Consider the following 57,671-nt stretch of genomic DNA (forward strand, 5'->3'; position numbering starts at 1 on the left):
CATCCAGAACGCCAATACGGGTTTCAATTGTCTGAAAACCCTTTCCAGACAAATATCCTCCCTTTTCCTGAGCTAAACCTATGCCATTGTCCTGGTATACAATATGCAATATAGTTGGATGAAAAGTAAAGTTGATATTTATGGATGTTGCATTGGCATGTTTAATTGTATTATTGATGAGTTCCATGATAACCCTGTATAAATGCAGGGCTATGGGTCTGGGTATTTCCGGGTATTCATCATTAGTGATAAGTATTTCGATTTTCAGATCCCCGGCTTTGTTGATCATATTTTGCACAGATTCAAGTGTTTTGATCAAGCCAAATGACTCCAGTTGAGGAGGCATTAGTTGATGTGAAATATTACGTACACTGGATATGGCATTTTCTGATAATGAAATCAGATTTTCAACTGATGCGGAATGATCAGCAACGGGGTTTGGCGCTGTTTTTAATTTTTGGTCAAGCAGGGCCAGGTTCATTTTAATGATTGAAATTGTTGCGCCAATTTCATCGTGGATGTCAGCGGCAATTCTCTTTCTTTCATCTTCCTGAGTAATTAAAATGGTTTTTAATAATTCTTCCTGTTGCGCAGATTTCAATATTATTTTCTCAAACTCCTTCTGGATAATATTTTTTTTGTATTGGAGATATAAAAGGATTACACCCACTGCAATAACAAATATTACAATGGAAAATGGGATGAGTAGTTCTGTTATAGATATTTCCTGCGTCTTTTCCATAGGCCAATGATAAAAAAGGTGTTCATTACAATCGAATAAAATGAATGAAATACCCAAGTGTATGAGCTGGCGGAAACACTTAATCTGTTCATAATATAATTCCCAAAATAAAATAAAAGTAAATCGGCTGTATAATATAAAAATATGCCCGAATTAATCCATGTTAGTCCGGTTATCTCCTGAGCGGAAAGCGAATCTTTTTTCTGATTTAGGAAAACTAGAAAAGTAAAAATGGATAATATAATCAGCAAGACAGATTCTATTGACAATGCGTAGGAGTTAAATGTGCTTACTTTCTGAATAAAAATTGAATTAATAATAGAATAAAGTACAAATACAATTGTAATGGTTGTTATTATTCTTGTATTAATCAGGTTTTTAAGAATCGTGGCATAAAAAAGGGATAGAAGAATAAAACCACCAGGCACATAAAAATGTAATAACGGCATGTTATTACGGTGCAGTAGCCAGAATATCAATGCCGTTATTTGAATGAGTGCAGAAAAAAGCAGGAATAAGGAAAAAATCCTCGTGCATTTATCTTTTGATCGGATGCTGATAAGTGCAATAACTGCCGCAACCAATACTGGCAGGTCACTTACTATCAAGATTATTTTTGTCCAGTGAATCACTAATTATTTGATTTAGATTAGTTGCCACAGGTGTTTGGGCAAGGTGTATTCAGATCAGCAACAAAGATATCATCATCCGTTGCTTTTGCTCCAAGGGTATTTTTTTTGCCTTTGCCAGAAATGATTTGTCCATTTTTGTTAAAAAACATTCCATCGCCTGCGTAATTGTTTGCTAAATCTACGTTTTCAACTGGCTGGATAAAGCATTTCATTTGATTGGATGTAGCATCATATCCTAAATTTACGCGAATGTATTGTTGCGATGTTACAGACTGCCAGGGTTTATTTATTCCCATCGCTAGTAATACATCCTGTGTTTTTACTGTGAAAAATCTAATGGGTAAACTATCCTTCGGTAATATTTTCTTCCAGGCCTGGTGATAATCCTCTTTCCATTTGTCGGCCATTGCTACAGTAACAAAACTGATTCTGTCTATTGAATCCGGTTTTGAAACAGTTGCTGTAGCCGTAGTGGTATCATCGGTCTTCGCTGAATTAGATTGGCATGATATGATCACGCAAAAGATAAACCCGCAAAAAAATAATGTAAATTCTTTTTTCATAAAATATAATTTAAGTGTGATTGAATGAATTACAATGATATATATGAATTCAATAGGTTTTAATTATCCATTCCAGGATATGCCAAAAACAGGTAAATCTATGGGGGATTTAATCAAAAACAGGTAAAAATACCTGTTTTGAAAATCCCACTTAAACCAGTATAGTTTCATTTTTTTTTGGGAGCACTTTTGTTTTGTCAAAGCTTTTACTAGTGGAGCAATACCACGATAAAAAAGGACTGATCTCGTTCAGTCAATTAAACGGGAAACATTTCTCTTTGGGACAACAAGTACCCATGTAAAATTATTAAACTACACTGCAATGACTAAAAATATTGGTAATAAGCCCCAGATTGCGCTTAACCTGAAACCAGGAAAGAAAAAGTTAATTGAACTTCAACGTAAGTTTCTTTCAGAGAAAAACAGTTCGCCTGTTAATAGTACTTATATTTTAAAACATAAAAAGCCTGGTGATACAACTAAACCTATTCCTCTTTATGTAAGCCTGGTTAATTCGGGAAACCTGCAGGGCGGGTACGACCAGCTCTTTGTGGATTTTGTGCCAATTCCGGCTAATGCATGGAGCTACAACGCAAAAGATAAAATGTTGATCTGGAACGATCAGAGGGGAGGTGGGCAATTGTTTTTTACGCATGCAGGATATGGAGGTGGGTATGGTATGATTAACCCGGGGTTATTTGGAATTGCTGTTTCTGCTTCAGCAACTGCAAATTTTTCCTGTGCTGTGGCAGAAAATACCGGTACTACTTGCATTGTAGATAATGAGCAGGTTACAGGCTTTAACTGGGATATTAGCTCCCAGCCCTGGACTTCAGCAAACTGGGAACAAAACAGGTTATTACTCAGCTATTCCTATACACCCGGAACACCATGGCAACCAGGAACTGTGTCATTTAGTTTTACTGATAACCAAACATCAGGGCAAAACATACCATGGACCCCGGAAAGTAATTTTGAGGCAAACCTGAATCTCGGGCAGTTAAAAAATGGGCAATTCGGGTGGGTGCTAGATTTTAAATCTTCCATTAATCCACCCACTGATAATGGGGCATCTAACCCTGACACTGTATATCCATGTTGGTTACAGGCTAATGAAGATATGGCTGCACAGGTGATTAACGGAGTGATGGCTATTGATAACCTTGATCCATTAAAGGGAATGCTGATTGGATTGCAGGGAGCACAATCGAATCCGGGCTTAATGGGTTATTATCAAATTGAAAATGCAGCAGCCCCGTTTGGAATTTTTCTTGGACGATTAATTGTTGACGGAAATATTGTGAATAAATCTTTTATTGAGGGGAATACATTACACTGGTCAAACCTCAATCAAGATCTCCAAAAGCAACTTGGATTACCTGTGGAAGGATCAATGACATTTTCGGTTGACGGATCAACAGTTGTCAATAATTCTGATAACAAATATCAGGTAAAAAGATTGTCTTCTGAAGCATGTCAATCGGCCCTTCAGCAAACAAGTACTCATCCTCAAATCGGGTTAAAATTAAATGAACTTCAAAGTGCGATAGCTGGTCAATCCCTCAATATTCAGGGTTTGTTGATCATGAGCCCGTATAATCAGGAGAATGGACAATGGGTTGATGAAGTGCAACAGAATGTTACCAGCGATTTACAGGCTATCATGAACTCGTATGTCCCTTCTGATATCTGGAACCTGTTATTTCCGGGAACAAGCCAGCCCACGCTTTCGGGAGAATTACAAACTGTTGCCAACTCTCCGGTTCAAGGAGTGCCGGATCCTTCAGAATGGTACAAAAGTTTAGGTACAGCCGTAATGACTTCAGGGATGGCATCAGGTACAGATCCCAATTGTAAGAATATGAATGGACCAAGAGCAAATCAATGGCTAAAAACTCAGGTTGCCAGTTCTCCGGTTTACCATGCACATACCCAGTTGCTTTTTGCTTACGAATGGGAGCAGAAATTTTCAACAATAACGCAATATCTGGCAGATCAGCAACAAAATACTTCAGGCGCGGCGTATCAGGCTAATATTAATACAATAGTAGCGGCTCAGCTTAGTGATCTTCAAAATGATGTACAGCCAGATCCAACTGATCCGGATATGGTAACAAAACTTGAAGCAATTGTAACGGATCTGAAAAATTATACCAATCAAAACAATTTATACTGGGCACTTTGTTATTATCTGTATAATACATCAGGTAACATACTCGCCAATATTGCTATTCAAATGAGCATGTCTACCGGGTCGGATGATCCCACCGCTTTGTCGAGGATGTTCCAACAGAATATTTCAGTTTTAACCGCTCTTGATCCTACAGGATATTTCAGTAAGAAGTATCTCGAAACGATTAATGTATTTATGGCAACGAATATTCTGCCAATTATGTTTGGATTTCATGGTGATTCTATGGATCCGGATATGATTCAGATTTATCTGCAAAAATTCGTTGATAACAACATTAATTCTGAAGATCAGACAATTAAAGCAGCGGCACAGCAGATACAAGCCATACTTCAGGAAAAAGATGCGGATAAACTATTTGAAGGAATTACTCAAATACTGGTTTCAACATCCAGTGCAATTGATGATGCACTTTCATTTCCAATAGTGGCGCAAAATTTCCTGAATGCTTTTAAACTGGCCTATCCAAAATTATCGGGTGTTGCTGGGGTGTTGTGTCCGTTGGTTATAGGAGGAATTACAGCACTGAATTGTATGATGTTAATCAAAGGATTTACCGGATGGAAAAATCTGAACGATGAAGAAAAAGCTGAACTAATTACTGATGCTTCTCAGTTAGGACTTCAGTTAATAGCCGCTGTGCTGAAAAGAGGGGTTAAAATTTATTCACTTTTTGATCCGGAAGCAGGCTTAACGGCATGGCAAAGATTTGCGGGAGTGAGTGAAATTATGCTGAAGGGTGATTCTGAATTAACAGAAGGGTTGGCAAGAATTTCAAATGCTACAGCTCGTTGGATTGGAGATGCAAAAATGACTACGGTAACAATTTTTGAAGGCAGTGAATTTGAATCTGTAATGCTTGTTGAAGCAGCGGAAGTGGATGCTGGGGACGTTTCTATGCTAGTAAAAGTATTTGGGAAAAATATGGATGAATTTATTGGTACGCGAATTACTCCATTATTTATTCTTGGTGCAATCGGGTTTAGTATCTATTCTATTGTTGAGGGAGAGAGCACACTTGAGGAAGTGTCGGATATCATAAATATAGTGGGAGGTAGTCTGATGTTGGTGTCTATCGGGTTTACACTGGCTGGATTTACCACACTGGCTACCGTGGCGGGAGGCTTTGCAATTGTTGCAGCACTTGCTGGCATCGGTATCATGATTTATGAACTATTTCAGACACCTCCCGACCCCGTTCAGGAATTCGTGGATCAATATGTTAAACCGGCAGGGTTTTATGTTTCTTCCGCCGACAGTAGCATTGATTATGTAACTGCATATCCCGATCCTAATCAGGGGAATTTGATGATGCTCGGATTTTCTTTGGGAACAAATGGTCAGGTTTTGAGTGTTGACGTCAGCGGAAATATTTCAATTGCAGCCAGTAACGCAGGTGCGCCTGCTACTACATGGCAGGTACTTACTGACGGACTTGGTATTAGTAAAATCTTTACGGTAATTCAGCCGGATAGTACACAACCACCAGTAGTAGCTTACCTCTCTCTTATGAATGATGATAGTATCAGTTTTCAGCAAGGGGCAACCGCACAGGCAAATCCGGCTATCAAAACACAGCGATGGTTAAGCATTCCACAAAATAATGCAACCCTTGCTAATGGAACCGCGTATCTGTCTTCTTTGGATCTGATACTGCAACCTGTTATACCTGATGCATCGGGAAATTATGAGCCTGGTAATGCAACCGGATATATGGTACAGCAATCAACAGGTGTTGTATATACTGAAACAGGAACCGGTACCAGCTTTACTTTAAAGATGTCAGGAATTGCTCCCAATTATATAACAATGAAAGATGTCAAATTTATCGAAGGTACAACCCCGGATAGTTCGGAAGTGTACGGCCCTGCTTTTGGTACTCCGTTTGTCAGCACACCATGTTCTTTTACTATATCGCCAGCAGTACCTTCTTTTCTGATATTTAATACTGATTCAGGAACTATACAACCGAATGGTCAACAAATACCTTCAACACCATCTTCAACATCTGAAACACTTTCCATTACTAATGCTCTTGGAACCGAGCAGGTGAAGTTTTCTATTGATGTTTCTGCTGCTTAAATCCAAAAGGACAGGTGACAATTAGTGTCACCTGTCCTTAATTGTAAAAAAAATCAATTTTCAAATCATTACAACGGTTAATTATGACTAACCAACAACTTGCCCAGCAATTTGCTGAGGATTTTATCAATGCGCAATCAGATACCGTCGCACAACTTAATAGCGAACTTGGAAGTACACCAGAGGGGTTATTAGATCAATTAATAGATGCTATACCATATTACCAGGATCCTGCTTTTATGAACCTTCATAGGGGAGGGCTTATCAATATGCTGGAAACCTATCTTCCGAATAATGCTATAGAACCACAAGGAAACGACAGTGGATGGGATTATAATACAAGTTATAGTTACTGGGGCTCTTATTCCGGATACCAAAATGCCTTCTATACAAATATTACAGCAAATCCGGCGGCGAATGCAATCGTGACTGAGCTCAATAGTTATGAGCCTTCATTCTGGACAGAAAAATACATGAGTAAATTTGCTGTTATAGTATTAACGGATGCCGTGCGTCAAAAAAATGCAGCCGGAGTTAATACCGGTAGCCTGGCCACGGATCTGGAAAGCTATAATCAATCGCTTAACCTCCAACTGGCTCAGACATATCTTGCTATTTTTAAAAATGTTTATCAGCCAACCCAGCTTGCCATTCAGAATATAACATCCTCCGGTAATACCGATGTTGTTTGTAACTTAATTGTTAGTACCCTGAATCCAAACAGTAGTTTGGTAACCGATTTGAATATTGCGCTAGCAAATCCTGATTCTGCAGTAGCTTCTACCTGGTTTATTTACAATTTATGTATTATCCTGAAAATACTGCAGTGCAGTGATATCCCAACTGTTCTTGCCAATAGTGGCTTGACTTTACCTTCAGAATTTAATAATTCAGGGTGGTGGACCGGTCAGTATACCTCATGGTTTGTTGGGCTTAGCGGGTCTGATGTAATGAATGATGCAGGAAATATGATTACGGCGTCGTTGCCGGAACAGTCTGTAACAATTTTTGCCGGTACTGGTGGACAGCCCCAAACCAGTTATCCAAATGTGTCAAACGGGTATTCTCAGAGTTTATGTAACTGGGGGCCATTAAATTACTATAATCCCCCTCCATCAAGTTGTTTTGGGGAAGGTACAATGGTACTAATGTCTGATAACTCAACAAGGCCAATTGAATTAATTGAAAAGGGAGATATTGTTCATACGCAGTTAGGGCCACGAAAAGTTGTATTAGTGGAAACCCCAAAAAGAATGGGAAGAAAACTGATTAAGATTGACCAATTGAATATGTCTTTTACAATTGCGCATCCGTTGATTTCAGCAGAGAAAAAAACAGGTAAATACCTCGCAGTTGATCCATGGGGATTAATCGACGGGATTCCAACAAGTACATTAGATGGGGTAGTTACGCTAGGTTCAGGAAGCAGGCTGCAAGCTTTAAAGGATTCGGCAGAAGCTTCATATTCAGTTCAGGAAATACAGGAAATTTCAAGCGAGAGAGAAGGTGAACTGGTGTATGACCTTATACTCGAAAACTGGGAAACTGATATGCCTTGCTATTATGTAGGAGGCCCGGAATATTTTATAGCAACTGAAGCGGAAACAGTTCACCCATTACAGGAACCACTGGTAAGCACTGCAATCATTGCTAGCCTAAACAAAGTAAGAGATGTTAGCAGGAATAAAATTAAAAATCCCGAAGCATCCTTGCACCATTTAATATACAATCTCGATTTGGAAGAGTTGAAGAAAAGTGCATTCGATAAACTAAGTCAAGATGTTTCCGGTGAAGAAATGTCGTTCCCTTCGATACCGAAACCAGATTTTTATTATTATGAAGGTAAGTGGGATGTACATGCTTCGTTATTAGAATACCATCTTGTTAGGTATTATGGAAGATGGCTGCGATCTGAAATTTACAATGGATGGAGAAATAACCTGTCAACAGGGGATAAAGGAAATTTAATCATAGACCTGAATGATCTTGAGTTAATTGATGCTCCATTGGTAGCAAACAGGTTGTTTGAACTGAAATTTAGTTTACGGGATCAGGATAGAAAGATAACGCATGTAATAAACCACTCCGAAGCACTGGCTGGTAACCCTTTTTGGCGAGTGCATTTTGACAAGTCGCTGGTTATTGGAGAATCGGAGATGAGGTTCCAGAAAGGGTTTTTATCCGGGGATATCTATTGTGATGAAACTTTAGCCGGTTCATTTAACATAGCCATTACCCCAGGTATGCAAAGTGTTCAAGGTTCAGATCTTTTTATCTATAATTCAGATAATAAGATAATTGGAAGAGTAAATCTCGCGCTCCGAATTTTATCACAAACAGCATTGCTTGATGAATCAACACAACATGAGTTGTGGACAGGACAAAAAATGTGGAATTATTCTCTGATATTAGGAAATTTACTAGGCGATAAATTAGTTGATTTAATTAAGGAAAGAAATAAAATTGCAGGGTAGTAAACACAGGTTCACTTAGCATATAAAATTCTTTTATACATTAAAATCGGGGGATAAAAAAAGAGGTTACTATGATTAGTGGCCTCTTTTGCGTGATCCCGCTGAGACTCGAACCCAGGACTCTCCCGATAAAATCGGGATGCTCTACCTTCTTATGAGCTTTTCAATGAATATCCTTGATTTTTGTTTTTTAATGTAGGTCTCTCTTGCCTTAGCTTCTTGTAAAGAATCAAATGTTTCAACATAAACAATTAGCCAAGGGCGCCCTTTGGCAGTAAAGGTTGATTTGCCAGCATTGTGTTCGCTCAGCCTTCTATTCAAATCTGTACATGCACCAATATAATATTTGTTTAGTTTGTTTGAGTAAAGGATGTAAGTGTATGGCATAAAAAAAAGGTTACCGATTAAAGTAACCTTTCTTCTTGTGATCCCGCTGGGACTCGAACCCAGGACTCTCCCGATAAAATCGGGATGCTCTACAATCAACTGAGCAAATCAATTGAAAGTAGAAGGCATAAAAAAAAGGTTACCGATTAAAGTAACCTTTCTTCTTGTGATCCCGCTGGGACTCGAACCCAGGACCCATACATTAAAAGTGTATTGCTCTACCAACTGAGCTACGGAATCAATATTTTTAAAACTCTACTCAGAACCCAAGACCCTCCCGATAAAATCGGGATGCTCTACCAACTGAGCTACGGAATCGCCCTTTTAATCAACGATTTATATTACTATATATCGTTTTGGGAGTGCAAAAATAGGTGAAATAAAAAAACAGCCAAATTTTTATTAGTCTTTTTTATACGATTTACTCACATTCAATTCATTAGAAGTAATTTGATCCGTTATTTTTGTTGTATAAAGTAGCAATTATGTCAATATTCCTCAACAAAGTAGTAGTAATTACCGGTGGCTCTGATGGTATTGGTAAGGCATTAGTAGAAGCTTTCCTCGAATTAGGCGCAAAAGTGGCCACTTGTGGGAGGAATTATGATAAACTTTATCAATTGCAGTCACAACATACCAATAAGCCATTGCTTATACATACAGCCGATGTGAGCAAGGAACTGGATTGTAAACAATTTATTGAGCAGGTAATCAAATCCTTTGGCACAATAGATATATTGATCAATAATGCCGGAGTGTCTATGCGGGCACTTGTTACTGAAGCAGAACTCGATACAATTCGTAAGGTGATGGACATTAATTTCTGGGGAACGGTTTGTACCACCAAATTTGCCTTGCCTTATATTATTGTAAATAAAGGAACTGTTGTAGGAGTATCCTCTATTGCAGGATATCGTGGATTACCCGGAAGAAGCGGTTATTCAGCTTCTAAGTTCGCAGTACATGGTTGGCTGGAAGCATTAAGAACAGAATTATTAGACTCTGGCGTAAATGTTATGTGGGTTTGCCCGGGTTTTACCAGTTCAAATATTCGGAATGCGGCATTGAATAAATCAGGAGAATCGCAGGGTGAATCACCTATGGACGAAGAAAAAATGATGAGCGCCGATGAATGTGCCACTCATATTATCAAAGCAATAGAAAAAAGAAAACGCACCATTGTTTTAACATTTACCGGAAAAGAAACTGTTTTCCTAAACAGGTTTTTCCCATCTCTAGCCGATAAGCTGGTTCGTAAGTTTTTCTTTAAAAACGGTGAGTTGGTGAAATAACATAAGCTTCCTTGCGTTATTTAGGCGGCATGCCCATTGTTACCTTAACTACTGATATCGGACAGCGCGATTTTCTTGTTGGCGCTATAAAAGGACAGTTCCTGCAACTGGATCCTACAGTAAATTTGTGCGATATTACCCATTACCTGCCCCAAACCAATTATCCCCAGGCATCTTATATCTGTACCAATGCCTTTAAACATTATCCTGCAGGCACATTTCATGTAATCATTGCCAATCTCTTCGATACACCATTGAAATACCTGCTAATGGCAAAATATCGCCAACAGTATATCATTTGTGCTGATAATGGCTTATTGACTATGATAACTGGCGAAAAACCTGCTGAAATGGTATCAGTTTCTTTAGGTAACGCTCATAACTTATTGCAAATCACATCTGCAGTTGCGGTGGCCGTTAATACAGTTTCCAAAACCGGTCAATTATCCAGTGCAGGACAGCCAATTTCAACTATTGATGAAAAATATCCGCTTAGACCAACACTTGGTCCTGATTGGATTGAAGGTCAGATACTGTTTATTGACCAGTTTGAAAATGTGGTAATCAATATAACTGAGGCTGAATTTAATGAACAACGTAAGGGAAGGGGCTTCAAAATAGTGTTTAAGCGTAATGAAGTAATAGAAACTATAAGTGCCAACTATGCTTCCGTTCCGGAAACCGAAAAGCTGGCCTGGTTCAATTCTGCAGGCTATTTGGAGATAGCCCTTAGAAACGGCAATATGGCCGGACTATTTGGCCTCCAGGGCTTTAATGAGCAACTCCAAAAAGCCCCAACAGTAGATACCAGTTGGTTTTACCAGACCGTAAGGGTGTTTTTTGAGGGATAAGGGAGTAGCTATTAGGTATTAGGAGTTAGGTGTCAGGCTTTAGGTTAGGAATTTCTTACTCACTATTCACTCTCATCATTCACCATTCACAATTGACAATTCACCATTCACCATTCACATTTTTCAGTATTTTCGCATCCGCAACGGCGAAGGCCGTCATTCATTTAATCATCAATATATTTTATGGCATACGACTTAATAGTAATTGGCAGTGGTCCCGGAGGTTATCCGGCTGCTATTCGTGCTTCACAGCTTGGATTTAAAGTAGCAATCATTGAAAAAGAAAGCCTGGGTGGTGTTTGTCTGAACTGGGGTTGTATTCCCACAAAGGCATTACTGAAAAGTGCGCAGGTATATGAATACGTAAAACATAGTGCCAAATACGGTATCAACGCAACCGGTACACACGATTTTGGCGGCGTAATTAAGTTCAGTCGCGGTGCTGCTGAGAAAATGAACAAAGGTGTTCAGTTTCTCATGAAAAAGAATAAGATTGATGTGATCATGGGGTATGGTAAAGTGCAGTCAAAAGGTAAGGTAGAAGTTACCGCTGCCGATGGAAGCAAACAAGTAATCGAAGCCAAATATATTGTTATCGCTACTGGTGGCCGTAGCCGCGAATTACCTAACCTGAAACAGGATGGTAAAAAAGTAATCGGTTACCGCGAAGCAATGGTATTACCTGAGCAACCAAAAAGCATGATCATCGTGGGAAGTGGTGCAATTGGTGTTGAGTTTGCTTATGTATACAACAGCATGGGTACTAAAGTAACCATCGTAGAATTTATGCCGCGCATCGTTCCGGTTGAAGATGAAGATATTTCAAAAGAACTGGAGAAAAATTATAAAAAACAAGGCATTGAAATTATGACCAATGCTTCTGTTGAATCACTGGATACCAGCGGAACAGGTGTAAAAGCACAGGTTAAAAAACAAGACGGATCAATCGTTACACTGGAAGCTGAAGTAGTATTAAGTGCAGTAGGTGTAGTAGCGAATATTGAAAATATTGGTCTTGAAGAAAATGGTATTAAAACCGAAAAAGGTAAGATCGTGGTAGATAAATTCCAGCAGACATCTGTTCCTGGTATTTATGCAATTGGTGACTGCTCGCCTGGTCAGGCATTAGCACACGTTGCATCTAAAGAAGGTATCAATGCTGCTGAACACATGGCTTATCTCGAAAAGAAACACCACCACCTTCCTGAAGCAATTGACTACAACAATATTCCTGGTTGTACTTATTGCACGCCTGAAATTTCAAGTGTAGGTTATACAGAGAAAGCTGCTAAAGAAGCTGGTTACGAAATTAAAGTAGGTAAACTGCCATTTGTAGCAAGCGGTAAAGCTACTGCAGTAGGTGCTACCGAAGGTTTCGTAAAAGTAATCTACGATGCTAAGTATGGTGAGTTCTTAGGCTGTCACATGATCGGTTACAACGTAACAGAAATGATTGCCGAGGCTGTAGTAGCCCGTAAACTGGAAACAACCGCTCATGAAATCCTTAATGCAGTACACCCTCACCCAACTATGAGTGAAGCACTGAAAGAAGCAACTGCTGCTGCTTATGGAGAAGCGATAGATATTTAATGGCTGATGTCGGATGGCTGATGTCGGATTTGATTTCAGATGTCAGATCTCAGATTTTTTTAGGATATTTTTTAGGGCGTTCTGGCTTTTGCCGGGACGCTTTTTTTTGCTAATGGCTAATAGCCAATTGCCATTAGCAAAAAATTGCCTGGTGCTCTGGCTTTCTTTATGCGGGTTGACTGATTTTGTGCACTCATTTCTATTCGCTGGGCAAGCAGTAAAATAAATCGTTATCCGTCATCATAAAGTTAAACAAGCGGGTGTAAAATCATAAAAAAATCGGAACTTACCGTTCCGTCAGTATTAGAAGAGCTGACTCACCTATAATAAAATTTAAACCATGGCCATCATTAAACTGCATGTAAACGGCAAAGAAAAAGAAGTGGATGTAGATCCGGCTACACCTGTTTTATGGGTATTGCGTGATCACCTTGATCTTACCGGAACTAAATACGGATGTGGTATTGCTTCCTGCGGTGCCTGCACAATTCATCTGGATGGGATGCCTGTCAGATCCTGCCAATTGCCGGTAGTGGCAGTAGGGGCCAAAAAAATTACCACTATTGAAGGTCTCTCAGATAATAATACACACCCTGTTCAGGCCGCATGGATTGAGGAACAGGTGCCTCAATGTGGTTATTGTCAGTCGGGCCAAATCATGGCAGCCGTTGCCTTATTGAAAAACAAAGTATCGCCTACAGATACAGATATTGATGCTGCGATGCAGGGCCATATTTGCAGATGCGGTACTTATCCACGTATAAGAGAAGCAATCAAAAAAGCATCCAAAAAGATGTCTGCCAAAGGTTAGCATCAATCATTTTTAACCACAACAATGATCCATTATGGAACCAAAAGATATATCAAGAAGAAAATTCATCAGGGCTGCCGGATTATCTGCCACAGCACTAACCTTGGGTTTCTACTTTTCAGGTGAATCAAAAGCATCTACCATTATTAAAGGAGAAGATGCGGAAAACTATGGGGTTTCCCTCAATTCTTGGATACACATTGATACCAATGGTAAAGTAACCATTGTATGTCATCGCGCTGAAATGGGACAGGGGGCTTATCAGGCCATACCGCAAATGATTGCAGAAGAATTGGAGGTAAATCTTGATGAAGTCAATATCATTTTCGGTAAAGGTGATACTGTTAAGTATGGTAGTCAGGTTACAGGAGGCAGCTCAACAGTTCGGGGTACTTATAAAAATCTGTTGAAGTTAAGTGCAACTGCGCGCGAAATGCTGGTAGCAGCCGCTGCTGCGAAATGGAGTGTGCCCGTTGCTGAATGTTTTGCAGAAGCCGGACATGTGATACATCGTGTGTCTGGGAAGAAAATGCATTATGGGGAATTAGTGGCAGATGCTTCAAAGTTGCAAACACCTAAAGATGTACAACTTAAAAAAGTAGCCGATTATAAGCTCATAAGAAAGCCACTTCCTAGACAGGATACTCCATTAAAAACGAATGGTACAGCAATTTTTGGGATTGATAAAAAGTTACCCGGAATGCTTTACGCTGTCGTGGAACGCAACCCTCGATTAAGAGGTAAGGTGAAATCATACGATGATAGTGCTGCGCTTAAAGTGCCCGGGGTAAAAAAAGTGTTTAAAGTTACCATGAAAGTCTTTGATACGGATCGCGAAGGGGTAGCAGTAGTTGCTGAATCAACCTGGGCGGCCATGCAAGGAAGAAAAGCTTTGAAAGTGGTTTGGGATGATGCTGGTTTTGAATATGTGAATACAGAAGAACTATATAAAAAAATGAAGGCTGACCTGCAGTCTAAAGAGGGATTGTCTGCTAAAAAACAAGGTGATCCTGATGCAGTATTGGCGCAGCAGAAAAATAAACTGGATGTTGTTTATGAAACACCTTATCAGGCACACGCCTGTATGGAACCATTGAATTGTGTGGCACATTATAAAGGAGATGCTGTTGAAATATGGGGGCCAATACAGGCGCCTGATTGGGTGCAAGGAGATATCAGTCAGAAAATGGGCCTCAAAAAAGAAAATGTACAGGTTAATATGACATTTCTTGGAGGTGGTTTCGGTCGAAAAGCTTTCCTGGATTATACGCACGAAGCCTGTTTGATCTCAAAAGAAACAGGTGCTCCGGTACAGGTTATCTGGACACGTGAAGATGATATGACGCAAGGCCCTTTCCGACCGGGAATAAGCTACAGAGCTGAAGGAGCGGTGAACAACGGCGAAATCAGTGCGGTTAAATTCAGGATGTGCGGACAAAATATCGGACATTGGATGGGTAGTAAGAAAGATGTTCCCAATGATAGTGTATTGGAAGGCTTCCAGCCGCATTATCTGGATAATATTAAAAACATTAGTTTCTCTGATATTCCTTTTGAAACGCCTGTTCCTATCATGTGGTGGCGTTCTGTATATGCATCTACTAATGGGTTCGCTTATGAAAGCTTTATGGATGAACTCGCAATTGCAGCAGGCAAAGATCCATTGGCTTTTAGAAAACAATACCTGCAAAACGAGCGTTGTCAGAAACTATTAGAAAAGGTAGAACAGGTTTCCGGATGGAAATCCCGAAAGCCCAAACAAGGATATGGCGTTGCAATTACGGAGTGTTTCAATAGCAGCGTAGCACAGGTAGTTAAAGTATCAAAAGATGCTTCTGGCAAAATCAAGATCGATAAAGTGTGGGCTGTAATTGATTGCGGCTGGTATGTAAATTCCGATACGGTACGAGCACAGGTTGAAGGATCAATAGTTATGGCATTAGGTGCTGCAACAAATCATGAAATCCATTTCAAAGACGGATTGACCGTTGAGAATAATTTTACTACTTACCGAATGCCCAGAATAAATGAAATTCCACCGATAGAAGTATTTATTATGGACAATAATGAAGACGCCGGAGGTGTGGGAGAACCAGGTTTACCGCCATTTACACCAGCACTAACCAATGCTATTTTTGATTTAACAGGTAAGCGAATCAGGAAATTGCCATTTAATCTGGCTAAGATTTAATTTGTTTGAAATAATTTTTATATGGTAAAAAAAATATTGACACTATCTATAATCGTATCAATAGTTATAATATCGAGTAGCTTTATTCAAAGTGACGTACAAAAAAGTATTACACGGGGTAAAGAAGTCTATGAACTTTATTGTCAGAATTGCCATCAATCCGATGGCATGGGAATGGCGGAAATCAATCCGCCATTGGTTAAGGCAGATTATATGAAAAAACCTGCCAAAGATCTGATTAATGTTATCCTTAAAGGATCAATGGCCAGTTTAACCGTAAATGGGAAAAAATACCTGGGATCTATGCCTGCACAGGAATACCTGAATGATGAACAAATTGCTGATGTCCTCAATTTTATCAAAAACAATTGGGGGAATAAAATTCCAGGACTTGTTACACCAGCGATGGTAAAAGCACAACGCAAATAAAACAGTAGCTTCTCTTATTTAGTATCATGCATGAAATTCTGGCCATTATAAATGCGTATCACCAGGCTATGTCAGCGGGAAAAAAATCAGCGCTGGCAACGGTGGTGCATGTAGAAGGGTCATCCTATAGAAGACCAGGTGCAAGAATGCTGATTACCGAAGATGGACAACTTACCGGATCTATCAGTGGGGGATGTCTGGAAGGAGATGCATTCAGAAAAGCACTTCATGTGATCCTTTCTGAAAAAGCCATGCTGGTTACCTATGATACTGCTGATGAAGATGATGCTAAATTCGGAATAGGACTGGGTTGTCAGGGCGTGATTCAGGTATTGATTGAACCATTGCAGGGTGAGAGAGGACAGGAGATTATTGCATTACTCGAAAAAGCAACAGGCGTTCGCCAGAAAAGTGTACTGTTTACTTTGTTCTCCATAAAAGATAAAAGATCGCCACAGTATGGCTCCTGTTTTTGGATGGGGGAAGATGATCAACAGTCAGGGCAACTACCTTTCCGAGATATAGACTTGTTTATACAAGAAGGCATTCAGGCCATGGGAAAAGGTAAATCTGTATTCTTTTCCCATCAATATAAAGATCAGGAATTGGTCATTTTTGCAGAATTGGTTCAACCTTCTGTTTCATTGGTTATAGTTGGCGCGGGTAATGATGTAATTCCATTGGCAAATATGGCATCCATATTAGGTTGGCAGTCTGTCATTATCGATGGCAGACCCATGTATGCTACCAAAGAAAGATTTCCTATGCCTTCCTGCCAGGTGTTTCATGCAAAAGCTAATCAATTACTGGAGCATGTAACCATAGATCATAGAACGATGTTTGTATTGATGTCGCACAACTATAATTATGATCTGGTTATCTTAAAAGAACTGTTGACAAAAGAAGTTACCTATATAGGTGTTTTAGGGCCACATAAAAAAATGCAAATGATGATGGATGAATTGAAGGAGGGAGGAGTTGTATTGTCAGAGAAACAGCAAGCTGCTATTCACGGGCCTGTTGGATTAAATATTGGCGCTGAAACGGCGGAAGAGATTGCGGTGTCTATCATCGCTGAAATACAGGCTGTATTAACTTCCTCCAATGCACTTCCCCTGAGAGAGAAAAAAGATGCTATACATCAGCGGGATGATTTAGCTATTCAATCTGTTATTTCATCTTCATCTGTTTGATTCATTCATGAAAAACAAGGAAACTGCTGTATTGATTTTAGCTGCCGGAGCATCAAAAAGACTCGGCAAACCCAAGCAGCAGCTTGTATTTAAGGAACAGACGCTGCTCAACAGAATTATTGAAACAGCTAAAGAACTTGCTTCGGGTCCTGTTTTGGTTGTACTGGCTGATCATGTTGAAAGGTTGGAGCAAGAGGGGATTATATCTCTTTCTAATTCAAAATGGGAAGAGGGTATGGCAAGCTCCATTCATTGTGGAATAGACAGGCTGGTCAGCGATTATCCAACAGTAGATAAATTGATCATAACAGTATGTGATCAGCCCTTTATTACTGCTGAATTATTCAGGGAAATGATTGACTTACAAATGCGAACCAATCAACCAATGATAGCCTGTAAATATGCTGATACTATTGGCACGCCTGTATTATTTCATCAATCAGTCTTCGGTGAATTAATGGCTTTAAGCGGTGATAAAGGGGCAAGACAATTACTAAAGAAAGATGCGCAACGGGTTGGATTGGTTAACTTTCCACTTGGAAGTATCGATATCGATACAGCAGAAGATTATGAAGGGTTGATTAAATTGTAAAAACATGATTGTAGATACGCATCATAGGGTTCATAATTATTTAAGGATTTCGCTGACGGATAATTGTAATCTTCGTTGCTTTTATTGTATGCCGGAGGATGAATATGACTTTGCGTCTGCACAACAACTGATGCAGGTAGATGAAATCGAGGCCCTGGCAAAAATGTTTGTTAGCCAGGGGGTCAATAAAATCAGACTTACCGGTGGTGAGCCATTGGTTAGGAAAGATGCAAAGGAAATCATCAGAAGACTTGCAGCATTACCTGTAACCTTAACCATTACCACCAATGGAACCCGCCTGCATGATTTTGTGGATGTGTTAAAGGAAGCTGATGTGAAGTCTGTCAATATCAGTTTGGATACTTTACAGTCAGATAAATTTCAATTGCTGACAAAGCGTGATCAGTTTGAAATAGTTCAAAAAAATATTGAACTGATGATCGTAAATGGCTTTCATACGAAAGTGAATATGGTTGTGATGCGTGGTATCAATGATTCGGAAATCAATGATTTTATTACCTGGACAAAAGACCATCCTATTCATGTGCGATTTATTGAGTTCATGCCCTTCAGCGGCAACAGGTGGAACAGCGATAAGGTTTTTACCATGGATGAAATGTTAGGTGTAATCGGTGAAAAATTTGATTTTATACCGCTGCAGTCCGATAAACATGATACCGCGAAAAAATTTATGGTGCCTGGGCACCAGGGTACATTTGCCGTAATCAGTACCATGAGTGCGCATTTCTGTGGCGATTGCAATCGTATCAGGCTAACAGCCGATGGGAAAATTAAAAATTGCCTGTTCTCAAAAGATGAATTAGACTTATTGACGCCATTAAGAAACGGCGATGCTGTATTGCCATTGATTCATCAATCCATTGCGGCAAAAGCGGCAAAACTAGGGGGACAGTTTACAGAAGATTATGCAAAGCTGGAAGCCGATAGTATTAAAAACAGAAGTATGATCACCATTGGTGGTTAATCAACCGATTGATAAATATTTCGAGAGACTATGATCAGTGTATCAGAAGCCAGAACAATCATTCAACAAAATATTCCGTCAGTTTCAACTGTAGAGATGAAGCTGCAGGATACTGTTGGGCTGAGGTTATCAGCCGATATTATTGCTCCGGTAGACATACCTGCTTATCCTCAGTCATCTATGGATGGTTATGCATTTGCTTATGATAGTTGGAAAGATAATTTTCTACTGGAAGTAAAAGGAGAGATGGCTGCGGGAAATCAAACAGTCTTCACGGTGGAGCCGGCAAATGCGGTACGTATTTTTACCGGAGCTGCGGTACCCAATGGGGCTGATACCGTGGTGATGCAGGAAAAAGTACATATTACCAATGGCAGGTTAACAATATTGGACGATCAGTTATTGCGCGGTAATAATGTTCGTTTGCAGGGATCAGAAGTAAAGGCAGGAGAACTGGCATTGGCTGCGGGTACAATATTAAGCCCTGCTGCCCTTGGTTTTCTTGCTGGTATGGGTATTACGCAAGTACCCGTTCCCTGTCGGCCAAAAGTTACCATTATCATTACCGGAAATGAATTGCAAATGCCCGGAGAGAAACTTGAATATGGGCAGGTGTATGATGCAAACTCTTATACACTAACAGCTGTATTGCAACAAGCTTTGATAACTGATATACAAATACGCAAAGCACCAGATGTTTTAGAATTGCTTACCCGACAATTGCAGGAAGCTATTCAGGAAAGTGATATTGTACTATTGACAGGTGGAGTTAGTGTGGGTGATTATGATTTTGTACTGGAAGCAGCACAGCGATGCGATATTACCAAACAGTTTCATAAACTAAAACAAAAACCAGGAAAACCACTTTTTTTTGGAACGAAAGCACAAAAATTGGTGTTTGGATTGCCGGGAAACCCGTCTTCAGTACTTACCTGTTTTTATATGTATGTATTACCAGTTATCTCCTCCATGATTACTGGCAAAACTGCGCTGCCGGTGCAAAAGGTACCATTAGCCGGGTCATTCAAAAAAAATACCGGACTTACACATTTTCTGAAAGGCTATTATGATGGAGAAGAAGTTTCACAGCTTGGAGCACAGGAATCATATCGGATGAGATCTTTTGCAACAGCAAATTGTTTGATTGAAATACCGGAGGATATAACAGTTTGTGAGGAAGGTGCATTAGTAACTATTCATCTCTTACCTGTATAATCGTCAGCATGGATAGCGTATTCTTATTTTATATTTTATTACTGGTAATTGCATTTCTCTATGCCTCGGTAGGGCATGGAGGTGCGAGTGGGTATTTAGCACTGATGGCTATATTCAGTGTAGCTCCGGAAGTAATGAAACCAACAGCTCTATTACTTAATCTCTTTGTTTCACTTACCGCATTTCTTCAGTTTTACCGGGGTAAGCATTTTGTGTGGAAAGTGTTTCTCCCATTGGCTTTGGCATCAGTGCCAATGGCATTTGTGGGAGGGTTGATCACCATTGATTCATTCATTTATAAAAAGATACTTGGGGTACTGCTGGTTTTTTCTGTTATACGCATGTTGATGCCTGTAAAAAAAGCAGAACAGGAATTAAAGCAGGCTAATTTTACTGGAGCTTTATTAATGGGTGGCACCATTGGTTTACTATCGGGTATGATAGGAATTGGTGGCGGAATTATTTTATCACCACTGTTGATTTTGTTTCATTGGACGGATCAAAAGCAAACTGCTGCCATTAGTGCACTCTTTATTTTTGTGAATTCTGTATCGGGATTATTGGGACAGTTAACAAAAGGGATTGCGTTTAGTTCAGATATGTATGCATATGTAGGTATTGCATTTGCAGGAGGAGTTGTAGGGGCTTATTTTGGTGCTATGAAATTTAAACAAACCGTGATGAAAAAGATATTGGCCGTTGTGTTAGTGGTAGCCGCGTATAAATTATTGTTTACAGGAGCCTGAATTATACAGGAATATTTATTTGATTAAGCAGATGATATGAAAACAGAGATCCTTTTATTTGGACAACTTGTTGAGCTGATTGGTACGGCACGAATCAGTATGGAAGGTTTTGTGGATTCAGCATCTTTAATAGCCGCCCTGAAAGAAAAATACCCTGTGCTGAATGGAGCGAAATTTGTGGTGGCCATTAATCAGGAGATAATAAAAGAAAACAGTGTATTAAAGGAAAACAGCATTGTTGCATTATTGCCACCATTCTCAGGAGGATAATATGAATAAAACATTTCCATATGAACGTTACCAGCGTCAAATGATGCTACCGGGGTTTGGGATTGCTGCCCAACAGCAATTATCTGAAGCCCGGGTGCTGGTAATTGGGGCTGGTGGACTTGGCTGTCCGGCACTACAATATTTAACTGGAGCGGGCGTAGGTGTTATTGGTATTGCAGATGGTGATACTGTGTCGTTGAGTAATTTGCATCGACAGATTTTATTTCAAACCAATGATATAGGTAAAAACAAAGCAGAAACGGCAGCCTTTTATTTGCGTGCATTAAATCCCGAAATAGATATACAGGTTTTTCCGAAAATATTGACAAGTTCAAATCTTTTGGAAGTGCTGGCCGACTTTGATATTGTACTGGATGGCTCAGACAATTTTGCTACCAGGTATATGATCAATGACGCCTGTGTGCTGATGAATAAAGTGCTTGTGTATGGAGCTGTTTCGAGGTTTGAAGGGCAGGTGGCAGTATTTAATTATATGCTTGAAAATGGGGAAAGATCTTCAAATTACAGAGACCTGTTTCCCCAACCACCGCAAGAAACTGAAGTATTAAATTGTGCAGATGCGGGGGTGGTAGGAGTATTGCCCGGTATTATCGGTTCCATGCAGGCTAATGAAGTCATTAAGCTGGTAACCGGACTGGGAACACCATTGGTGAATCAATTGCTTACTTTTAATGCGATGAATAATCAGTTTTACACGGTTAACATTCTCCCTGTTAAGCATACGCGTGAGCTTATTCCTAAAGATACTGCTGCATTCGAACAAACTGATTATAACTGGCTCTGTAATACTTTGCCTGTGACAAACGAAATAGATGCGACTACTTTTGAAGATTGGCTTGGTTTGGATGATATGGCCATAGTGGATGTAAGAGAATTGCACGAATTACCCGCAGTAAATGAATTTGAACACTACAGAATACCACTTACAAAACTATTGACAGACTATCAGGTGCTTACCCAACAGAAGATTGTTGTATTTTGTCAGTCAGGTAAAAGGAGCCGGCAGGCAGTAAGTCAATTAGCGCAGGTACTGGATAAGTCAAAAACTATAGTAAGTTTACGGGGAGGTATTCTTGCCTGGAAACAGTTTCGCGAATGGAAGTAGTATGAGTATGAAAGAGACAAAAATTAAAAATATTTTCCTGCAGGGTGCTATTCCTGCTGCATTTATTGCAGACAGTATTCAAAAGCACAGTTCGAAGACAAGTATCGGCGGACATAGCATTTTTCTTGGTCAGGTTAGGGCTGATGAAATAAATGGGAAACTGGTTGCAGCGATAGAATATACCAGCTATGAGGAAATGGCTTTGCAGAAAATGCATGAAATCCGTGAATCAGTATTTGAGAAATATCCACTTACGTGTATGCATGTTTACCATAGTTTAGGCAGGGTTGCTGTTGGGGAAATATGTTTGTTTGTATTTACTTCATCTGCTCATCGAAAGCCTGCAATAGAAGCTTGTAATGAATTGGTGGAAAGGATAAAGGCGGAATTGCCGGTATGGGGTGCCGAGATATTTACAGACGAAACACATCAGTGGAAAGTGAATCAATAATTATGGTAGATATAACATCGAAATCGAATACACTCAGACAAGCCATTGCATCAGCTACGATTACTGTTTCAAAACAGGAGACGATTGATGCCATCAGGAATAAACAGGTTCCTAAAGGTGATGTATTTGAATTTTCCAGAGCTGCCGGATTATTGGCCATCAAGAAAACGAGTGATGTGATTCCTGATTGCCATCCTTTGCCCATAGAATTTGCTGCCATCAGACATGATATAATTGGGTTGACTATTCAGGTAACGGTGGAAGTGCATACCATCTATAAAACCGGTGTAGAAGTGGAAGCCATGCATGGAGCTGCTGTTACGGCTCTTACTATGTATGATATGCTCAAGCCTCTGGATAAAGGTGTTGAAATTACCAATATCAGATTGGTGGAGAAAAAAGGAGGTAAGTCTGATCGTTTACCAGTTGAGGCAGGATCAGTTACTTGTGCAGTGGTGGTTTGTTCCGATGCTGTATCGGCAGGCAAAGCGGAAGATCAATCAGGTAAGTCAATTGTTCAAAGGATGGAACAATTGGGTTTACAGGTAAAAGCATATACTGTATTACCGGATAATGTGCAACAAATACAGGACCTGTTGCATACTCATGTACAGGATGATATACAACTTGTTTTGTTTACGGGAGGTACAGGACTTTCTCCAAGAGATGTTACACCTGATGCTATTGAACCTTTATTAGACAGGCAGGTTCCCGGTATTATGGAAGCAGCCAGGAATTATGGACAACAAAGAACTCCCTATGCTATGTTGTCGAGAGGAGTAGCGGGTTATGTTAAAAACACGCTGGTAATTACGCTTCCTGGTTCTGTAAAAGGGGTGAAGGAAACAATGAATGCTATTTTCCCGCAGGTATTGCATTTGTTTTCAGTTGCAAAAGGCGAGCGCCATAGCTAGGGTAGCCAATTAGTAAACATTTTTGTGAAACAGTTGTTTGGAAAGGGGATTGACCGATTTTAAGGTATTAGACTTTTCTTTTTCTATGAATATGCTTAGTTTACACAAGCGTTAAATCCTTCACTTTTATGCCAAAATATACTTTAACAGTAAACAACAAACAAGTATCTGTTGAAGCAGATGCTGATACCCCATTATTATGGGTATTAAGAGATCATTTGAATTTAGTAGGTACCAAATATGGTTGTGGTGTTGCGCAATGTGGTGCATGTACCGTACATCTAAATGGTAGTCCGGCACGTTCCTGTCAGTTACCAATAGCAGCCATAGGTACTGGTAAAGTAATAACCATTGAAGGATTGAGTGAAAAAGGAGATCATCCGGTGCAGCAGGCCTGGGTAGAAATGGATGTTGCACAATGTGGTTATTGTCAGTCGGGGCAGATCATGGCGGCTGTGGCATTGCTGAAGAAAAATCCTAATCCAAGCGACGAAGAAATTGATTCAACCATCACCAATATTTGCCGTTGCGGTACCAATGTTCGCATACGTAAAGCCATTCACCTGGCTGCATCAAAAGGAGGTAAGTTATGAGTATACCATCAGTTAGCAGAAGAAATTTCCTAAGGGTAAGCATGATCGCTGGTGGCGGTATGCTGGTAGGGTTCTCATCTTTGGGCCGCAATCAGGAAGAACAATTGGATGATACCGCATTTACGCCAAATGCTTTTATTAAAATCACACCTGACGGTAAAATAACCCTGCTTGCACCCAATCCTGAAATTGGGCAGGGTGTAAAAACTTCATTGGTGATGCTGATTGCAGAAGAGATGAATGTTGACTGGCAAAAAGTGGAAGTAGAAATTGCACCATTGGATGCGAAATACGGTAGTCAGACCACAGGTGGAAGTGGAGCTATCCGTAGCCGTTATGCACCCCTCAGAAAAGCAGGTGCTACAGCACGTGTTTTATTAATAGCAGCAGCGGCAGATACATGGGGTGTTGCAGCAGCAGATTGTTATGCTGAAGGAGGTTTTGTGGTGAATAAAACTTCCGGAAAAAAACTTTCTTATGGTGAGTTAGCCAGTAAGGCAGCATCTATGCCCATACCGACGAATATTCCTTTGAAAGAGGCAAAAGATTTTACACTCATCGGTACCAGGGTAAAAGATGTAGATGCAAAAGCCATCGTAACAGGGAAACCTTTGTTTGGCATAGATACAAGAAGAGAGGGGATGTTATTCGCGGTAGTTGCCCGACCACCTGCACATGGGAAAAAACTACAGTCTTTCGATGATAGTGCAGCATTGAAAGTTAATGGAGTAAAGAAGGTAGTGCAGGTTAAAAATAGTGTGGCGGTATTAGCCTCATCAACCTGGGCTGCGATAAAAGGTAGAAATGCATTAAAGATCAATTGGGAAGATGCCGCAAAGTTGGAAAGTACGACTGATCATGATAAAAGTTTCAGGGAATTATTAAACAAACCTGCGGCAACGCCAAACCGCAATGATGGTGATGTAGATACTGCCATGTCTGCTGCAACAAAACAGTTAGATGTGTATTATGAAGTACCGGTATTATCCCATGCCCAAATGGAGCCTTTGAATTTTTATGCAGATGTGAGAGACGGGAAGGCTGAACTATATGGACCTACACAGGTTCCACAAAACCTGGTTTCATCAGTTGCGAGGGAGTTGAATATTCCCGTTGCAAATATTACCCTTGGATTACCAAGGCAGGGCGGGGGCTTTGGAAGAAAACTCAGACCCGATAATGGAATCGAGGCGGCACTCATTTCTCAGGCTGCACAGTGTCCGGTACAGGTTCAGTGGACCCGTGAAGATGATATGCAAAATGATTTTTATCGCGCCAGTGGAATGTTTCGTTTTAAAGCAGCCATCAAAGACGGAAACCTCGAAGCATGGCAACAGTCTTTTGCCTGTTTGAGCAATGGTAGAAGTCCGGATACTTACCCCGCTGGAGCTTTAAAAAATCTTCGCATTGAAAGTCATAGTTTGCCAACCAATATTCCTACAGGTCCATGGAGGGCACCAACACATAATGTGCAGGCATTTGCCAACGAGAGTTTTATGGATGAGGTGGCTACGGAATTGAAAAAAGATCCGGTGGCGTTCAGACTTGAGCTATTCAGGAAGGCGAAAGAGCAACCCATAGGCAGACTCGCATATGATCCGGATAAATTTATCAGTGTTGTGGAGTTGGTAGCGAAAATGAGTAATTGGGGTAAAACACCTGCCAATACGTATCGTGGGTTTTCTACCTGGTTTTCTTTTAATAGTTATGTAGCTCAGGTAGTTGAAATAAAAATGGATAAGGGCAAGCCGAGAGTCACCAAAGTGTATTGTGCGGTGAATTGTGGTAAAGTAGTTAACCTGAGTGGTGCAGAAAATCAGGTACAGGGTGCAGTGGTTGATGGACTTGGTCATGCCATGTACACAAAACTCACTTTCCAGCAAGGCGCAGCTATGCAGACCAATTTTGGACCTTATAATTTTGTCAGGATGAAGAATACACCTTTGGATGTTGTGGTAGGATTTGTGCCATCAGAAGAGGATCCAACAGGTTTGGGAGAGCCGGGTTTACCACCAATTGCCCCGGCACTGGCTAATGCCTTGTTTGCTGCTACGGGAAAACGTTTCAGAAAAATGCCGTTTGCGGATGAGATAACATTCGCATAAGATTGAAGTTTAATAAAAAAGGTTAGTGCAGCTTAGATGAACCAATGCTGTTCTAACCTTTTTTATTAAACTTCAGAGAACTGTTAATCAGCCCAAAATTTTTTGGTGGCTTTCGATCCTATGGTTTTGAATAAATGTTGTAATTGATCGCCCAGAGCTTCATTATTTTTTTTATAGCATAACTGTAAAAAGAAAAGATTGTTACTATTGGTAAATGTTTTGCCATTCGGAAAAGTTTGTTTGTTTTCCACTTTATTACCTGCTGTTCGTAATAATACGTTGATGTCTTTGGCGATTTCAACAACATCTTCCAGATATACTCCCTGCTCTTCAATAATACTGTCTCTTTTTACAATAATGCTTAGTTTGTTCATAGAGTCTAAGCGAAAAGGTTGTACAATAGTAAATTTTCTGTCTGCTGGATAATTATCAGGGTCTTTCTCCTGGTAGGTAATTTCTTGTTGCAGGTACTGATTCAATGTCGTAACAAGCTGTTGTTTTTTATAGTGGTATTCCTGTAACCATTTTATATGATCCCGTATTCTTTCAGTCAGGTTCCTGATCTTCATGATTTGACCGCTATAAATTGTAAGGGAGTTGTCCTGTGAAGCAGGAGCATAGGTCATTCCCGGAATCAGGTATTCGCCAAGAATACTATTGCTATCTCCCTTCATCTTAAAAGTTATGGTTTGTTTTTGATAATTGTCATATACAGAGTCGATTTCCAAAAAAGGGATGTGAAATTGTACCTGCCAGCTTATTTTGTCAACAGGCTTATTATAATTATAAGGTTTATGGGGTGTACGTCTGTATACAATTTCCATTTTGTGCCAGTCGAGTGTTAAAGATTGTCTCATGCTATCTTCATACACTCCAGGGGAGTAAACATGGAATATAGATTGCCGTAATAAACCTGATAAGCTGCTTATTAAATTACTCTCATCTTCTAAATCTGAAATAGGGGATTGTGCTGTACTGAGTTTTGTAAAGCATAGAAGTGATAGTATAATGAGTTTCAGTAATCTACGCTGCATATACAATAGTTGAAATGTTGGGATGAAAGCATTTCACTAAGCTAGGTTATCGTAAAAACTGTAACAATACCATAAAACTGGTATTGCAGCGCATTTGCCATCAGCGATTTTACTTCTTCTGTTCTGTTTATTTCGCTCCAAATACCTTTTTCAAAATATCGCTGGTTCTGGCCAGTGGATTTTTGCGGATTTCTTTTTCTTCCAATGCAACCTGGTAAAAAATACCACTCATGGCCCTTTCAGTAACATAGGCGGCTAAATCCGGATTCAGTTTTTGACGAACCAAAGGAAGTTTATTATAACTATTTACCAAACTGGCCCAATGTTTTGTGGCATCTACTTTAACCAACGAGGATTCAATAACCGGGCGAAAAGCTGCTGTTAATGGATTGGTCGTTTTTGACTTTAGGTAGGCAGTAGCTGAAGTATCTGAACCTTTAAGAATACCAAGGGCATCCTGAAAGCTCATTTGTTTAATCGCATCTGTAAATATCGGCGCGGCACTTTTACAAGCATCTTCTGCTGCGCGGTTCATACTTAAAATAGCCTCGTCAACCTGCTTTCCTAATCCAACACTACGCAAGGTCTTTTCAACTTTCTGTGCTTCTGGTGGGAGCAGGATTTTAAGGGCAGCATTGGCAAAAAAGCCATCTGTTTGCGCCAAAAGATTAGAACCTTTTACGGTACCCTGTACCAATGCTTCTTTCAAACCAGCAGCAATATCATCATTGCTTAAACCGGTTTGGTTGCCGGTTACTGCATTTTTAGCTTTGTTTAATAATCCACCCAAACCCTGGGCTTCTGTGTTTATCGAAAAAAGACTGCTTATCATCAATAGGGTAATGATCCTTTTCATACTACTTTTTTTATACTTGTTCAAAAATGATACCAAAACTTTGGTAAAAGTAAATACTTGTGGGAGGTTAAGATGTGAAGAATAACCTATAAAATTTTATAACCGATGGTTAAAATGGACGGGCGGTTCATAAGATTCGACCGAAGCGCTTATCTTGGTTGCATAATTTGTAACACATGAAGCAATTATTTACCCTGGTTTTTCTTTCTTTTCTATTGATTACAGCGATTAATGGTCAGTCGCAGACTACTACCATTATCCTCATGCGACATGCAGAAAAAGATACTTCTGTTCAGGGTTCAACCCAAATGCAGGCCGACCCTAATCTGAGTGAAGCAGGTTTGGCTAGAGCTGCCCGAATTCCGGAAGTATTAAAAGCATATAAACCTGATGCGGTATATTCTACCAATTTTATACGTACAAAATCTACGGTAACACCGCTGGCTAAAAAAGCTGGTAAAGAAATACAGGTGTACGACCATCGAAACCTGAAAGGATTTGCAGAGGAACTCCTGAAAATGGATGGTCAAACGGTCGTAGTAGCGGGGCATTCAAATTCAACCCCAACACTGGTTAATTTATTGCTGAAAGAGAATAAATATCCTAATCTGGACGAATCAGTATATGATACCTATTGGATCGTTACAGTTACCAACGGAAAAGCGGAAGCCAGGCAAATGAAGTATTAAGCCCCTTCTTTCCCTTATAAATACTAACTTTGCGGCCTTAAACTGAAAAGTCCGCGAGTCCGGAAGTCCGGAAGTCCGGGTAAACGATAAAAGTTTTCCGTTCTTCCGGACTTTCCAACTTTCGGTCTTTCGGACTAATCATTATGAAGTACGAGAAAGAGATTAACCGGCGCAAAACATTTGCCATTATTTCCCACCCGGATGCGGGTAAAACTACCTTAACAGAAAAACTGCTGTTATTCGGTGGTGCCATTCAAACTGCCGGTGCTGTAAAAAGCAATAAAATCAAGAAGCATGCTACTTCCGATTTTATGGAAATTGAAAGACAAAGAGGTATCTCGGTTGCTACCTCAGTAATGTCTTTTGAATACAGCAATACCCTGATTAACCTGTTGGATACGCCTGGTCACAAAGACTTTGCAGAAGATACTTATCGTACACTTACGGCTGTTGACAGCGTAATATTGGTTGTTGATAGTGTGAATGGGGTAGAAGACCAAACCCGAAGACTGATGGAAGTGTGTCGCATGCGTGATACACCGGTTATTGTATTCATTAACAAGATGGACCGTGACGGTAAGGGGCGATTCGATCTTTTGGAAGAAATTGAGAAAGAATTGCATATTTCTCTTCATCCAATGACCTGGCCAATCAATAGTGGTAAAGAGTTTAAAGGGGTTTATAACCTGCACGATAAGAACCTGCGACTCTTTACTGCCAGTACAAAGGCTGAGGAAGATGATACCATAGCCATTAATGATTTGGCAGAACCATTATTAGATGAAAAAGTCGGCGACAGAGATGCTGCCCTGTTAAGAGAAGATGTGGAATTGATAGACGGCGTTTATGGAGAACTGAATGTGAATGATTATCTGAACGGAAAAATAGCTCCGGTGTTTTTCGGAAGTGCGGTAAATAATTTTGGTGTGAAAGAAATGCTCGACACTTTTATAAGAATAGCACCTGTTCCAAGAAGCAGAACTACTTCCGCCAGAACCGTAGAAGTGGGTGAGGATAAGTTCAGCGGGTTTATTTTCAAGATACACGCTAACCTTGATCCTAAGCATCGCGACAGGATTGCTTTTATGCGCGTTTGTAGCGGGAAGTTTGAGCGCAATAAATACTATCACCATGTTCGACTCGATAAGGATATGCGCTTCAGTAATCCTTATAGCTTTATGGCTCGTAGTAAAGATGTAATTGAAGATGCTTATGCAGGTGATGTGGTTGGTTTATTTGATACGGGCAATTTTAAAATAGGCGATACACTTACTGAAGGAGAAGATTTTTACTTTACTGGTATACCTACTTTTTCACCAGAAATATTTAAAGAATTGGTGAATAAAGATCCGATGAAAACAAAGCAGTTGGAAAAAGGGATCAGTCAGTTAACAGATGAAGGTGTGGCACAATTGTTTACCCAATTTGGTGGCAATAAAAAAATCATTGGTTGTGTGGGCGAACTTCAATTTGAAGTAATACAATATCGTTTGTTACAGGAATATGGTGCTGCTTGCGAATTCAGAAGTATGCCATTCTATAAAGCCTGCTGGCTCACAAGTACAGACCAGAAAAAACTGGATGATTTTCTGCGTTTCAAACAACAGAATTCAGCAGAAGATAAAGATGGCAACCCCGTTTACCTTGCACAAAGTGAGTGGTTCCTAAATACCGAAATCACCAACAATCCAGATATCACTTTCCATTTCTCAAGTGAGATACATAAATAGGTTGAGGAGGAAGTCCATAGACCATAGTCCATGGTCCATGGTCTATGGTCTATGGACTACAATCATGCAATAGGTAACTGTATAGTAAATACTGCTCCTTTGTTTATTCCTTCACTGAAAGCGGCAATCATACCATTGTGGTTCTGGATTATTTTTCGGGTGAGGTAAAGTCCAACGCCAGATGAAATTTCTCCTTCTGTTCCTGACTTTCCTTCTGATGTAAACTTCTGGAACAACATTTCAGCTTTTCCAGGTTCGAAGCCAATGCCCTTATCAGCAACCAGTATATGGATATGTCCACTGAATACATGTAGCTTAATGATGATCTCATCAGATCTTTGGGAAAACTTGATGGCATTGCCAATGATATTTGAAATAGCCTGCGATAATAATCGCAGATTAGATTTCACCTTAACTTCAGGTATTGGATGTAATTGGATGCTGATATTTTTTCTGCCGGCTGCTAATTGTTGCATTTCAAGTGCTTTGCTCAAAATAGTTTCGATACTATTAGCTTCAAACACATAAGACATCTCATTTTCACTCCCTGTTTCCAGTAACTGTATAATATCTTTGATAAAAGCAAGCTGTTCGTGGGCCAGTTTTTTTATCAGTGAACCATATTCAACAATTTTGGCATTATTCGTTTCCGTTTGCAATAAATCGCCTATTCCGCTTATTTGACTCAAAGGCGTACGCAGATCATGTGAAAGTAATGTGAGCATATCTTTCCTGTCTTTTAATAATGCATCAATCGAATCAATGCTTATTTGTACCTGTTGCATTAACTGACCAGCTTCATCGGTATAATTCATTGGCAGGCTCGGGACTATCTTTTTTAAGCTATACTGTTTTAAAGCATTTTTTGCCTGATGAATGGGCCATAAAAGACTTTTTAATAAAATGAGTGTAAGTCCCGTAGCAAGTAAAGTTGCCACTAAAGCCACTAAAATGACATTCCATCCACTTAAAGGGATCCATTTAAAAACAATGGCAAAAATCAATACAATCAGCGGAATATGTACACCGATAAAAGCAATAAATAAAAACTTTAAAGTATAATTGGAAGACAATAAACCGGGCTTGGAAAAGTGCTGATATATATTTTTCATGAAGCTGGAAGATATTGAGCGTGTACAAAAATGCTTCCTTTCACCCAAACTAAAGATTAAAATTAAAAAATAATTAAAATAATAATATGTTTTCTACTAAAAACCTGGTAGTCAGAATGTTAGAGGAGAATGATATGGAAGATTTTTATCAGCTGAACAGTAATCCTGAAGTAATGCGATACATCAGGCCAGTAAAAGACAGGGAATCGTCAACCGCATTTCTTTTGGAAAACATAGCATTATACCAGCATTTTCCGCTAGGCAGGTTCCATGTATCATCAGTTGAAACAGGTGCATTTGTGGGTTTATTTTCAGTTTTGAAAATGTCTGACAGGGATGCATTACATGTAGGTTATGCCCTGATGCCATGGGCACAGGGGAGAGGGTGGGCCAAAGAAGTGTTACAGGGCGGGTTGCAATGGCTTATAAAGCATTCAGAGGAAAAGGAGTTTTATGCCATTACAGAGCCAGCCAATCTGGCTTCTGCAGCCGTTCTAAAGAAATCCGGCTTTAATTGGCTTGAAAATGCTGTAGACAGGGGGAAAAATCTGGATGTTTACGTTATTCACCGTAGCTATCTGGAAGCTTAACCTGCTTTTCAGGCTATTGATTACCTTTGCCGCCATATATGAAAGCAAGAACGCTAAAGAAGGATAAGGTTAATATTATAACCCTGGGTTGCAGCAAGAATTTGGTCGACAGTGAAGTACTGAGTGGTCAATTGAGCGCGAACGATATAGATGTGGTTCATGAGAATAAAAAACTGGACCACAATATTGTGGTTGTAAATACCTGCGGTTTTATTGATAAAGCCAAAGAAGAAAGTATCAATACCATATTAGACCAGGTTGAACTTAAAAGACGGGGTAAACTGGACAAAGTATATGTTACCGGTTGTTTAAGTGAACGATACAGGGGTGATCTGGAAGCAGAAATGCCGGAAGTGGATGCCTGGTTTGGCACCATGGAACTACCACTGATCCTTAAAAAATTTGAAGCAGACTATAAATCTGAATTGGTTGGAGAGCGGTTGCTGAGTACTCCTCAGCATTATGCTTACATGAAAATAAGTGAAGGCTGCAACCGTACCTGTTCCTTTTGTGCTATCCCCTTAATGCGTGGACAACATGTAAGCAAACCAATTGAAGAATTAGTAGCGGAGGCGGAAGGATTGGTGAAAAAGGGCGTAAAGGAAATAATGCTGATTGCACAGGAACTCACTTATTATGGACTCGATATCTATAAAAAAAGAGAACTTCCCCGTTTATTAAATGCTTTGGCCGATGTAAAAGGAATTGAATGGATCCGTTTACATTATGCCTATCCAAGTAAATTCCCGCTGGAAGTGCTGGATGTTATGCGTGAGCGCGACAATATTTGTAAATACCTCGATATGCCTTTGCAACATGCCAGCAATAATATGCTCAAAGCCATGCGGAGAAATATTACCAGAGAGGAAATGGGAGAGTTGATACACGAGATAAGGGAAAGGGTACCTGGTATTTGTTTGCGTACTACTTTAATTGCTGGATTCCCGGGAGAAACAGAAGCAGATGTGGAAGAATTAAAAGATTTTCTCCGCGAACACCGCTTCGACAGAGTAGGTATTTTCAGTTATAGCCATGAAGAAAACACGAGTGCCCATGATTTGGAAGACAATATTTCTGCGGAACTAAAAGCAGAACGTGCCCAGGAAATCATGGAAGTTCAACAGGAAATAAGTTACGAAAAGAACCAGGAAAAAATTGGTAAAGTATTCAAAGTACTTATCGACAAAAAAGAAGCCGGCAGGTACCTTGGTAGAACTGAATTTGATAGCGTTGAAGTAGATAATGAAGTAGTAGTACACGCTAAAAGAAAACTGGTGCCAGGAGAATTTGTTCAGGTTAAAATCACCAAAGCTTACGATTACGATCTGGAAGGAGAAGTAGTGTAAGATGTCTGATGGCTGATCGCTGATGTCTGATTTGAAGCTTTGTGCATGAAATTAAATCCGACATCAGAGATCAGACATCAGCCATTAACAAGCTGTTTGAAATTTAAAATTCAAGTTTCGCCTTTTTTTCTGTTGGATTTTCTTTCAATGAAAAATAGAAACTTACTAGTAATGATAGCAGCAGGTAGCTGGCTATTGCATAATGAGATCCGCTAAAATAATTGTTTAAGCCAAACCAATCTCCGGTACGAACAAGTATAGCTAAACCATATATTGTTTTAAGTATTTCCCATACCCAGGCATAGTTATTTCGATCCATGAGGTCGGTAAATGCATAAACCTGCAAAAAAATAAAGCCTCCATAAATAAATATACCCGGGCTTCCAATGGAGGCTATATTGCCAAAGCAATAACTGATGAGTAATAGTGTACATATCATCTGAATCCACGACCAGGTAAGCAAAGTTTTAGTATTACCAGTTTCATATTTGTCGAAGTGGTATACATCTTCAATTTTATATACCGGATATTTTTCGGCAACATCTGCTGGTCTCCAGCCTGTGGGCATCAGCCAGATGCGAAATTTGTCTCTCCAGCTTTTGGCATGCCAGGCATCTTTTATCAGCAACCATAAATGCATAAAATTTATCTTAATCGGATTCCAGGTGCGTACTGGTCTTGTTATGCCATACACTGCCGGTACATCAGCTAGCTCTTCCTGGAAAGTGCCAAAAAGTTTATCCCATATAATAAAAATCTGCCCATAATTTTTATCCATATACTCCTTGTTAATGGCATGATGTACACGGTGGTGGGATGGTGTAACTATTATTTTTTCTAGGAAACCCATTTTGTTGATATGCTGTGTATGGTACCAGAATTGGGCAAACAAATGAAGGGGTGCCACAATAGCTACTACCTCTGATGGTACACCCAAAATGGCAGCAGGTAAAAGAAAAATGGTGAAAAGTTTTACGATAGAGGAAATGCTTTGTCTTAATGCACAAGCCAGGTTAAAATCTTCGCTGCTATGGTGGATGATATGATTGTTCCAGAAGAAATTATATTCATGTGCTATCCGGTGAATCCAATAGCCAGCCAGATCGAGCGTAATAAAAGCAATAAAATAAGTAAGAAAACCTGATGAAACATGGATGATAGCTAGTTTATCAACCATCCAGTCATAACTGAGCACCGCAATTCCCAAGCCAAGCACATCTTTTGTTACATTGGTAACACCTGAACTCAAACTCGAAATCATATCGAGGGTGCGCACTGTTTCTTTTCCCCTGTACCAGCCATACCATTTCTCGAAAAGCACCAGCAAAAGAAATACAGGCATGGCGATTAGTATAATCTTTCCGTAAGTTTCCATAGCAATCGTAGTAGGTATAAATTTAAGGATAAAATTGAAAAGTGTGTTGTGTGAATGGTCAATTGTGAATTGTCAATGTTTCCAAGTAGTAGTCTTTATGGGTGGGATGAGGTAAGACCCCATTTCTCCATATTCCTCACTATTTACCATTAGCAATTGACAATTCACAATTGACAATTCACAATCCCCCCAAGTTAAAAAATTACCAGCGGCACCATCTATTTCCAGTAAATTGTACTTTTACGCCTCAATATGAAGCATCACTCTACCCGTTTATCTTACGAAAGCACTGGATATTTTTCTTCGATTGTGACTGATTATTTAGCACAGTCGGCAACCATTCGACCCTTTTACCAGCATACGGTTGATTTGAAAGGTATAGAAGATGCAATACTTGCAAGGAAAGCATTTAACACGCCCAGAGGATTATTAAGAGATAGTTTACAGGAACAGTATGCCACGGTGAATACCACTCCATTGGTTTCGGCGAATATAGAAGCATTGGGAGATGGAAATACGTTTACGGTTGTAACAGCCCATCAGCCTAATATCTTTACCGGCCCCCTATATTTTATCTATAAAATTTTGCATGCTATTCAATTAGCGCGTTACCTATCTGAACAGTTGCCTGCCTATCAATTTGTGCCGGTTTATTACATGGGTAGTGAAGATGCGGATCTGGATGAGCTTGGCCAGATTAGTATTGATGGAAATAAGTTAAAATGGGCCACTAACCAAAAGGGTGCTGTGGGCAGGATGAAAGTAGACAAAGAGTTAGTACAGTTACTAACTGCTATTGAGGGCCAAATCGGCGTGCTGCAATATGGTAAAGAGCTTTCACAGTTATTCAGACAGGCTTATACCCCTGGAAGAACCATACAGGAAGCTACTTTAGATTTGGTGAATGCACTTTTCGGAAAATATGGGTTGGTGGTACTTATACCAGATAGTAGCACATTAAAAAGTGCTTTTAAATCCACCATTCGAAAAGAATTACTGGAAGGGTTTTCTCATGGTATCGTAAATGAAACCATTCAGGAAATCGGTAAAAATTATAAAGTACAGGCAGGGGGCAGAGATATCAACCTGTTTTATCTGATTGATGATATTCGGGAGAGGATTGAAAAAGAGGGCGATGATTATGTGGTAAACAACTTAAAGCTTCGGTTTACCAAAGAACAAATTCTGGAAGAAGTTGAACAACACCCGGAAAGATTTAGTCCGAATGTGATTCTCAGGGGAGCATTTCAGGAAAGCATATTACCCAATATTGCATTTATTGGTGGGGGAGGTGAGCTGGCATACTGGCTTGAATTGAAAAACGTATTTGCCGCCATTTCGGTTCCCTATCCTGTATTGGTTTTACGTAATTCCTTTCTGATACTTAGCGACGAGCAGGAAAATAAAATGAAACAGCTTGGTTTTAATATGGCCGACTTTTTCAAAAAGAAAGCTGATTTATTAGAACAATACGTACGCAGAAGCTCCGACAAAAAATTGGGCTTATCTGAAGAGTTGAAATCTTTGTCTTTGCTGTATGACCAATTGAAACAACGTGCAGGCACAATTGATGGCACATTAATACCACATGTTGAAGCACTTGAAGTGAAAGCAGCAAAACGAATTGAAGAGCTGGAGAAAAAAATGTTGCGTGCTGAAAAGCGAAAATTTGAAACTGAAGAAAGACAAATAGCAGCGTTAAAAAGTCATTTATTTCCTGGGGATAGTTTACAGGAAAGGGTAGATAATTTTTCAGGATGGTATGGCAGGTATGGTGCTGATTGGGTAGAACTACTAGCACAAAATTCACTGACCCTTGAATCAGCATTCATAGCCATCACAATTGAATAAAATCTATTGATCGAAATTGTTAGGCCACTGCGTTTTCAATCCATTAATTTTTACGCTCACTTCATCCTGCATTTGTTGTTTATAAGAAGATAACTTTTCACCAACCGCAGTATCCGTTGAGCCAATGATTTGTGCGGCAAGGATACCAGCATTTTTTGCAGCATTTAAAGCAACTGTTGCTACCGGTACGCCGTTAGGCATTTGAAGGATAGATAAAACAGAATCCCAACCATCAATTGAGTTAGATGATTTAATGGGTACACCAATAACAGGAAGGGTAGTAATAGCTGCTACCATACCGGGAAGGTGTGCAGCGCCTCCGGCACCTGCAATAATGACTTGTAAACCCCTGGCTTTGGCTTTTTCAGCATATTCAGCCATACGCTGTGGAGTTCTGTGTGCAGATACTACGGTTAATTCAAAGGGAATATCGAATTGTTTCAGCATATCTGCTGCAGCCTGCATAATATTCAGGTCGCTATCGCTTCCCATGATAATACCAACCAGCGGAGCTTTATTTGTCATACTGCAAAGATAACAAATCAAATTTATCAATTCCCTGCACCGGACTTAAGTCCGGTGCAGGGAATTGATATTAGTTAATGTCTTTGCCTTCTTTTAATAAGGTAATGGCCCTTTCAGTAAAACTTCTGTTTGGACCCGCAGGAGCCAGTGGTAGAGCTTTTTCAGCCATTTCCAGGGCTTTTTTGTATTCACCCATAGCCGAATAAATTCTGGCCATTCCCATCAAAGGGGTAAACTGATCTGGGTTCTTCTGCAGGTTCAGTTTGAAAATCTCCAATGCCTCCGTATTTTTCTTCTGTTGCATCAACTGCCTGGCATATTGATGCAACTGGTTCATATTGCCCATTGATATGGCATCTTTCATTCCAGCCAATGCTTCTTCTTTACGGCCAAGCTTTTCCAGAATTCTCGCCTTGGTAGAAAGTGTAACGAAATTACGATCTCCCAAAGAGGCGTTTACGGAAGTGTCTGCCCATAATAAAGCTTCATTGAGGTTTACGTTTTTTTCGAGACAATATTGAGCTGCCTGCTGCCAGGGAACCCAATAGAATCCTTTATCCGTTCTTAATTCTTTTCTAAAACTTTCTATTTGCTGTTGCACCAAGTCTGTTTCAACCCGGAATGGTATGGCTAATTTTTCCCAAAGCAAACTTATTGTAGCACCAGCTTCTGTCTGATTGGAAAAATCGTAACGGAGCCATTCGGTTGAAACGTTTGTTGGTATAGGCTTAACAGTTACCCTTAATACATCATTTTTTGGATCATAGTAATAACTTCCCCATGATTGATAATCTGATGAAAAGATTAAGGTACTTTGATCTGCTCCATAAGCAATGTAAAATCCATATTTTCCTGCCTTCAGTGGCTTGCCTTCAATGGTAACATCTTTATCAAAAGAAATGATGGTAGTTTCATTTGCACCTGCACGCCATGGGGCGGCTGTGGTATTTCCAAATCCAAGATCGAAAAAACCTGGTTGTACTAATTGCCCCCAGATCTTTCCTTCCCTTCCTTTTACCGCCGGCCTGTCGTATTGAATGGTAACATTGGTTAAGCCAATCTGTTCGCCAACCATGGCTTTTTTGTTCCCGCCACTGGGAGGCGTAGTAAGTATTCTTTGTGCCTGTGTAATACCCATGGTAAGCAGGCAAAAAATGAGCAATAAGGGTTTCATGTTGTATCGTTTTAGATGAGCAATCTACTACGAAACAGGTATCCCTTGCAGAGAATATGATAAATGAATATGGGTATAGATAGACCTCAATTACTAATGTCCGATTTTTACATAATTAAGTAAGTCTTCAATTAAATATGCACTGATATTTCTAAGCACAACAGGTGCTTTTGTTTTATGAATAACGATTTTGATTTTGTCTGTTTGAATCGCAGGAAAACTGGCTATTTTTTTTCTTCCAATAGTTGTACCTGAGTAAATTTTTTCAAATTGGCCATCCTTCAGGTATTCAATACTAAAGTTAATAACACGTTGTCCGTAACTAATCATTTCTTCCAGGCTTATAGTGTTGAGTGAAGTAGCTTTTGGAAGGGAAATAAGGATGTCTACATCCTTGTCAGATGCTGCATTCCAGAATGTATTTATATTCTGGTCAACAAGTTTTGACAAGCCATCTTTTTGGACATCATTGGTAGATAATTTTGCATTTAAGAAGAGGTCTTTTTGAAATGCTTTTTTTCTCATTTCTGCAAAGCCCATAAGGGCAGCAGAATCTGCCGGATGAAAGAGCCCCCTTCTGTCGGGTGGCACATTCAGTAATAGATTACCGCCATTACCTACAGACCTTAGATAGATATTGAATAATTGTGCCGGAGTTTTCACCTTCCCATCTTCTTCAGGATGATAAAACCATCCCGGACGAATAGACACATCTGCCTCAGCAGGTATCCAGTTCTTGCCATTATAATTACCCTGATTCAATGTGTCGGTAGGTGGTGCGCCATGCCCTCTTGCAAAACCCGCTGTATCCAATAAGTTCCAGTTTGTGTTACCAATAAATCCATTTTCATTTCCACACCAACGGATACTTGGACCTATATCGCTGAAAATAATGAGTCCAGGTTGTGTTTTGAAAACGGCGGCTTCAAAGCGCCTGAAATCGTACACTTGTTTCTTGCCATTCGGGCCTTCACCATTTGCACCATCCCACCAAAACTCAAAGAATGGACCATATTGCTGCAGTAATTCCTGCATGGTGGCAATATAAATATCGTTGTATTCCGGCGTACCATATTTAGGATGGTTTCTATCCCATGGGGATAGATAAACACCCATTTCAAGGTTTTCCTTTTTACAGGCTGTTGCCAATGCTTTTACCACATCGCCCTTTCCATCCATCCATTTACTTTGCTTAACGGTATGGGTGCTGTATTTACTGGGCCATAATGAAAAACCATCATGGTGCTTGGCTGTTAATATAATACCTTTTGCACCTGCTTTTTTCGCAATCCTTACCCACTGGTTGCAATCTAATTGCGTAGGATTGAATACATCAGGTCTTTCATTTCCTTCACCCCATTCCTTATCTGTAAAAGTATTTGGGCCAAAATGAATAAATAAATAAAATTCTTTTTCGTGCCAGGCTAGCTGTTCTTTAGTTGGTATTGGAAATACAGGCTGTATGGATTGTGCAGTTGAAAATATTCCATCCAGAAGCAATAACACAAGTATTATTTTTTTCACAGGCAGTATTTTAACCCTAATTTAATTGACGTTTATACATCTGTACGGCATTTTCATAACCAAGGTAAATGGCATCACATACCAGTGCATGACCAATACTAACTTCGTCGAGAAAGGGGATATGTTGTTTAAGGAATTTCAGGTTGGTGAGATCCAGGTCATGACCAGCATTAATACCTAAGCCCAATTCTTTTGCTTTTTTTGCTGCAACAACATAAGGAGCAATTGCAGCTTCTGCCTTACCACTGGCAAAAGTTTTTGCATAGCCTTCTGTATAAAGTTCAATTCTGTCAGTACCTGTAGCTGCTGCACCTTCAACCATTTCAACAATCGGATCAACGAAAATAGAAACCCGAATGCCTGCACGTTTAAAAATACTAATGGTATTAATCAGGTATTCCCGGTGTTCTATAGTATTCCATCCATGGTCGCTGGTAAGTTGACCAAGTGCATCCGGTACCAATGTTACCTGGTGAGGTTTAGTTTCCAATACCAGATCAATAAACTTTTGCTCGGTTGGATTTCCTTCAATGTTAAATTCGGTAGTAATTATCTTTCTTATCGCACGGGTATCATCATAACGAATATGTCTTTCATCGGGCCTGGGATGCACAGTTACACCATCAGCACCAAATTTTTCCGCATCTGCTGCTGCCTTTAATACATTCGGATTATCGCCCCCGCGACTATTCCTGAGTGTAGCAAATTTGTTGATGTTTACACTAAGTTTTGTCATATGGCAAAGTTAGTTAGAACTGAGGAGTTTTGAAGCAATGGTGGTTGGGGAATATTGGCTAACGGTCACAAGCTAAAAGACAATGAGGTCTGTAAAAATAGGCTTCTCCCAATGGATCAATGCGAAAAGCCACAGATTCACAGATTATATGCGATTAATCTGTGAATCTGTGGCTAAAATTATCCGCATCCAAGCGGAACGAATAAAATAAAACAGCTTAACTACCCTTATCCCAAATATTGCATGATAACGCTTGCCAGAATAAGTCCTAACAAGTGATACCCACAGTCTATGAAATAAAGTCCGGCAGGCTTTTTATTATAAAGATACCCGATACTGATAGCCGGAGTACTGAAACAAATTCCCAGCAGCAAAGCAATATGTAGTGCATCTTGATAATTGTTCATCGGTATTTGTTGACGAAAAATTGATAACCCGATACAGCTTACTGCCATCAATATAAAACTACTGAGCATGGTAACAGCAACGCCTTTTTTCATATTCGGGTCATCAACATTAATTCCGGAGAGCTTAACCCATGGTTTTGAGAATATTCCTCCATACCAGATAGCACCAAGGATAAAATAGGCAAGGGAGGCTAATAACAATGACAACCAGTTGACGTGGTCGGTAAAATGATGAATCATAACAGTTGGTTTAGTTGATAAGATTCAACAAGTTCGTAAATAAAGCTGAATCAGTCAACCCTATGCCTGTAATGGTGTAATTTGCAATGGTAATTATTCGTTGAACCAGATTTGTACTGTTGATATGGCATATTCATCAATGGAATCCTGCTTGTTAGACCTGGAAAAACATGGTCAGTTGATACGTGTCAGGGAAGAGGTAGATCCCTACCTGGAAATGGCCGCAATTCATTTGCGTGTGCATGAGATGGGTGGCCCAGCTATATTATTCGAACAGGTTAAAGGCAGTTCTTTCAGGGCTGCTTCTAATATTTTTGGTACACTTGATCGTAGTCGGTTTATTTTTAGAGATACACTTCAAGTAGTTGAAAAACTCATTCAGTTAAAAGCCGATCCGTTGAAAGCCCTCAAACAGCCATTCAGCCATTTATCTACCGGCTTGGCTGCAATGAAAGCTTTCCCCTTAAAAAATCCATTGAACAAACCTGTTCTGTTCCAGGAAATTGCTATAAAAGATTTGCCGCAAATACATCATTGGCCCATGGACGGAGGTCCATTTGTAACACTTCCTCAGGTATATACGGAAGATGTTGACCAGCCCGGTATCATGAAAGCTAATCTGGGTATGTACCGGATTCAATTGGGTGGTAACCAGTACCTACCCAATAAAGAAATTGGATTGCATTATCAGTTGCATAGAGGTATTGGTGTACATCAGACAAAAGCAAATAAGAAAGGACTTCCCCTTAAAGTTAGTTGCTTTGTTGGTGGACCACCATCACATACTGTTGCTGCGGTTATGCCATTGCCGGAAGGAATCAGTGAAATGACATTTGCTGGCGTTCTCGGTGGCCGTAGGTTTAGGTATATGTATCAGGATGGTTTTTGTATTAGCACGGATGCTGATTTTGTAATTACCGGTGAAGTATATCCCGGCGAAAACAAGCCTGAAGGCCCATTCGGCGATCACCTTGGATACTATAGTCTGGAACATCCATTCCCTTTAATGCGGGTACATAAAGTATATGCAAGGAAAAATGCTATCTGGCCATTTACAGTGGTTGGAAGACCACCACAAGAAGATACCAGCTTTGGGGCATTGATTCATGAAATTACCGGAGATGCCATTCCACAGGAAATACCTGGTGTGAAAGAAGTGCATGCTGTAGATGCGGCAGGTGTGCACCCGCTTTTACTTGCAATAGGTAGTGAGCGCTATACGCCATTTATGCCAGCAAAACAGCCAGCCGAAATACTTACAATTGCCAACCATATACTGGGAACCGGACAACTTAGTCTGGCTAAATTCTTGTTTATTACTGCGGATGATACCGGAAGACTAAAGACAAATGATATACAGGCGTTTTTCACCTATATTTTTGAACGCATTAACCTTCAGCGAGACATACATTTTCATACACATACCACTATTGATACACTGGATTATTCCGGAACAGGTTTAAATACAGGAAGCAAGGTTGTAATTGCGGCTTATGGGGATGTTCAGCGTGAATTAGCCAATGATATTCCGGGCATATTTTCGGAAAGAAATAATTTCGGCGCTGTTGCACTTGCGATGCCTGGGGTTATTTGTTTGGAAATGAATACATATAGCGATGCAGCAACTGCTGCAAAAGAAATGGAAGCTTTACATGCTACTTATTATCCAGTATTGAAAGAGTTAACAGGTATTGTACAAATCATTGTTTGCGATGATGCTGCATTTACCGCTGCCAACCTGAATAATTATGTTTGGGTTACTTACACCCGATGCAATCCTTCACATGATATTTATGGTATTGGATCTTTTGTTGAAAACAAACATTGGGGTACAGAAGGACCCATGATTATTGATGCGCGGGTAAAACCCCATCATGCACCGGCGGTTGTAAAAGATCCTGCGGTTGAGAAGCGGGTTGACCGATTATTTGAAAAGGGTGGGAGTCTTTATGGGATCAAACATGAAAAATAAATCCCAATATCTTATTAGTCTTTTGTAAGGAGGTTGAATTGAATACGTCACTTAAAGAAAACTAAATATGAAATTGCTATTCACAACCTTTTCGTTGTTATTTGCTGTATTACTTTCTGCACAAACTACAGATCCCCAGGGATTAAAAGTAGGAGACAACGCTCCAATGTTTACTGCTACAGATAATAATGGGAAGCCGTTTTCCCTGGAATCAGCATTGAAAAAAGGTGATGTAGTATTGATGTTTTACCGTGGTCAATGGTGCCCTTATTGCAATAAGCAAATGAGTCAGATGAATGATTCACTTTCTGCTATTACCGGTAAGGGAGCTACAGTGGTAGCTATATCTCCTGAAATTCAGGAAAATGTGGTTAAAACAGTTGAGAAAACAAAAGCATCTTTTCCTATCATCAGCGATGTTAAGATGAAGATCATGAAAGATTATCAGGTGAACTTTGCCGTGCCTCAAACAACCATCGATCGCTATAAGACTTTTGGCATTGATTTTAATGTTGCAAATGGCGAGAACGGGGCTAATTTACCCGTACCTGCCACTTATATCATTGGCAAGAACGGAAAAATTAAATACGTATTCTTTAATCCGGATTACCGCAAAAGAGCATCTGTAAAAGAGATTGCTTCTTATCTCTAAACCTGTGTAGAATTTAGAGGCGACCATAGTCGATAGACCATGGACCATGGACTATGGTCTATCGTCTATCGACCTGCACTTTAATAACAATTTTCTTCACATGAGATGAACTGCCATTGCGAATGCAGGGCATGTGTAAATCTGTTGGAAAGAAGATGGTGAACATGCCTTCATTTACAATGGAGAAAAAATCCGGAGTTTCATCAAATAACATATAGTCGTCTTCGGGATTATAAGCACGTGATGGGGTTTGCTTTTTAAGGAGAGCATGCCCCATTTTTTCTGTACCACTTACGACAAATTGTACGTCAATATATTTTTTATGGGATTCCAGTTTTTCCTGTGCAGGATCTTTTGTGTCGTACTCCTGAACGATTGCAAATAAAGCATCTCCTTCCAACTCATGCTTGCCGTTCTCCAGTGTATTGAGATCAGTATGTTGTAAAAAGAGAAGTGCTTTTTCAATTAAAGTTCCCAAACCATAGTAACGTGCTGCATTGCTTAACTGATCGATAACCATTACGAATGTTTTATGGAATGAAGATAAGCATGGTTTAATTAGAAACCTCTACCCAGGTATGGTCGGCCAATAAGCGCACCGAGGACACAAATTGTCTGAATGGACCATTGCCTCCCCATTCCTGTGGTGCAACCAGTGAAAGTATGTGTTGCCCGTCATTTTTTTCATAGAGATGATAAATATGACCAATCTGGGGTTTGAAATTCAGTTTGGCCTCATAGATCATCATACTCAATTCCTTTCTTTTGCGAATTTCCTGAGCCTGTCTGGCCAATAATTCTATTTGCTGTCTGATCTGATCAAGCTGCATATTGGTTTGATCTTCCATCGCAGACAAAGCTTTATGTTTGATTACACCTTCTTTTGTTGGTCTGATGGCAACGCCAGCAACTGAAGAAGCATAAGGTAATACACTGAGCTGTTTATGGTACATTTCAATGTTAACAAAAGCTTTGCCAGCGGCGTCGGTTCCTGATTGGGTAAGTTTTAAATAGCCGTTGGGCATTATTTCGTGTTTCACTTCAAGCACAGGATTACCCTGTTTTAAAAAACGAAAAAGCATGGTCGATGAATTCAAGATTGATGCATCGGCCTGCTCTGCTAATTCCGTCTTTTCAAAATCTCTTGGAACTCCATCAGGTACAATGGTGTATTGTGTATAATAGGCTTCATTATCCATCGAAACCCAATTGGTACTGATGCTCAGTGCATGTCCATTTTCAATTGATTCAATTTTATAGTTCCCGCTTTTTGGTGGAATGCCGGATTGATAATTACATTTTTCAGGAAACAATTGCCAACTGGCCAGAAAATTATATGCTTGTACCATTTCTTGTTAAAACAATGCGTTGGCACAAAGGTTCAGTATTTTCAGGGAATAAAAAAGCCGCAGCCTGCTGTTTAAGCGGACTGCGGCTTTTTTATAGGATTAAAGTTATTTTACAGAGAAAGCAACTGCTAAAGTTCCCCAGCTAAGGGTAACCACACCTTCTTTGCTGATGGTATAGGTTAATTTCTCTACTGATTCAGCAGATTTTCCTGGTTTTACATTAACGCGTAAGGCATCATCTGCCTGCTTATACGAAAATGCTCCCCACTGCTTGGCAGTTTTATTAAAAATAATGGTATAGCTATCGCCATTATCTAAAGTAAAGAAGGAATATTTTCCTGCAGGAAGCGTTTTGCCTTCAATGCTAACATCTTTACTCACTTCAAAAGTGGTTGCATCATTTGCCCCTGCGCGCCATACCTGACCTTTTTTGGGTTCAACATCTACTCCAATAGTACGTCCCTTTAGCGAAGGACTGCTATAATTAATGGTAATGGTTGCTCCGCTTGAAATTGTTTCAGTTACGTTAGCGGGTGGACTGGGTTTTTTAGAATTGTCTTGCTGTGCGCAGGCTGTTAAACTGGTAAAAAGTAAACCTGACAAAGCAAATAGCGTAAACAACTTTTTCATCGATATTATTTTTATTTATAAACGAAAATTACTGCAAAAGGTTGAAGCCAGCTTCTGATTTTTGATGACTGGTTTGTTAAAAAATAATCAGGCTCTAAATGCCCATCTAGATTTGACGGCTTATGGCATAGAACATGGACCATGGACCATGGTCTATCGTCCATGGTCTATGCCATAATCTATGTGCTATAAGCCGTCAACCATTGATTCGCATGTTTAGTTAACCTGCACGAAATCGGGTTTCTTTAATAACTGGCTATTGTATTTAAATCTAAGACCGGTATTAAAGGTGATGTTCCAGGGAGTCATCCGGCCCGTTGTTCTTGGGTAATAGTATACTTTCAGCTCCATGGTTCCAAAAACCAGGTTTTCATTCCTTGTTCTAACGCCGGCGCCCAGTGAGGTATAAATATCTCCCTTTTTAAATCCTTCGCCAATGGTTTTGAGATAGGTGATGTTGGTAAATACAAAGGGTGCAAAACTAAAACCATAGGTTTTTGTGGTATTATAAAATACCGATTCGCAGTTCGCACTAATTCTGGTAGAAGCTCTCACCAGGTTAGTATTAAGTTCGGGTATGCCAAATATACTGGTGAGTCTTAATGGTTCATTTAATACGGTTCGTACTTGTTGCGTTACACTGCCACTAAGAAAATGCCTGGAAAACCAGTTGCTGCCAGTAATTTTTCTAAGCCTGGTAAAATATTCAATACTGGTTAATCCGCTTACATCTTCAAATTGCTGCTTATTGAAATAAGTGCCAAAACGAATGGTGTAATTGACATAGTTTTTATTGTCTGAAAAATAATCACGTTGATAATCGAAGCCGATATAGGGGCGTTCAATATTGTTTCTGCGAACCCAGCCTCCCAGTACTGAAAGACTAAAACCTTCCGGTACATCTTCATTTCTACCAAAGCCATAGAGGAAGTTGGTGCGGTAATAATCTTGCTCAAAAATGGTCAAACTACCGAGCACTGCTTCAACATTTGAATAGTAGAAATTGTAGTTGGTCTTAAATGCTTCCGGAATATCATTGTACAGTTTTTGTACACCCCTAACCCCAACAAACTTTTTAAGCCTTGATGTAAGGTTTTGTTTAAGCTGCTTTTTTGCACCAATATTATAGGCAAGCCAGCCATCTAAAATTCGATAATCATATTTAAAACCTTCTTTGTAAATCGAGTCGGTGATATAGGCGTTGTTGGTATAATGCTTACCAATTTCAAAACCACCTGTCCATTGGTGGTAAGGACTTACCAATGGCAAATCGCCCCTTAAATACAGTGCTTTTTCTTCTCTTCTGCCGCTGTTGAAGGCGGGGGCCTGACTCTGAAGACCAGCGGCAAGATTTATAAAACTTCCGCCAATATTTCTTTTAATGTATTCGATGCCCGTACCAAAATCAGGATTTCTGTCCATGTCGTATAAGGTCCTGAATTGAATTCTATCTCCTGAGCCAAAAAGGTTGTCATCGTTTATTTCTAGGCTGAGGCTTTTGGCTGAGCCAATTTCCGCGCTACCACCAATAGGAAAAAGGTCTTTCCAACGAACAATAACATCCACAACTGAAGTATCGTTGTTAACGGGTGCTACTACGATTTTGGCATCCTGTAAATAGGAAAGTTCGCGCAGAAACCTTTCATTATCCGCCATCAGGTAAGGGTAGAGGGTATCGCCACTGGAGAAGAAGAGATTGTTTAAAATGGTTTTGTTGGTAGTGCCTGTGTATAAGGCATCACTTATATCATTCATTAAACGTCGGGCTGAGCGGGATGTATCGTTTAAAGAGTTGTCGAATGAAAGTTTCTCAACTCGTATCTGTCGGATTACTTTACCCCTGAATGGTTGAAATACGGCCTCATTTTTAACAGCACCTTTATTTTCCGTAATGATTTCTTCCTGTCCATTAACTGAAATGGCTTTTCCTAATTTACCCAGCAGGCCTTTCTTGTGAGCAAGAAAAAAAACGGTATCTTCTGTGAGTCTTTGCTGTGAAAAACATGGAAACGCCCAGCAAAGCGCGATAACCATAGCAAGGTATCGATATGAAATAGTACGCAGAAGCATTCTTCCTTGAGATCAGTTGGTAATAATCTGCGGGAAGTTAAGGTTTAAAAGGTTATGGTGTAAAGCCAAGACCGGTCAGTGTTATTTGGCTACAAGCTTCAAGCTGCATGCTTCAAGTCTCGGCTTGGGAAAGATGACGGTAATTATAGGCTATCTGCTATTAAAAGAACACTGATTTTCATGATTTTTCATCTTATATCTTGAAAATCATGAAAATCAGTGTGCTACCCTATGCTAGATATGTAGCTCGTAACCTAATTTTTAGGACAGTAATGACTCAAACTAATCCGCTTTTATAACAAAAAACCGGCCTTTTGGGCCGGTATATCGAATCAATGCTGAGGGCTTGTTTATTTAATTTCTTTAGAGAAAACGGAAACCTGACCGTAAGTAGTAATTTCCAGTACAATTTTCACATCTGATTTATCCATTGAAACGAAGTAGCTTGTTTCACCTTCTGCGTTTTCAAACTCGATGATGTCTTCCAGTTGAAATTCTGGGTAAGTGTACTTAGTTGTAATGGTTTGAAGTGCAGCTTTTGGTAATTTGTCGAAAGCAAAAGCTTTGGCAGAACCAATGAGTTCACCCTGGTGGGTATAGAACACTTCTTTTTTAATGCCATTCTCCATAAAACTCACTTTTTCGTAGTTGGCATCAGCGCTCCAGCTTACTTCTTTAGCACCTGTATAGGTTGAAGTAAAGTGGCTTGCGCCATTATAACTTGTTTTTTTGTCGGTACGGGCAAAAGCGCTTGTTCCAAGTGAAATCAAGGCCAAGGTGAGGATAAATAACTTTTTCATTTTTTCTTTATTAATGTGTTTATAATTAGTTCGTTGTTTTTCTTTTGGTTGAATTGACAAGTCAAAAGTAGAACCGAGTGATATATAGACGAAGGGAATTGTGATTAGTTACAAGCCAGTGATGAGTGATGTTATGAGTGGTGTTAATGGCAATGTTAAGCACTGTTAATACAGCGCTGAAACCCTTATAGGTAAAGGGTTTCATTAGATTTCTTAAAGAAATATTAAAGGCCTTCAGCTAGTGATGAGCAGTAAAATGTACCTGTACGGTTTAGGATGAACGGCAGAAGATTCGGTGAGTAAAGTTGTTGTTAAGAGGGGGGCTGGGTACTGGGTACTGGGTATTTGAAATTGAGATATTAACCTAGTACCTAGTACCCAGTACCTAGCACCCTAATTCCTCGAAACCCTCTTCTTTAGTTCGTCTACAGAAATATTAATCTGCCGGCCTACTTGTTTGCCATTGCGGTAGCAGATGAATTTTACGTTTGCTACGTCTTTTGGGAGGGTATAGGGAGTTGTGTACACTTTGCAGCTAGTATCCGGATTGCTTTCATCGATAGAAAAATAGACGGTCATGTCAGGAATTTCTTTATTTACCACAAGCGCCAGATTGCCCTGCTCGTCGTATTTCGAGCTAATAATAGGGTCGTACATGGCTTTACTATAACGTATGCCGGCATTATCCAGCCTATTAAAATGATTCTCTACACGGTTAATGAAGTCTGGCCAGTTTTTCCGGTCTTTTGGTGACCAAACGGATTCTGCAATTGCCATCGCCCTGGGCCATAACATATATTGTACATTACTAAACCGCTGAATCTGCTCGGTCCAGAGATTTGCTTGTCCACCGAGGATGAATTTTGGATCAACATTTTCTGGCAATGGGTCAAACTGGTATGCTTTATTTAAACGTAAGCCTGCATAAACAGGCGGTTCTGCTGTTTTTTCTCCCTGGTAATAGTCAAGATAAGCGAAATCGGTGGGCGACATAACAACTGTATGATTCGCTTTTGCTGCTGCAATACCGCCTTTCATACCTCTCCAGCTCATTACAGATGCTCCGGGGGCTAAACCGCCCTCCAGTATTTCATCCCAGCCCATCATTTTCTTTCCTTTTGAGCTGATAATTTTCTCCACGCGTTTTACAAAATAGCTTTGTACCGCGTCCATATCTTTCAGGTTCTCTCTTTGCATGAGGGCCTTAATTTCATCGCTTTTTTCCCAGAAGTTTTTGGCTGTTTCATCACCACCCATATGGATATATTCAAAAGGGAATAGTTGGGCTATTTCTGTGAAAACTTTATCGAGGAGCGTGTATACTTTTTCATTGGCAGGGGAAAGGTTATTGTCTTTGAGCGCATAAAAATGAGCCCCCGCTGGCCATTCCATAAATTTTTCACCAGCGTTTACCCAATAGGTTGTTCCCGGAGTAGCTGAAAGGTCTGGGAAGCTAGCCAGCATGGCCATGCTATGACCTGGGATATCAATTTCAGGTAAAATATTTACAAAGCGATCTTTCGCATATTGTACCAATTCTTTGATATCCTCATGGGTATAAAATCCGCCATAGGTTTTGGGTTCATCAGGGGAAGGATCTTTACTATTGGCCCATTTTCCTTCTCTCAAAACACGCCAGGCACCAATATCAGTTAGTTGGGGCAACGATTTAATCTGAATACGCCATCCCTGGTCATCTGTCAAATGAAGGTGCAGAAGATTGTATTTGTACTGCACCATTTCATCTATAAATTGTTTTACTTCCTGTTTGGTGAAGAAATGGCGGCTGACATCAAACATCAATCCTCGCCATCCAAACCTTGGTTTGTCTAAAATGTTCACCACGGGAACGGTCCAGTTAGCAGCTTTTGTTACTGGTAATAATTGAAAAAAAGTTTGTGTGCCATAGAATAATCCAGCGGGGTTATTGGCACTTATGATAATATTTTTTGGGGTGATGGTTAGTCTGTATCCTTCAGTACCCAATGCAGTGTCGGTATTGCGTAAAAGTTGAAATTTGAAATCACTGTTTGATACTGATTCTTTCAGGTTAGTACCGGTTTCAGTTAAGAGTCTTGCTGCAAACTGTTTAACGATTGGCAATGCTCTGTCATCATCAGCGTGCACGGTCATATTTCTAGTTAATACCAGTTGTCCATTTCCTGGAATCACTGAACTGGGATTTGGAATAATATGAATCTCGTTTTTTTGTTGAGCAAGAGATTCAAATACTGGCATTACTAACAGGAGGGATGCAATCAATCTTTTCATGACACTGGTTTGAAATGGGAAGATACGGAAAGTAGGGAAGTAGGGAAGAGTCCGGAAGTCTGAAGTCCGATAGTCCGAAAGATATAGGTTGGTAAGAAAGGTAATGATTTAGAAAAAGTAGCAATAGATGAAAACCGGTAAATCCAATATTAGTTCAACGATTTTCAAACTGTTCATCTTCCGGACATCCTGACGAAGGATGGACCCACTTCGGACTATCGGACTTCGGACTTTCGGACTCCCCCAAAAAAAAGCCCGGTAGCATAACTACCGGGCTCACATAAAAATCACACAAAATATTAATAACGATAATGATCAGCTTTAAACGGACCTACTTTAGAAATACCTAAGTAAGCAGCTTGCTCATCGGTAAGTTCATCCAGTTCTGCACCAACTTTCGCAAGGTGTAAACGGGCAACTTTCTCATCGAGGTGTTTAGGCAGTACGTATACTTTATTCTCGTAGTTTTTAAAGTTGGTCCACAATTCAATCTGAGCCAGTGTTTGGTTTGAGAATGAATTACTCATTACAAATGAAGGGTGACCAGTAGCACAACCCAGGTTAACCAGGCGGCCTTCTGCAAGGATGATCACGTCTTTACCATCGATATTGTACAGGTCAACCTGTGGTTTGATGGTATCTTTTGTATGACCGTAATTATTGTTCAACCATGCGATATCGATTTCAATATCGAAGTGACCGATATTACATACGATCGCTTTGTCTTTCATTAAACGGAAATGCTTTTCAGTAAGCAGATCACGACAACCTGAAGCAGTAACAACGATATCCGCTTCTTTAACAGCGTCAACCATTTTCTTTACTTCAAAGCCATCCATTGCTGCCTGTAAAGCACAGATAGGATCGATTTCGGTAACGATAACGCGACATCCTGCACCACGTAATGATAAAGCAGAACCTTTACCCACATCACCATAACCACCTACAACGGCTACTTTACCTGCCATCATAACATCTGTAGCACGACGGATCGCATCTACCAGCGATTCCTGACAACCGTATTTGTTATCGAATTTCGATTTAGTTACTGAATCGTTTACGTTGATTGCAGGAATAGGTAAAGTACCTTTTGCCATACGCTCATATAAACGGTGTACACCAGTAGTTGTTTCTTCTGATAAACCTTTGATATGCTGAACCAATTCAGGGTATTTATCGAAAACCATATTGGTAAGGTCACCACCATCATCAAGGATCATATTCAATGGACGATCAGCGCCACCAAAGAATAAAGTTTGTTCAATACACCAGTCTGCTTCTTCGAGTGTTTGTCCTTTCCAGGCAAAAACACCCACACCTGCAGCAGCAATAGCGGCAGCAGCCTGATCCTGTGTAGAGAAGATATTACAAGAGCTCCATTTTACTTCAGCACCCAGGGCAACCAGGGTTTCAATTAAAACGGCTGTTTGGATGGTCATGTGTAAGCAACCGGCAATACGGGCGCCTTTCAGGGGTTGGGTAGCACCATATTCTGCACGGAGCGACATCAAACCGGGCATTTCTGCTTCGGCAAGACGAATTTCTTTACGGCCCCAGTCTGCAAGACTGATATCGGCCACCTTATACTTCAAACTGAAATCGATGGAAGAGGTTAAATTTGACATTTTAGTGTTTTTATGAAGTGCAAATCTATATTTATAGTTGAATATTCTGAATTAATTAATAATTTTAGTAGATATTTATATAAAATATCTATTTTGTAGCATAAATAACCTAAAATCAATGGCAAAAACACGTTCCATAGCCGAATCCACTACAATTGGTTTGCAGTTAGATGAAAAGGATCTGGCCATTCTCCGGATTTTACAGCAAAATGCACGCGCAACCGTGAAGGAAATTGCCGATAAAGTTTTGCTAAGTACAACACCAGTTCACGAAAGGATTAAAAGAATGGAAGAGCAGGGTGTGATTCGTCAATACGCAACACTATTGGATCATGCCAAAGTGAAAAAAGGGCTGATGGTTATTTGTTATGTATCCCTGAAACAGCATAATCGTAATGCTGGGGAGCGATTTATCAGGAGTATACTTGAAATGAATGAAGTAATTGAGTGTTATAATATTTCCGGTGAGTTTGATTTCATGTTAAAAGTAGTTGCCGAGAATATGGATGGCTACTATAATTTTCACGTAAATAAACTCAGTCAGGCAGAGAACCTGGGACATGTACAAAGTGTGTTTGTTATGGGGGTGATTAAGCAAACACATGTGCTGGTACATTAGTCTTTATAGAACTTAACCTTCAATTACTTCAAACAGTTAATTCCACAACGTACCATCCAACCCTACAACTGTACCCAGCCATAAAGCAATCAAGTGTCCTATAATTCCCAAAATGACGAGCAGGGATTTATTCCATTTTTGTTCATGCCCGAATTTTAGTAGAAAATGGTAACAAAGACCGGCACCGGCTCCAGCCAGTGGAACGATAATTAAAGGCCTGATCATCCAAAATTTAGACCAGCTTGTGTCTGATGTGGCATTCAGTAAGAAAAAACTGATCAGTAAGAGCCCAAGTGTGGCTCCAATTAACATCTTTTTTGATAGTGAATTTCGGTTCATCGTTATAGTATTTTAAGTATAAAATTCTTTTTTAAAAGCACTTTGAGATTCAAAGTAATTGCAAAATTTTAATCTAGGCAAATTTTTTCTAATTTTTAGGTAAATATTTTTAATGGGAGGTAATCAGGAAATCCATCCTTGCTTTATAGCCAAAGCAATAAGTTCAGCACTGCTTTGTGCATCGTATTTATTCATCAGATTTTTGCGGTGCGTATTTACGGTATGGATACTTAGGAATAGGGCAGTAGCAATTTCTCCTGAGCTTTTTCCTGCTGCAATCAGATTCAGAATTTCGATTTCCCTTTTTCCGGGTGGGGTGAGTTTTACGATGGGTTGATGATTTTTATAAAATCTTTCCAATGCCAATTTTACGGCCACTTTTAATTGTGCAGGAACAAATGGTTTCAGCAGATAAGCTTCGAAAGCGGTTTCTGCAGCCATGTTTAAAGTGGTTTCGTCTGCATAAGCTGTCAGATATAGAAAGGGTACCGCATCGATTGCCGTAATAGCTTTGGCTGTTTCTATACCATTGAGTTTGCCTTTAATTTGTATATCGCAAATTACCAGATGCGGTTTCTGTTCTTTAAACATGTCAAGGGCTGCGGAAGAACGATCGGCTATTCCTACCACCTCATATCCTTCAGATTCAAGCACTGCTGCAATATTCTCTGCAACAATCAATTCATCTTCAATAATCAATATCTTCTTTTGTGCAGTCATCATATAGCATTAACGGGCATAGTTGAAAGAAATATTAAACACTGCACCTTTTGAATTTGATATATCCATTTTTGCATCTAATTGCTGTACAAAAGTACGAATCAGTTTTAAACCGAAAGAACTAGGAGAAACGGATGACAGGTTAATCCCTTTGCCGTTGTCGCTAACAATAAGAGATAATACCTGTTCTTTTTTATCTTCGTTTAGCTCTATGGTTAATTGAGGTTTTTCAACTTGTTGAAATGCATGCTTAAATGCATTGGTAATTAGTTCATTGATGATAAGTGCTAAGGGAGTGGCCATATCAACATCCATATTCTTTGAGCTGAGTTTGATATTGGTTTGAACGATTGACTCATCGAATCCAAAACTATTGGCGAGCATATTCGATAGGGAAGTAATGTATTCTTCCATATTAATTGCGCGCAGGTTTTCGTCCAGGTACATTTTCTGGTGTAGCAGGCTCATGGCTTCTACACGTGCTTTTCCTTCTTCTACTGCAGATTTGGCGCCGGGATCGGTTAGTTTGAGTGATTGTAAATTAAGTACACTGCCAATTACCTGTAAATTATTTTTAACCCGATGGTGTAATTCACGCATCAGTGTTTCAATTCGTTCATTCTTTTGTGCCAATAATATGGCTGATTGTTTTTTCTGCAGGTAATTACGATATAATACGATCGCCACGATCGTTAATAGTATGATTAATGCCACTGAACCCCATAAACGTATATTGGCATCTTTCAATTGAAGATCTTTCAATTCCTTTTCTCTTTTTTCAAGTGCCAGTGCATCTTCTCTTTTACTAATTTCATACTCAGACTGGAGCTTGTTTATTTTCAGCTCTGTTTCCGTGTTAATGACATCGCCCCCCAAAGCAAAATATTCATTTCTGAAACGCTTGGCATTATCCATTTCACCGGTTTCTTCATATACTTTACTCAACAGATAATCTGTATATCTTTTGGTTCCTTTATCAATGCCGCGGGATTGTAGCGCATAACCTTTTAATAAGTATTCTTCCGCTTTGTCATACTTTTTTGTTTTAAGGTAGGCAGAAGCCAGTGCATTGTACACCCTTGTTAAATCAGCAGAGCTATTTGATTTGGCATAGTCTTTAAGCGCCAATTGGAATTGTTCAATTGCAGCAGTATAATTCTCTTTAGCTAATTCAATATTACCCAAATCAATATAGGTAGAGGCCACAGCAAATAAGTTGTTCTGCGTCATGGCCAACTGCAATCGGCGATTACTATACAATAATGCAGAATCATATTCCTTGAGTGCAACAAAGCAGCTTGAAATATTTCCAAGCACAGATAGTTTCACTGTCGGCTGTGTTATATAAGATTGGAGGGAATAGGCTTTTGTATAATAATCTAAACTCTCGCTGGTTTTGTTTAGAGCAAGATAGGTGTTTCCCGCAGAGAGATACCAACTGGCCAATGAAGTATAATCCTTTAAACGTTCTGCTGTTCTGATGGCACGTAATATCTGATCCAATGAGGTTACTTTGTCGCCCAGCATTCTTGAAGCGGCTGACATAGCAGCTAATGCTCTTTGCTTACTTACTTCATCCTTTGTTTGTTCGGAAAGATCATAAGCTGTTTCATAGTCGGCACTGGCTTTCTCAGCATCTTTTTGCTGCATATAAATATTACCTCTGGTCAGATAGGCGCCTACCATAAAACGGGGCTCCAGGTTTGCTTTTTTACTGGCTTCTATAGACTCATTGGCAAATGACAATGCTTTGTCATATTCCCTTGAACGCATATAATTCGGCACCATGTTCATAGCTGCCCCGGCAATACCCCTGGCATAATTATTTTTTGATGCCAATTGGTAGCTCAAAGAATCGAGCTGATACGCAAGTAAAGGCTCATTTTTTCTGCGGTACATACTTGCCAGACCAATCATAGCATCTGCCTGACCATTTTCATTATTCGTTGTCTTGTAAATAGTGAGAGCCTCCTGGGTATAAGCCATTGCCTGATCTGGAAGCCTGAGAAACTCCATTCTAGCAAGCTGTAATAAAATAGCCGCCCTAGGTTCGCCCTTTGAAATTTTGAGCTGGTCGTATAATGCAGACGTGTTCTCTGTCCCAGGACCCTGAGCATTGGATTCTAAACAAAAACACCATATGAAAAACAACAAAAGAAACCTCATGTAAAAAACCTTCGTTTTAGGATGTAATATAAGACAGTCTCCATATTTACGAACGAATGTTTAACGTAGTTTTTAGATTCCGATAGCATATTCGAGAAAACCTTTATTTATGGTCCATAGTCCATGGTCCATGGGCTGTCCTCTACCAGGATTGACCAGAGATATGTAATTTTTTTTCGGTTTGTGTGATGAGCCATTTGCCGAAGAGTCCGCCAAATAGTCTTACAAACAGGTAATAGATACCAGCCAGTTTAAAACCAGCTCTATTTAGCATATACTTAAAAATAAGGTCAGTTTCTTTTCGGGATAAGGGAATTTCGGATTTGAACTGATAAAAAACATCATGAAACATGGAACTGAAATAGGTGATGGGTAGTGTGGTGTTTTCATCAAATCGTCCATCAGGTGTACCCCATGTTATATCAATCCATTCCCATTTTGGTGAGCAACCATCCCATGCATAACCATTTTGATTTGTCCCTTTTAGAATGATTTTCCCATCCTCTTGAATACATAACCATTCATTCTCAAAATACCTGTTCTTAATATTAGTCAGGATGAATTCATCTTTACGATGAACAAACTTATAAACTTTGCCAGGGATTGTGGATGATACAACCATCGCTTTTGTTTTTAAATGATTGCAAAGCAGATGGGGGAGTCTGGTGCTATGTCCAAATTAGATTCTTTTAAGGAAATTTGCAATAGTAGCTGATTCGTTTCTTTTCTACGCTACCAACATTTCGCAGTCAAATTTCCCAGGATAGTAATACATTGTTTTAAACGCTAGTCGGAAATAAAGTATTCCATGATATAGTCGTCCATTACGAAACCGTTGCCAATA

51 protein-coding genes and 2 tRNA genes (2 of these 53 cut by a window edge) are annotated in these 57,671 nt (G+C 39.8%); 27 read left to right on the plus strand and 26 right to left on the minus strand.

Translation table 11 applies throughout. The features are described 5' to 3' along the window. On the minus strand, window positions 1-742 hold the 5' portion of the coding sequence (locus ACH30E_RS12640) for a sensor histidine kinase (RefSeq protein WP_490825102.1). The gene continues 74 nt to the left of window position 1, outside the view; only the first 742 of its 816 coding nucleotides appear in the window; it begins with the start codon at window positions 740-742; its stop codon lies beyond the left edge, outside the window. A 649-nt stretch (window positions 743-1,391) separates the two neighbouring features. Continuing rightward, on the minus strand, window positions 1,392-1,937 hold the full coding sequence (locus ACH30E_RS12645) for a hypothetical protein (RefSeq protein WP_490825103.1): 546 nt from the start codon (window positions 1,935-1,937) through the stop codon (window positions 1,392-1,394). A 322-nt stretch (window positions 1,938-2,259) separates the two neighbouring features. Between ACH30E_RS12645 and ACH30E_RS12650 the strand changes: the two genes are divergently transcribed. Continuing rightward, a complete protein-coding gene (locus ACH30E_RS12650; protein WP_490825104.1) occupies window positions 2,260-6,210 on the plus strand; it encodes a hypothetical protein in 3,951 nt (1,316 codons plus the stop codon). 83 nt (window positions 6,211-6,293) lie between these two features. Next, on the plus strand, window positions 6,294-8,684 hold the full coding sequence (locus tag ACH30E_RS12655; protein ID WP_490825105.1) for a hypothetical protein: 2,391 nt from the start codon (window positions 6,294-6,296) through the stop codon (window positions 8,682-8,684). Window positions 8,685-8,828: 144 nt separating this feature from the next. Here the strand turns inward: ACH30E_RS12655 and ACH30E_RS12660 are convergent, their stop codons facing one another. The 3 genes from ACH30E_RS12660 to ACH30E_RS12670 all read right to left on the minus strand — a co-directional run bounded on the left by ACH30E_RS12660 (window position 8,829) and on the right by ACH30E_RS12670 (window position 9,311). Continuing rightward, on the minus strand, window positions 8,829-9,071 hold the full coding sequence (locus ACH30E_RS12660; protein WP_490825106.1) for a GIY-YIG nuclease family protein: 243 nt from the start codon (window positions 9,069-9,071) through the stop codon (window positions 8,829-8,831). Between the two features lie 38 nt (window positions 9,072-9,109). Next, window positions 9,110-9,181: transfer RNA gene (locus ACH30E_RS12665), tRNA-Lys, on the minus strand. A 57-nt stretch (window positions 9,182-9,238) separates the two neighbouring features. Further along, window positions 9,239-9,311: transfer RNA gene (locus tag ACH30E_RS12670), tRNA-Lys, on the minus strand. A 245-nt stretch (window positions 9,312-9,556) separates the two neighbouring features. On the opposite strand from ACH30E_RS12670, the gene ACH30E_RS12675 reads away from it, so the two are divergent. The 17 genes from ACH30E_RS12675 (at window position 9,557) to ACH30E_RS12755 (ending at window position 26,425) form a co-directional block, all read left to right on the plus strand. After that, a complete protein-coding gene (locus tag ACH30E_RS12675; protein ID WP_490825107.1) occupies window positions 9,557-10,363 on the plus strand; it encodes an SDR family oxidoreductase in 807 nt (268 codons plus the stop codon). Window positions 10,364-10,392: 29 nt separating this feature from the next. After that, window positions 10,393-11,214: an SAM hydrolase/SAM-dependent halogenase family protein gene (locus ACH30E_RS12680; RefSeq protein WP_490825108.1), complete on the plus strand. Its 822-nt coding sequence runs from the start codon at window positions 10,393-10,395 to the stop codon at window positions 11,212-11,214. Window positions 11,215-11,397: 183 nt separating this feature from the next. Next, on the plus strand, window positions 11,398-12,804 hold the full coding sequence (lpdA, locus tag ACH30E_RS12685) for a dihydrolipoyl dehydrogenase (RefSeq protein ID WP_490825109.1): 1,407 nt from the start codon (window positions 11,398-11,400) through the stop codon (window positions 12,802-12,804). A gap of 340 nt (window positions 12,805-13,144) precedes the next feature. Further along, window positions 13,145-13,615: a (2Fe-2S)-binding protein gene (locus ACH30E_RS12690; protein WP_490825110.1), complete on the plus strand. Its 471-nt coding sequence runs from the start codon at window positions 13,145-13,147 to the stop codon at window positions 13,613-13,615. Window positions 13,616-13,649: 34 nt separating this feature from the next. Beyond that, the gene (locus tag ACH30E_RS12695; RefSeq protein ID WP_294992279.1) at window positions 13,650-15,806 is read left to right on the plus strand and encodes a xanthine dehydrogenase family protein molybdopterin-binding subunit; all 2,157 of its coding nucleotides are present in this window, start codon (window positions 13,650-13,652) and stop codon (window positions 15,804-15,806) included. Between the two features lie 21 nt (window positions 15,807-15,827). Further along, the gene (locus ACH30E_RS12700; RefSeq protein WP_490825111.1) at window positions 15,828-16,235 is read left to right on the plus strand and encodes a c-type cytochrome; all 408 of its coding nucleotides are present in this window, start codon (window positions 15,828-15,830) and stop codon (window positions 16,233-16,235) included. Between the two features lie 26 nt (window positions 16,236-16,261). After that, complete coding sequence (locus ACH30E_RS12705) at window positions 16,262-17,428, plus strand: XdhC family protein (protein WP_490825112.1); 1,167 nt, start codon at window positions 16,262-16,264, stop codon at window positions 17,426-17,428. 7 nt (window positions 17,429-17,435) lie between these two features. Further along, window positions 17,436-18,020, plus strand: coding sequence for a nucleotidyltransferase family protein (locus ACH30E_RS12710; RefSeq protein WP_490825113.1), 585 nt, complete (start codon window positions 17,436-17,438; stop codon window positions 18,018-18,020). Window positions 18,021-18,024: 4 nt separating this feature from the next. Beyond that, window positions 18,025-19,005, plus strand: coding sequence for a GTP 3',8-cyclase MoaA (gene moaA / locus ACH30E_RS12715; protein ID WP_490825114.1), 981 nt, complete (start codon window positions 18,025-18,027; stop codon window positions 19,003-19,005). 30 nt (window positions 19,006-19,035) lie between these two features. Beyond that, complete coding sequence (locus ACH30E_RS12720; RefSeq protein WP_490825115.1) at window positions 19,036-20,220, plus strand: molybdopterin molybdotransferase MoeA; 1,185 nt, start codon at window positions 19,036-19,038, stop codon at window positions 20,218-20,220. A gap of 8 nt (window positions 20,221-20,228) precedes the next feature. After that, window positions 20,229-20,966, plus strand: a complete 738-nt coding sequence (locus tag ACH30E_RS12725; protein ID WP_490825116.1) for a sulfite exporter TauE/SafE family protein — start codon at window positions 20,229-20,231, stop codon at window positions 20,964-20,966. 36 nt (window positions 20,967-21,002) lie between these two features. Beyond that, a complete protein-coding gene (locus tag ACH30E_RS12730) occupies window positions 21,003-21,236 on the plus strand; it encodes a MoaD/ThiS family protein (RefSeq protein WP_294992261.1) in 234 nt (77 codons plus the stop codon). 1 nt (window position 21,237) lies between these two features. Continuing rightward, window positions 21,238-22,362, plus strand: a complete 1,125-nt coding sequence (moeB, locus tag ACH30E_RS12735) for a molybdopterin-synthase adenylyltransferase MoeB (protein WP_490825117.1) — start codon at window positions 21,238-21,240, stop codon at window positions 22,360-22,362. Window position 22,363: 1 nt separating this feature from the next. After that, the gene (locus tag ACH30E_RS12740; RefSeq protein WP_490825118.1) at window positions 22,364-22,813 is read left to right on the plus strand and encodes a molybdenum cofactor biosynthesis protein MoaE; all 450 of its coding nucleotides are present in this window, start codon (window positions 22,364-22,366) and stop codon (window positions 22,811-22,813) included. A gap of 2 nt (window positions 22,814-22,815) precedes the next feature. After that, window positions 22,816-23,727, plus strand: coding sequence for a bifunctional molybdenum cofactor biosynthesis protein MoaC/MoaB (gene moaCB / locus ACH30E_RS12745; RefSeq protein ID WP_490825119.1), 912 nt, complete (start codon window positions 22,816-22,818; stop codon window positions 23,725-23,727). A gap of 128 nt (window positions 23,728-23,855) precedes the next feature. Then, a complete protein-coding gene (locus ACH30E_RS12750; protein WP_294992250.1) occupies window positions 23,856-24,320 on the plus strand; it encodes a (2Fe-2S)-binding protein in 465 nt (154 codons plus the stop codon). Beyond that, the gene (locus tag ACH30E_RS12755) at window positions 24,317-26,425 is read left to right on the plus strand and encodes a xanthine dehydrogenase family protein molybdopterin-binding subunit (protein WP_490825120.1); all 2,109 of its coding nucleotides are present in this window, start codon (window positions 24,317-24,319) and stop codon (window positions 26,423-26,425) included. The genes ACH30E_RS12750 and ACH30E_RS12755 overlap by 4 nt, the downstream gene beginning before the upstream one ends. Before the next feature lie 83 nt (window positions 26,426-26,508). Here ACH30E_RS12755 and ACH30E_RS12760 read toward each other — a convergent pair whose 3' ends face one another. Together ACH30E_RS12760 and ACH30E_RS12765 are read right to left on the minus strand one after the other, a co-directional pair. Further along, window positions 26,509-27,459 (minus strand): hypothetical protein, encoded by a 951-nt coding sequence (locus ACH30E_RS12760; RefSeq protein ID WP_490825121.1) that lies wholly within the window; start codon window positions 27,457-27,459, stop codon window positions 26,509-26,511. Window positions 27,460-27,586: 127 nt separating this feature from the next. Next, window positions 27,587-28,315 (minus strand): DUF4197 domain-containing protein, encoded by a 729-nt coding sequence (locus ACH30E_RS12765; RefSeq protein ID WP_490825122.1) that lies wholly within the window; start codon window positions 28,313-28,315, stop codon window positions 27,587-27,589. Window positions 28,316-28,491: 176 nt separating this feature from the next. Here ACH30E_RS12765 and ACH30E_RS12770 point away from each other — a divergent pair, with 176 nt between their 5' ends. Both ACH30E_RS12770 and ACH30E_RS12775 read left to right on the plus strand, forming a co-directional pair. Then, window positions 28,492-29,004: a phosphoglycerate mutase family protein gene (locus tag ACH30E_RS12770; RefSeq protein WP_294992240.1), complete on the plus strand. Its 513-nt coding sequence runs from the start codon at window positions 28,492-28,494 to the stop codon at window positions 29,002-29,004. 143 nt (window positions 29,005-29,147) lie between these two features. After that, entirely contained in the window at window positions 29,148-30,734 is a 1,587-nt protein-coding gene (locus ACH30E_RS12775; RefSeq protein ID WP_294992237.1) for a peptide chain release factor 3, read from the plus strand. Window positions 30,735-30,796: 62 nt separating this feature from the next. Here the strand turns inward: ACH30E_RS12775 and ACH30E_RS12780 are convergent, their stop codons facing one another. Beyond that, window positions 30,797-31,846: a sensor histidine kinase gene (locus ACH30E_RS12780; RefSeq protein ID WP_294992235.1), complete on the minus strand. Its 1,050-nt coding sequence runs from the start codon at window positions 31,844-31,846 to the stop codon at window positions 30,797-30,799. An 86-nt stretch (window positions 31,847-31,932) separates the two neighbouring features. Here ACH30E_RS12780 and ACH30E_RS12785 point away from each other — a divergent pair, with 86 nt between their 5' ends. Together ACH30E_RS12785 and rimO are read left to right on the plus strand one after the other, a co-directional pair. Beyond that, window positions 31,933-32,436 (plus strand): GNAT family N-acetyltransferase, encoded by a 504-nt coding sequence (locus ACH30E_RS12785; RefSeq protein WP_490825123.1) that lies wholly within the window; start codon window positions 31,933-31,935, stop codon window positions 32,434-32,436. A gap of 38 nt (window positions 32,437-32,474) precedes the next feature. Continuing rightward, a complete protein-coding gene (gene rimO, locus ACH30E_RS12790) occupies window positions 32,475-33,782 on the plus strand; it encodes a 30S ribosomal protein S12 methylthiotransferase RimO (RefSeq protein WP_294992229.1) in 1,308 nt (435 codons plus the stop codon). A 103-nt stretch (window positions 33,783-33,885) separates the two neighbouring features. On the opposite strand, the gene ACH30E_RS12795 is transcribed toward rimO, so the two are convergent. Continuing rightward, window positions 33,886-35,157: a sterol desaturase family protein gene (locus ACH30E_RS12795; protein WP_490825124.1), complete on the minus strand. Its 1,272-nt coding sequence runs from the start codon at window positions 35,155-35,157 to the stop codon at window positions 33,886-33,888. 252 nt (window positions 35,158-35,409) lie between these two features. Here ACH30E_RS12795 and bshC point away from each other — a divergent pair, with 252 nt between their 5' ends. Continuing rightward, complete coding sequence (gene bshC / locus ACH30E_RS12800) at window positions 35,410-37,008, plus strand: bacillithiol biosynthesis cysteine-adding enzyme BshC (RefSeq protein ID WP_490825125.1); 1,599 nt, start codon at window positions 35,410-35,412, stop codon at window positions 37,006-37,008. A gap of 3 nt (window positions 37,009-37,011) precedes the next feature. Here bshC and purE read toward each other — a convergent pair whose 3' ends face one another. The 5 genes from purE to ACH30E_RS12825 all read right to left on the minus strand — a co-directional run bounded on the left by purE (window position 37,012) and on the right by ACH30E_RS12825 (window position 41,614). After that, the gene (purE, locus tag ACH30E_RS12805) at window positions 37,012-37,533 is read right to left on the minus strand and encodes a 5-(carboxyamino)imidazole ribonucleotide mutase (protein ID WP_490825126.1); all 522 of its coding nucleotides are present in this window, start codon (window positions 37,531-37,533) and stop codon (window positions 37,012-37,014) included. 70 nt (window positions 37,534-37,603) lie between these two features. Further along, window positions 37,604-38,707 (minus strand): DUF2911 domain-containing protein, encoded by a 1,104-nt coding sequence (locus ACH30E_RS12810; protein ID WP_490825127.1) that lies wholly within the window; start codon window positions 38,705-38,707, stop codon window positions 37,604-37,606. Window positions 38,708-38,800: 93 nt separating this feature from the next. Further along, entirely contained in the window at window positions 38,801-40,231 is a 1,431-nt protein-coding gene (locus tag ACH30E_RS12815) for an alpha-L-fucosidase (RefSeq protein ID WP_490825128.1), read from the minus strand. A gap of 16 nt (window positions 40,232-40,247) precedes the next feature. Continuing rightward, window positions 40,248-40,967 carry a pyridoxine 5'-phosphate synthase gene (locus ACH30E_RS12820; protein WP_490825129.1) on the minus strand — a complete coding sequence of 240 codons (720 nt, stop codon included), beginning with the start codon at window positions 40,965-40,967 and terminating at the stop codon, window positions 40,248-40,250. Window positions 40,968-41,194: 227 nt separating this feature from the next. After that, window positions 41,195-41,614, minus strand: a complete 420-nt coding sequence (locus ACH30E_RS12825) for a DUF1761 domain-containing protein (protein WP_294992208.1) — start codon at window positions 41,612-41,614, stop codon at window positions 41,195-41,197. Window positions 41,615-41,738: 124 nt separating this feature from the next. Here ACH30E_RS12825 and ACH30E_RS12830 point away from each other — a divergent pair, with 124 nt between their 5' ends. Then, the gene (locus ACH30E_RS12830) at window positions 41,739-43,586 is read left to right on the plus strand and encodes a UbiD family decarboxylase (protein WP_490825130.1); all 1,848 of its coding nucleotides are present in this window, start codon (window positions 41,739-41,741) and stop codon (window positions 43,584-43,586) included. A 67-nt stretch (window positions 43,587-43,653) separates the two neighbouring features. Continuing rightward, entirely contained in the window at window positions 43,654-44,238 is a 585-nt protein-coding gene (locus tag ACH30E_RS12835; RefSeq protein ID WP_294992202.1) for a peroxiredoxin-like family protein, read from the plus strand. A gap of 58 nt (window positions 44,239-44,296) precedes the next feature. On the opposite strand, the gene ACH30E_RS12840 is transcribed toward ACH30E_RS12835, so the two are convergent. The 7 genes from ACH30E_RS12840 to ahcY all read right to left on the minus strand — a co-directional run bounded on the left by ACH30E_RS12840 (window position 44,297) and on the right by ahcY (window position 52,983). After that, window positions 44,297-44,758, minus strand: a complete 462-nt coding sequence (locus ACH30E_RS12840; RefSeq protein ID WP_490825131.1) for a NanQ anomerase/TabA/YiaL family protein — start codon at window positions 44,756-44,758, stop codon at window positions 44,297-44,299. 34 nt (window positions 44,759-44,792) lie between these two features. Next, a complete protein-coding gene (locus ACH30E_RS12845; protein WP_490825132.1) occupies window positions 44,793-45,587 on the minus strand; it encodes a DUF2452 domain-containing protein in 795 nt (264 codons plus the stop codon). A gap of 105 nt (window positions 45,588-45,692) precedes the next feature. Beyond that, window positions 45,693-46,217, minus strand: a complete 525-nt coding sequence (locus ACH30E_RS12850) for a DUF2911 domain-containing protein (RefSeq protein WP_490825133.1) — start codon at window positions 46,215-46,217, stop codon at window positions 45,693-45,695. A gap of 216 nt (window positions 46,218-46,433) precedes the next feature. Then, a complete protein-coding gene (locus ACH30E_RS12855) occupies window positions 46,434-48,251 on the minus strand; it encodes a hypothetical protein (RefSeq protein WP_490825134.1) in 1,818 nt (605 codons plus the stop codon). A gap of 386 nt (window positions 48,252-48,637) precedes the next feature. After that, window positions 48,638-49,087: a hypothetical protein gene (locus ACH30E_RS12860; protein WP_294992188.1), complete on the minus strand. Its 450-nt coding sequence runs from the start codon at window positions 49,085-49,087 to the stop codon at window positions 48,638-48,640. A gap of 393 nt (window positions 49,088-49,480) precedes the next feature. After that, a complete protein-coding gene (locus ACH30E_RS12865; protein WP_490825135.1) occupies window positions 49,481-51,358 on the minus strand; it encodes a beta-N-acetylhexosaminidase in 1,878 nt (625 codons plus the stop codon). Window positions 51,359-51,657: 299 nt separating this feature from the next. Next, window positions 51,658-52,983, minus strand: coding sequence for an adenosylhomocysteinase (gene ahcY / locus ACH30E_RS12870; protein WP_294992182.1), 1,326 nt, complete (start codon window positions 52,981-52,983; stop codon window positions 51,658-51,660). 118 nt (window positions 52,984-53,101) lie between these two features. On the opposite strand from ahcY, the gene ACH30E_RS12875 reads away from it, so the two are divergent. Beyond that, window positions 53,102-53,602, plus strand: a complete 501-nt coding sequence (locus ACH30E_RS12875) for an Lrp/AsnC family transcriptional regulator (protein WP_490825136.1) — start codon at window positions 53,102-53,104, stop codon at window positions 53,600-53,602. A gap of 36 nt (window positions 53,603-53,638) precedes the next feature. Here the strand turns inward: ACH30E_RS12875 and ACH30E_RS12880 are convergent, their stop codons facing one another. The 5 genes from ACH30E_RS12880 to ACH30E_RS12900 form a co-directional block, all read right to left on the minus strand. Then, complete coding sequence (locus ACH30E_RS12880) at window positions 53,639-53,941, minus strand: hypothetical protein (RefSeq protein WP_490825137.1); 303 nt, start codon at window positions 53,939-53,941, stop codon at window positions 53,639-53,641. Between the two features lie 123 nt (window positions 53,942-54,064). Then, window positions 54,065-54,664 carry a response regulator gene (locus tag ACH30E_RS12885; protein ID WP_490847347.1) on the minus strand — a complete coding sequence of 200 codons (600 nt, stop codon included), beginning with the start codon at window positions 54,662-54,664 and terminating at the stop codon, window positions 54,065-54,067. A gap of 6 nt (window positions 54,665-54,670) precedes the next feature. Next, a complete protein-coding gene (locus tag ACH30E_RS12890) occupies window positions 54,671-56,677 on the minus strand; it encodes a tetratricopeptide repeat-containing sensor histidine kinase (RefSeq protein WP_490825139.1) in 2,007 nt (668 codons plus the stop codon). Between the two features lie 292 nt (window positions 56,678-56,969). After that, window positions 56,970-57,449: a hypothetical protein gene (locus ACH30E_RS12895; protein ID WP_490825140.1), complete on the minus strand. Its 480-nt coding sequence runs from the start codon at window positions 57,447-57,449 to the stop codon at window positions 56,970-56,972. A gap of 164 nt (window positions 57,450-57,613) precedes the next feature. Then, window positions 57,614-57,671: the 3' end of a GNAT family N-acetyltransferase gene (locus ACH30E_RS12900; RefSeq protein WP_490825141.1), read on the minus strand. Its footprint extends 446 nt past the window's final position; 58 of the gene's 504 nt are visible here — the last part of the coding sequence; its start codon lies off the right edge, out of view — the gene reads right to left on this strand; the stop codon is at window positions 57,614-57,616.

The organism is Sediminibacterium sp. FW305-C-61, assembly GCF_058231065.1.

Coding starts and splice junctions, on each gene's coding strand:
- ACH30E_RS12740 (WP_490825118.1), top strand. CDS start 22,364: ATGAGTATGAAAGAGACAAAAATTAAAAATATTTTCCTGCAGGGTGCT.
- ACH30E_RS12810 (WP_490825127.1), bottom strand. CDS start 38,707: ATGAAACCCTTATTGCTCATTTTTTGCCTGCTTACCATGGGTATTACA.
- ACH30E_RS12775 (WP_294992237.1), top strand. CDS start 29,148: ATGAAGTACGAGAAAGAGATTAACCGGCGCAAAACATTTGCCATTATT.
- ACH30E_RS12760 (WP_490825121.1), bottom strand. CDS start 27,459: ATGCAGCGTAGATTACTGAAACTCATTATACTATCACTTCTATGCTTT.
- ACH30E_RS12880 (WP_490825137.1), bottom strand. CDS start 53,941: ATGAACCGAAATTCACTATCAAAAAAGATGTTAATTGGAGCCACACTT.
- moeB (WP_490825117.1), top strand. CDS start 21,238: ATGAATAAAACATTTCCATATGAACGTTACCAGCGTCAAATGATGCTA.
- moaA (WP_490825114.1), top strand. CDS start 18,025: ATGATTGTAGATACGCATCATAGGGTTCATAATTATTTAAGGATTTCG.
- ACH30E_RS12865 (WP_490825135.1), bottom strand. CDS start 51,358: ATGAAAAGATTGATTGCATCCCTCCTGTTAGTAATGCCAGTATTTGAA.
- ACH30E_RS12660 (WP_490825106.1), bottom strand. CDS start 9,071: ATGCCATACACTTACATCCTTTACTCAAACAAACTAAACAAATATTAT.
- ahcY (WP_294992182.1), bottom strand. CDS start 52,983: ATGTCAAATTTAACCTCTTCCATCGATTTCAGTTTGAAGTATAAGGTG.
- ACH30E_RS12655 (WP_490825105.1), top strand. CDS start 6,294: ATGACTAACCAACAACTTGCCCAGCAATTTGCTGAGGATTTTATCAAT.
- ACH30E_RS12845 (WP_490825132.1), bottom strand. CDS start 45,587: ATGGTACAAGCATATAATTTTCTGGCCAGTTGGCAATTGTTTCCTGAA.
- ACH30E_RS12820 (WP_490825129.1), bottom strand. CDS start 40,967: ATGACAAAACTTAGTGTAAACATCAACAAATTTGCTACACTCAGGAAT.
- rimO (WP_294992229.1), top strand. CDS start 32,475: ATGAAAGCAAGAACGCTAAAGAAGGATAAGGTTAATATTATAACCCTG.
- ACH30E_RS12825 (WP_294992208.1), bottom strand. CDS start 41,614: ATGATTCATCATTTTACCGACCACGTCAACTGGTTGTCATTGTTATTA.
- ACH30E_RS12680 (WP_490825108.1), top strand. CDS start 10,393: ATGCCCATTGTTACCTTAACTACTGATATCGGACAGCGCGATTTTCTT.
- ACH30E_RS12645 (WP_490825103.1), bottom strand. CDS start 1,937: ATGAAAAAAGAATTTACATTATTTTTTTGCGGGTTTATCTTTTGCGTG.
- ACH30E_RS12885 (WP_490847347.1), bottom strand. CDS start 54,664: ATGATGACTGCACAAAAGAAGATATTGATTATTGAAGATGAATTGATT.
- ACH30E_RS12690 (WP_490825110.1), top strand. CDS start 13,145: ATGGCCATCATTAAACTGCATGTAAACGGCAAAGAAAAAGAAGTGGAT.
- ACH30E_RS12850 (WP_490825133.1), bottom strand. CDS start 46,217: ATGAAAAAGTTGTTTACGCTATTTGCTTTGTCAGGTTTACTTTTTACC.
- ACH30E_RS12710 (WP_490825113.1), top strand. CDS start 17,436: ATGAAAAACAAGGAAACTGCTGTATTGATTTTAGCTGCCGGAGCATCA.
- ACH30E_RS12675 (WP_490825107.1), top strand. CDS start 9,557: ATGTCAATATTCCTCAACAAAGTAGTAGTAATTACCGGTGGCTCTGAT.
- ACH30E_RS12720 (WP_490825115.1), top strand. CDS start 19,036: ATGATCAGTGTATCAGAAGCCAGAACAATCATTCAACAAAATATTCCG.
- ACH30E_RS12795 (WP_490825124.1), bottom strand. CDS start 35,157: ATGGAAACTTACGGAAAGATTATACTAATCGCCATGCCTGTATTTCTT.
- ACH30E_RS12780 (WP_294992235.1), bottom strand. CDS start 31,846: ATGAAAAATATATATCAGCACTTTTCCAAGCCCGGTTTATTGTCTTCC.
- bshC (WP_490825125.1), top strand. CDS start 35,410: ATGAAGCATCACTCTACCCGTTTATCTTACGAAAGCACTGGATATTTT.
- ACH30E_RS12695 (WP_294992279.1), top strand. CDS start 13,650: ATGGAACCAAAAGATATATCAAGAAGAAAATTCATCAGGGCTGCCGGA.
- purE (WP_490825126.1), bottom strand. CDS start 37,533: ATGACAAATAAAGCTCCGCTGGTTGGTATTATCATGGGAAGCGATAGC.
- ACH30E_RS12770 (WP_294992240.1), top strand. CDS start 28,492: ATGAAGCAATTATTTACCCTGGTTTTTCTTTCTTTTCTATTGATTACA.
- ACH30E_RS12840 (WP_490825131.1), bottom strand. CDS start 44,758: ATGGTTATCGATCAGTTAAGCAATGCAGCACGTTACTATGGTTTGGGA.
- ACH30E_RS12875 (WP_490825136.1), top strand. CDS start 53,102: ATGGCAAAAACACGTTCCATAGCCGAATCCACTACAATTGGTTTGCAG.
- ACH30E_RS12725 (WP_490825116.1), top strand. CDS start 20,229: ATGGATAGCGTATTCTTATTTTATATTTTATTACTGGTAATTGCATTT.
- ACH30E_RS12785 (WP_490825123.1), top strand. CDS start 31,933: ATGTTTTCTACTAAAAACCTGGTAGTCAGAATGTTAGAGGAGAATGAT.
- ACH30E_RS12705 (WP_490825112.1), top strand. CDS start 16,262: ATGCATGAAATTCTGGCCATTATAAATGCGTATCACCAGGCTATGTCA.
- ACH30E_RS12765 (WP_490825122.1), bottom strand. CDS start 28,315: ATGAAAAGGATCATTACCCTATTGATGATAAGCAGTCTTTTTTCGATA.
- ACH30E_RS12650 (WP_490825104.1), top strand. CDS start 2,260: ATGACTAAAAATATTGGTAATAAGCCCCAGATTGCGCTTAACCTGAAA.
- ACH30E_RS12860 (WP_294992188.1), bottom strand. CDS start 49,087: ATGAAAAAGTTATTTATCCTCACCTTGGCCTTGATTTCACTTGGAACA.
- ACH30E_RS12895 (WP_490825140.1), bottom strand. CDS start 57,449: ATGGTTGTATCATCCACAATCCCTGGCAAAGTTTATAAGTTTGTTCAT.
- ACH30E_RS12830 (WP_490825130.1), top strand. CDS start 41,739: ATGGCATATTCATCAATGGAATCCTGCTTGTTAGACCTGGAAAAACAT.
- ACH30E_RS12700 (WP_490825111.1), top strand. CDS start 15,828: ATGGTAAAAAAAATATTGACACTATCTATAATCGTATCAATAGTTATA.
- ACH30E_RS12750 (WP_294992250.1), top strand. CDS start 23,856: ATGCCAAAATATACTTTAACAGTAAACAACAAACAAGTATCTGTTGAA.
- ACH30E_RS12730 (WP_294992261.1), top strand. CDS start 21,003: ATGAAAACAGAGATCCTTTTATTTGGACAACTTGTTGAGCTGATTGGT.
- lpdA (WP_490825109.1), top strand. CDS start 11,398: ATGGCATACGACTTAATAGTAATTGGCAGTGGTCCCGGAGGTTATCCG.
- ACH30E_RS12755 (WP_490825120.1), top strand. CDS start 24,317: ATGAGTATACCATCAGTTAGCAGAAGAAATTTCCTAAGGGTAAGCATG.
- ACH30E_RS12835 (WP_294992202.1), top strand. CDS start 43,654: ATGAAATTGCTATTCACAACCTTTTCGTTGTTATTTGCTGTATTACTT.
- ACH30E_RS12855 (WP_490825134.1), bottom strand. CDS start 48,251: ATGGTTATCGCGCTTTGCTGGGCGTTTCCATGTTTTTCACAGCAAAGA.
- ACH30E_RS12890 (WP_490825139.1), bottom strand. CDS start 56,677: ATGGAGTTTCTCAGGCTTCCAGATCAGGCAATGGCTTATACCCAGGAG.
- moaCB (WP_490825119.1), top strand. CDS start 22,816: ATGGTAGATATAACATCGAAATCGAATACACTCAGACAAGCCATTGCA.